The organism is Methanobacteriaceae archaeon, from assembly GCA_029219465.1.
Lineage (GTDB): Archaea > Methanobacteriota > Methanobacteria > Methanobacteriales > Methanobacteriaceae > Methanocatella.
This window is the reverse complement of sequence record JAQXTL010000007.1, coordinates 57,672-115,342: the sequence shown is the minus strand read 5'-3', so window position 1 is coordinate 115,342 and position 57,671 is coordinate 57,672. Positions and strand designations below refer to the sequence as shown.

The window sequence follows — 57,671 nt, the reverse complement described above, 5'->3', positions numbered from 1 at the left end:
TCCATTAATTGCTGATAACACTGTTGGTATTGGATCTGTAAGACCATTTGACCATGGTGCAGATATTATTTCCTCCTCTGCAACCAAATACATCGGTGGTCACGGTACTACTCTTGGTGGAATTATCATCGAAAAAGGTGACTTTGACTGGTTAAACGGTAACTTCCCAACCTTATCTGATCCTGATGAAACCTACAACGGTTTAGTATTTGGAGAACTCGAAGGAGCTGCATTTACTACTAGAATCAGAGCAGTTATCGGAAGAGACACTGGTGCTGTACCTTCTCCATTTGGATCATTCTTGTTATTACAAGGTTTAGAAACTTTAGGTCTTAGAATTGAAAAGCATGCTTCAAATGCATTAGCTGTTGCAAAACATTTAGAAGCACATCCAAAAGTTGCTTGGGTAACTTATTCCGGATTAGAATCCTCTCCAAACCACGAAGTAGCTAAAAAATATGCTGAAAAAGGTTATGGTGGAATCGTTTCATTCGGTCTTAAAGCTGGATACGATGGTGCTATTAAATTCATCGAAAACGTTGAATTACTCTCATTATTAGCAAACATCGGAGATGCTAAGTCATTAGTTATCCACCCTGCATCAACTACCCACTCCCAACTTACCCCAGAACAACAAAAAGCTACTGGTGTAACTCCAGACTTAATCAGGTTCTCTGTTGGTATTGAAGATATTGAAGATATCTTAGCTGATGTAGACCAAGCTTTGGATAAAATTTAAACTGAAAGTTTTTTAACTTTCAACCTCCTCTTTTTTTCTCTAATCATTTTAGATAACTGTTTAAACTTAAAATTCAATATATACTAGTTATGCAATCTAGTGAAAATATCGAATCTATTTTTGGAAACCCTGTAAAGGCAATTAACAAACTGGCTTTTCCAACAATTTTTTCAATTCTTTTAATGTTTTTGAATAATTTAATTGATAGTTTCTGGGTTGCTGGAATTAATGCTGATGCTCTTGCAGCTTTAGGTTTTATTTCTCCACTTTATCTTGTTATAATTGGTCTTGGAACTGGTCTTGGTGCAGGTACTAATTCACTGATTTCCAGATATCTTGGAGCAGATAGGCGTGAAGATGTAAATAATGCAATTATTCACTCAATTATTTTGACACTTATTGTTTCAGCTATTGTTTTAATTATAGGTATTTTCTTTTTAAAGGATTTGGTTATATTGCTTGGTGCAAGCAGTGTAAGTACATATTGCTTAGACTATGGTGAAATCATATTCTTTTTGAATATTGTATTTCTACTTCCTAATGTTCTTGCAAGTATTTTTAGAGCTGAAGGAAATGTAAAAAGAGCAACCTCTCCATTGGTGTTAACTTACGTATTGAATATGGTTTTAGACCCGATTTTTATTTATGTATTCAAATTGGGCATTTTTGGAGCAGGATTTGCAACAGTATTGGCTTCATTTATTGGACTTTTATGGATGTTATACTGGATTTTTGTAAAAAAAGATTCATATTTCAGTTTTAAACTTGCTTCTTATAAGTCTAAATGGGATATATATAAAAATATCCTTGTAGTATCACTTCCTGCAGGAACAGAAGAAATAATCTTTTCACTTGTTGCAATAATTCTAAATTATTTAATTATAATTACATCAGGAATCAGTGAAGTTGCAGCATTTACAATAGCTTGGAGATTTATATCAATGGCATTTTTACCGTGTATGGGAATTGGTATTGCAACAATAACAGTTTCAGGTGTGGCATATGGTGCTAGAAATAGTGAAAACTTTGATTTAACAATAAAATATTCAACATTCTTAAGTTTGATTATCACATTAATCTTTAGTGTTGTATTTTTCTTTTTTGCATATCCTTTGTGTGATATATTTACATTTACCGCAAATGATCCTTATTTAATCACACGTTCAGCTGAGATATTGCAGCTACTTGTATTTTATAATTTTATGATTCCATTTGGTGCTACTGCAGCATACGTTTATCAGGCAGTAGGGTCTGGATTTAAATCACTTGCACTAACCATACTTAGAGAACTGATTTTAAGTATGGGACTTGCTTATTTATTTGGAATCACATTAAATATGGGAATATTTGGAGTATATCTTGGAACAATAATTGGAATGAATATTGGTTCACTTATTGGCTTTGTATTTATCTGGATATTTAATTTAAAATTTAAAAAAAGGTGTATTAATTAAAATACTTATTATTCCCTACTTTGAGAATTTAAAGTATTGTAATAATATCCTTTTAAATCAAGAAGCTCTTCGTGTGTTCCCTGCTCGATTATCTCACCATTTTCAATAACAATAATCTTATCTGCATTTCTAATTGTTGATAATCTATGAGCAATAATAAAACTTGTTTTATTTTCCATTAATTTATCAATAGCTTTTTGAATTAACTTTTCAGTTCTTGTATCAACACTTGAAGTTGCTTCATCTAAAATTAAGATTTCTTTTGATGAGAGAATTGTTCTAGCTATTGTCAATAACTGCTTTTGTCCGTGGGATATATTGTCACTGTCTTCATTTAGTGTTGTTTCATATCCATCTGGAAGCTGTCTTATGAAATTGTCAATATAAACCTGTTTAGATGCATCAACGATTTCATCATCGCTGACTTCGAGGTTTCCATAGCGAATATTACTTTTAATGGTATCTGAAAACAGCCAGGAGTCTTGTAAAACCATTCCGACGTGTGATCTAAGTGAGTGCTTGTCATATTCATCAATGTCAACACCGTCGATTTTAATTGATCCTGAATCAATATCATAAAATCTCATAAGCAATTTAACAATAGTTGTTTTTCCAGCTCCAGTTTCTCCGATAATTGCTATTTTTTGTCCTTTTTTAACTTCAAATGTTAAATTTTTAATAATTTTTTCATTAGGACTGTATCCAAAACTTACATCTTCAAAAGTGATGTTATCATTTATTGTATCAAGTTTTCTTGTTGATGGATTTTCCTCATCATCCAAATCTAAAAACTCAAAGATACGCTCACTAGCAGCCATTGCAGTTTGAATTTGATTCATAACTCTTGTAATTTGCTGAATTGGTCTTGTAAAGCTTTGTGAGTACTGGAAGAATGCTAAAATATCTCCAACAGCTATTGCTTTTTGAAGAACAAATACAGCACCTAAAACTGCAATTACAACATAGGTGAAATTTGAAATGAAATTCATCAAAGGACCATTTAAACTGGAAAAGAACTGTGATTTCCATTCATTGTTAAACCAGCTATTGTTGTCTTTTTCAAATTTTTCCATTGAAATTTCTTCCTGGTTAAATGCACGTATAATGTCATGGCCTGTGAATGTTTCTTCAATTTGACCATTTAAACTACCTTTAAACTCTAATTGTTTTAAGAAATAACTTTGTGAGTGTTTTGTAATGAATTTAATTACTAAAAATGCAATAGGCACAAGAACAATGGTTGCAAGAGCCATTATGACATTAATAGATAACATCATAATAAATACACCAACAAGAGTAATTACTGCTGTTGTTAGCTGAATAAATGACTGGGATATTCCATGCTGAAGTGAATCAATATCATTTGTCATTCTGGATAAAATATCTCCTCTTTTGTTTTCTCCAATCTTTTCCATAGGTAAATAAAGAATTTTATCCATTATTCTTTGCCTTAAATCAAAACTGATTTTTGTTGATAACTCAATAATAAAATAGCTTTGTAAATATGAAAATAGCGCACTAACAACATATAAAACAACTACAATTATTAAAAGATTAATAAGTGAGTTTAAATCAATAGTTCCAGTATGATTTATGATTTTTGTTGTTCCTTCATAGATTATTGTAGTTGATTTACCAATTAAAAGTGGAGCTATTATAGTAAATGCAGTTGAGATAATCGCACACACTATTGTTATGATTAATTTAGCCTTATGGTCTTTTAAAAGTGTTAAAATGTTTTTAATAGCTTTTTTATTGTCCACTGGCTTTTCAGGTGGTTTTCTTTTAAGTGGTTTTGGACTCATAATCCCACATCCATTTTATCAATCTGAGTGTTTACGATTTCTCTGTATACCTCACAATCTTCAACCAACATATCATGTTTTCCTTTTGCAATAATTTCTCCATTGTCAATTACAAGTATCTCATCAGCATCCATAATAGTTGAAACTCTTTGTGAGATAATTAAAATTGAGGAATCTTTTAGATTTTTTAAATTATTTTTAATTACACGTTCTGTATTCATATCAAGAGCAGAAAAACAGTCATCAAACAAATAAAAGTCATGAGCACCTATAATTGCTCTTGCAATAGATAGATGTTGTTTTTGTCCTCCGGAGTAATTGGAACCGCCTTGTGTAACTTCTTCATTTAAATCTTCAACAAAATCTGCCTGAGCTATTTTTAGTGCATTTTCAATTTCCTCGTCACTAGCGTCCTGTTTTCCAACTTTAAGGTTTGATTTAATATCGCCCTGGAATAAAATAGCTTTTTGCGGAGTAAAACTGATAGCATCTCTTAGGGTGGTTAAATTAAAGTTTTTAATGTTTTCACCGTCAAGTAATATCTCACCGGAACTTGGATCTTGAAGTCTTGGAATCAAATTAAGAATAGTTGATTTTCCACTTCCAGTACCACCAATAATTGCTGTGGTTTTTCCAGATTCCAATTTAAAGTTAATATCCCTAAGAGTTTCCTTTTCACTTCCAGGATACTGATAATAGACATTTTTAAACTCAAGAGTTGGTTTTTCATTGATTTTTTTAATCTCGCCGTCAGTAATTGTGATTTTAGTTGTTAAAACTTCATTAATACGTCTTCCTGAAACAAGAATTCTTGGAAGAATAATCATAAATGCACCAATCATTAAAAATGAAGTTACAATCTGAGTAGAATACTGAATAAAAGCTATTATGTCTCCTGTAAGGATTCCACCGTTTATAGCTTCATGAGCACCAAAGTATAAGATTAAAACAACCATAATATTCATAATTAAAGTCATAAGTGGCATCATTATTAGCATTGTTCTAAATACAAAGATATTAACATCATAAAATTCCTGATTTGTTGCTCTAAACTTTTCTGTTTCATAGTCTTGTCTTACAAATGCCTTGATAACAGGAATTCCAATTAATACTTCTCTTGTAATTCTATTAATTTTATCAATGATTTCCTGAGTTATTTTAAAGTAAGGAAGAACTCTTAGAGTAACAATAATTAAAAGAAGTGTTACTGCGATAAATGTTACAAGAATAATCCATGATAAATTTGTTCCAAGTTCAAATGCTTTTATAATACTTCCAATTCCCAAAAGGGGTGCAAACAATAATGTTGTAAAAATCATACCTAATACATTTTGAAGCTGATTTACATCATTTGTTGTACGGGTAATTAAAGAAGATCTGGATATTGTATTTAATTCGTGATTGGAAAATTTAAGGATTTTTTCATAAACAATCTTTCTTAAATCCTTTGCATAGCCTGATGAGACTCTACTTGAAAAGTAAGATACTCCTACAGTAGCAAGTGCTGAAATTCCAACCATTAAAAGCATTATTGCTCCTGTATTTATAATAAACTGAAGATTTGCATTTTGAATACCAATATCAACGATATCTGAAGTGTATTGTGGTAATGTCAAATCACAGTATACCTGAATAATTAAAAATAAGAATATAGATAAAATTGATGGAATTTTATTTTTCATTGGTGCTAATAACTTTTTCATATAGTGTTATAGATTTTTAATATAAATAAAAGTTTTATAAAAAAATAGAAAAAAATAGAGATGGTGTTTTTTAATTTTTTATTAATTAAATTTATGTATAGGAAATATTTTTTTGAAGTTGATCACAGCGTAATGCCCTATCAAAAATTTGTTTAAAATCCCATGATATACCGCTTTATTTTCTATTGGAGGAAAATTTTTACCATCACGTTCATTATTCATTAAATTTTTGATTTTGATTTTCGCCATCTCTGAAAGTACTAATAATGTACTTTCAATTAAACATAGGTAAGTAATATTTAAAAGTTTTTGGTAACCATTTACTCACTTTGATAGATAACTTTATATGTTTCTAAAATAATCATTATATAATACTTTTATTGGAGGTTTTTATTGTGAACGCAAATGCTCAACTAATGAATTTCCCAATAGATAATGTAATTCAATTAATCAGGAAAAAATGGGTTGTTCAAATTATAAACGATTTATTTTTTGGTAAAACACGATTTAATGAATTTAAGGAAAATAAACCAAAATTATCCAATAGAGTTTTAAGCAGTTGTCTTAAAGATATGGAGGATAACGGTTTAATTAAGCGTATTGTTGACAAATACGACAAAAAGAATGTCCGGTATTACTTGACAGATAAAGGTCAGTCATTAAATAAAATTATTTATGAAATGGCAATCTTTAGTGTGGATAGTGAAAACTACACTGACAAAACCAAAACTGAGTTAAAATCAGTATTCAAAGAAAAATTATTATAATTTTTCTTAATTTTTTTATATCCTATTTTTTATTTTCAACTTATTTTTTAGAGATTTTTACCAATTTAAACATTACATTTAAGAAATAAAAAAATCATACAATATAATGATTAACAAATTAGGGGACGAAAATTGTTAGATATAAAATTATTCAGAGAAAATCCAGAAATAATTATAGACTCTGAAAAGAAAAGATTTAGAGACACTGAGAATGTCGAAAAAGTAATTGAATATGATAATTTATGGAGAGAAGGTGAGAAAAAACTCAACGCCTTAAGATCTGAGAAAAATAAATTATCCAAATCATTTAAAAAAGCAAAAGAAGAAGGAAACTTTGAAGAAGTCGTTGCTAAATCCAAACAGGTAGCAAATGACATCAAAGAATTAACTGCTAAAAATGATGAATACTTAAAACTCAGAGAACGCCACAGATATAAAGTTGGAAACCTTATTGATGAAGATGTTCCAATTTCTGATACTGAAGATGACAATGTGGTTGTTAGAACCTATGGTGAAATCCCAGAACCTGAGTTTGAATTATTAAATCACGTAGATTTAATTAAAAAAATTGATGGGGCAGACCTTGAAACTGCATCAGAAATTGCAGGAGCTCGTTTCTACTACTTGAAAAGAGATATTTTACACTTAAACTTAGCTTTAATTCAATTTGCTTTAGCAGAACTTGAAGAAGAAGGTTACATTCCAATGCAAACTCCATTCTTCGTAAAAGGAGCAGTTGCAGCAGAAACTTCTGAGCTTGGTGAATTTGAAGAAACTTTATACAAAGTAGAAAACGAAGACATGTACTTAATTGCAACTGCTGAACAAACCTTAGCAGCACTTCACAGAGATGAAATCATCCCTCCTGAAGAATTACCATTAAGATACTGTGCATTTTCAACCTGTTTTAGAAAAGAAGCAGGTTCTCACGGAAAAGATACCTTAGGAATTTTTAGAGTTCACCAATTTGAAAAAATTGAACAATTCATCTACTCCACTCCTGAAGACTCAAGAAATCAACATGATCACTTAATGGAAGTAACTGAAAGAATCTATCAAAAATTAGGAATTCCATATCAGGTTATCGCTATTGTATCATCTGCTTTAAATGATAATGCAGCTATTAAATACGATTTAGAAGCTTGGTTCCCTGGTTCCAAAGCATTTAGGGAATTAGTATCCTGTACTAACTGTAAAGATTACCAAGCACGTAAAACCAAAACACGTTATGGAAGAGCAGGTTCTGGAGATGCTCAAACTTTACACACATTAAACAGTACAGCTATTGCAACTGAAAGAACAATGTGTTGTATTTTAGAAAACTACCAACAAAAAGACGGTAGTATTAAAATTCCTGAAGTGTTAGTCCCTTACATGAATGGAAAAACTGTAATTGAAGCTAAATACTAGCTTCTTTTCTTATTTTTTTTTTAAAATTTATTTTAAATGTATTAATCTTAGGTGTTTTTTATGAAAACTATTGTTATTAATGCAAGTCCAAGAAAAAAATGGAATACTGCTGAGATAATGCAATCTGCTCAAAAAGGTGCAGAATCAGTTGGTGCTGAAGTAGAGTACTTTAATTTATACGATTTGGTTTTTACAGGATGTAGAAGTTGTCTTAAATGTAAATTAAAACAAAATACCAAAGGAAAATGCTACTGGAGAGATGACTTAACTGATGTTATTGAAAAAATATTAGATGCAGATGCACTACTTATCGGCTCACCTATCTACTTTGGACAGCCTACAAGTGAATTTAGAGCATTAGTTGAAAGATTAATCTTTTGTATAATGTCCTATGATGATGGATCAAGTTATTATACTGGCAAATTAAATGTAGGAATTTTCTACACAATGAATGCTCCTTTAGACTTTTACGAACAGTCAATGAAAGAAAGCTTATCAAGTACTGAATTTTTATTCTCATTTTTAAATGGTGAGGTTGTTACTTATCCTGTTTGTGACACTATACAGGTAAGTGATTATTCTAAATTCAATATGGCTGGATTTTCACAGGAAGCAAAAGAAAAACAGTGGATTTTACAATTCCCAAAAGATTTGGAAAAAGCTTTTGAGATTGGTGCTAAATTATCCTCAAAATAAATATTTCAGGCATTAATATTTGATTAATGCCCTTTTTTTATAACTTAGTTTAATAAGATGGTTAAGTCTTTAATAACTATTGTAAGCCATAAAAATGTAATTATCATATCATTTTTATCAAAATTACGTTTATAGGTTACATAAGCTGAAAAAACTAATCAAATCACTGATACTACAATTGCTATATACTTTAGGTTTTCCATTATCATGTTATCACCTTTGTATATGTACAATTTGTGTTTAAACTATTTAAAAGTAATGCATAAGAAGTATTATTTAATTTATTTTTAAATGTGTATGTGTGTTTTTTCACACTTCAAATATTTTTATTTATTTTTAAAATCAGATTATTAAATCGGGTTTAACCCAAAGGCTTGGTTAATAAGTGGATATGGTGATGGTTAGTGTTCAATAATGTTATTGGCCAAGTCTTAACTATGTAAAAGGAAAGATACACCTTCTATGATTAAAACAACACCAATAATGATTGCAATAAATATTGGTTCTTTAACTGCAAATGCTCCAAGAGCAATTAATACTACTCCCATTATTAAAACAATAATTGAAGAAAATGCAGAAATTTTACTGAATCTAGAGATTAATCCAGTAATTCCGAATGCAATCATAATAAATCCAATAATATAGAATTGGAATCCTACTAAGAATGAAAGAGCATCAAAGAAGAAGATAAATCCTATACCTAGAAGTACTGTTATAGCTCCAATTGCAAAAGCAACTATTGAAAATGGCATTTCATAACTGTGCATAGTCATTCCCATTAAAAATATTGAAATACCTAGGAATATTAAACTCACTCCAACAATAGCTGAAACTAATTCAGAAGAAAACATTGGGAATACAATAAACATTAAACCAAGTACAATACTTACAATACCAGCAATTTTTCCAGTTTCCATGTGTACACCTCATTTTATATTAAAATTAATTATTTATATGATTGAATTGTTATTTATAAGTATGGTGGAATTTGAAGAAATTATAAACACAAGAAGAAGTATTCGTGAATATCAAGACAAAGATGTTGACGATGAATTGATTTTAAAAATATTAAAAGCAGGTATGCAAGCTCCAGGATCTAGACTTGGTGCAGAACCATGGGAGTTTGTTGTAGTTAAAGATAAACAAACACTAAAACAGTTAGGTGAAATAAAACCTCGTGTAAGTGATGCTCCGGTTGCTATTGTTTTAGTTGCAAACATTAAAAGAGCATTCTATAAAACAGTCTGGCAACAGGATATGGGGGCAGCTGCTGAGAATATGTTGCTTGAAGCAGTTAACATTGGTTTAGGTGGACTTTGGAATGGAGTAGCGCCGGAAGAAGAAAGAATGTCCAAAATAGGAAAAATCATTGGAATTGATGATATTGAAGAATTAAAACCATACTGTATTATTACATTAGGATATCCTGCAGATGGTTTTGAAAATAAATTTATGGATAAATTTGATGAAGAGAGAATTCACTATGAAAAATACTAAATATGATTTTGAAAGTGTAATTGAGAGAAAAAACACACAATGTCTAAAATGGGATCTTTTTGATGATGATCTTCCAATGTGGGTAGCAGATATGGATTTTAAGGTTGCACCTGCAATTAACGATGCAATATCAAAAAGAGCAAATCATCCAGTATTTGGTTATACAATTGTTCCAGATGAGCTATTTGAATCATATATTGGCTGGTGGGATAGACGTTATAACTTTAAAATGTCTCGTGATGATATGCTTTACTCAATTGGGGTAATGCCATCAATATCTTCAATGATTAGATGCTTAACAGAAGTTGGAGATAAAATATTAATCCAGTCTCCAGTTTATCATGTATTTTTCCATGTAATTGAGGATAATAACCGTCAGGTTGTTGAAAATGAACTGGTTTATGAAAATGGACAGTATTCAATTGACTTTGATGATTTGGAAGATAAATTATCAGATGTTAAAATGATGCTTTTATGTAATCCTCACAATCCAATCGGTAAAATATGGTCTGAGGATGAGTTAAAAAGAATTGGTGAGTTATGTGATAAATATGATGTTATATTAATATCTGATGAAATTCACTGTGATTTAACTAATCCTGGTGTTAAATACAATCCATTTGAGGCATCTTATGATTATAAAAATGCAATAACTTGTTTATCCCCTTCAAAATCATTTAATATTGCAGGATTTAAAAGTTCTATTGTTCATACAAAAAATAATGATTTACATGAAAAAATACATAAACAGTTACATATTGATGATTCAAGTTCCTGTAATGTATTTGCGGCATGTGCTGTAATGGCTGCATATAATGAGTCTGAAGAATGGTTGGATGAGCTAAGAGAAGTAATATTTGAAAATAAACAGATTGTTAAAAAGTATCTTGAAGAGGAATTGCCAATAATTAAATTGGTTGAGTGTGATGCAACATATCTTTTATGGCTTGACTGTTCTAAGTTAAATGTTTCTTCTAAAGTATTATCAGGATTTTTAAGAACCAATCAGGGCTTGTTTTTATCAGCAGGTGTTGATTTTGGTAAATGTGGGGACAGATTTTTAAGAATGAATATTGCATGTCCTCAAAAATTATTAAAAGAAGGTTTGGGAAGGTTAAAAGCAGGAATTCATGCTTTAACCATTATTAACCAGGGGTTATGATTTTAAAAATTCTTCAATTAACCAGGATGCGATACTGATATCGGTTTCTGGTGGTTCCACATCTTCTTTTTTAATCCATTTTGCAGTTAAAATCTCATCACCATCAACTTTTATATCACCGGATTCATATTCTGCGCTAAATCCGAACATAAGTGAGTTTGGAAATGGCCATGTTTGACTTCTTTTGTATTGGAGATTTTTAATTTTAATTCCTACTTCTTCTAAAACTTCTCTGTGAACTGCTTCTTCAATGGTTTCTCCAGGTTCAACAAAACCAGCTATTAGAGCATATCTTATTTTCTTATGATAACTGTGTTTTGCCATAAGCAATTCATCACCTTTTCTAATAGCTACAATAATTGCAGGAGCGATGCGAGGATAATGCATTTGACCACACTTAGGGCATTTTAACATCATGTCTTTTTCATCTAATTGTGTTTTAGCACCACATCTTCCACAAAACTGGAATGTCATATACCAGTCACTAACTAAAACCGCTCTGGATGCAATATGATATAAATCAGCATCAATTTCATAAACATCTCTTAAATTGTAAAATGAATCTTTAGTGTTAACATTAATTGCAAATGCTTTTTTACCATTGTATTGTCCAATATATAAATGGAAATTAACATCAAAACCATCTAGGGATTTTGGTAATTGTTTATTTGAATCTAAGAATAATTCTCTTTCGTTATTAAAAATAAATAAGTAATCATCATCATTTGGAGTGATATTTTCACTAAAATCAATCTCATAATTTTCATAAAGGGACTTTTCAATCATATTTAATAATTTAACTTTTTAATTACTTAAAATTTATATTAAATTAAAAACAAAAGTTAAAAATGGTGATATTATGGTATCAGAAAATATGGAAAAAGCATTAAATGCTCAATTAAATGCTGAAATTTACTCAGGTTATTTGTACTTATCTATGGCAGCTTATTTTGAAGATGAAGATTTATCCGGATTTGCTAACTGGATGAGAGTTCAAGCAAATGAGGAATTAGAACATGGAATTAAATTCTATGATTACATTATCAGAAGAGGAGCTTCTGTAACCTTAACTGCTATTGAAGGACCACAAACTGAATGGGAAAGCCCTCTTGCTGCATTTGAACATGTTTTAGAACATGAAAAAATGGTAACTGGTCTTATTAATGATTTAGTAAATATCGCTATCGAAGAAAAAGATCACGCAACCAACAACTTCTTACAATGGTTTGTTGAAGAACAAGTTGAAGAAGAAGAAAACGCAATGGAATTAGTTGCAAAAGCTAAATTAGCTGATGGCGACAACAGATTAATTTACGAATTAAACAAAGAATTGGCTACTCGTGTACCAACTCAAGACTAGATCTTTCTAGTCTTTAACTTATTTTTTTAAGGTTTATCGGAAGTGAAAAAATGATTATTAGAGCACCTTCAAGAATACACATGTCTCTTATTGATTTAAACGGATCATATAGGAGAGTTGATGGTGGTATTGGTCTTGCATTAGCTGACCCTCAATTTGTATTGGAAATTGAACAAATTGAAAGCGGGATTGAACTTGAATTTGCAGATACTGTAGATGACGTTGAAGCTATTGAAGAATGTAGAGAAAAAATCCCTGATGCAGCTAAAAAGACTATTGAACACTTCGACATTGATTCTGGTTTCAAATTTACTGTTCACAACACTTACCCTCCACATTCCGGATTTGGTAGTGGAACTCAAATTTCTATCTCAACTGCTCATTTAATAACTGAAACAATGGGTATTGAAGTTGAAAGCAGAACTCTCAGTAGTATTGTTGGAAGGGGAGGTACTTCTGGAATTGGAACATACACACACGATTTAGGTGGATTTATTGTTGATGGTGGACACAGTAAAGAAGAAAAACCATTATTCTTACCTTCTGGTGCATCAAAGGCAAAACCTGCAACATTAATCGCTAGATATGATTTTCCTGAAGAATGGAATATTTTAATAGCTATTCCAAGAATTGAAAAGCATATGGAAGGTGACGATGAGGTAGATGTTTTCCAAACATATTGTCCTATTCCAAAAGAAGAAGTAGAACAGGTATCTCACTTGATTTTAATGAACCTCATTCCATTCATGCTTGAAAAAGATATTAAAAACTTTGGATGGGCTGTAAGTGAGCTTCAAAAAGTTGGTTTCAACAAATTAGAACATTCTCTTGATGACAGTTACTTACCATTAATGAAAGCTATTGAAAAAGCTGGAGCATATGGTGTAGGTATTTCCTCATTTGGACCAGTTTTATACACAGTATTTGACGAATCAAATGAAGAAATCGTAGAAAAAACCAAAGAAATCATCGGAGAAAATGGTACTGTTTTTGTAACCAAAGCACAAAATCACGGATTTACCATTGAAAAATAGTTGTTATTCTATTGAATTTCAGTACTTCATCACCATTTTACCAAAAAAAGAAAATTAATTATAAATCATTTTGATTTATAATCTTGTTTTAAATTTTAAAATTGACTTATTTAGCACCAATAACGTTGTTTACCTTAGGAACTCTGTTTAATATAGCCATAATTGCCCAGGAAATACCTAAACATAAAACGAAGCATAACATAAAACTTACTTTATATGAATTTGCAAATCCAACAACAATTGGGATAAGTACGTGAAGTATAACTAAGTGAATTAAGTAAATTCCGTAACTGTATTTTGCAATTGAAAATACTGAATTGTGATATACTACACTAATAAAACTGTCTTTGAATTTAGTTAAAAATTTGTAAATTCTTAACTGATTGTAAGTTTTAAACAATACGAATACTCCAATAACAGTAATGGAGTTTAAAATGGAATATCTGTTGAAAGTATAAATTTCATGTACGTCAGATAAATAATATCCTAAAATCATTGTTAAGATAATAGAAATTATAATTAATCCAATTCCAAAGTAAGCATTGTTTAGAAGTTTTCTTTCAGTATGTCTTAGATAATACCCTAAAACAACTAAACCTATTGGACTTGTAAAGTAGGATAATTTAATTGGACAAGCTGTCATTAATGTGTAGTCGAAAAAGCAGGTAACTAACCAGAATACCAAGAAATATTCGATTTCACTAAAATCAGCGTGCAATATCCATTTGTTGAATATTGGCATGATCAAATAAGTTCCTAAAATCATCCAGAAGAACCAGTTTTGATGCGCATATGGTTTAGCAGCCATAATGTAAGCATAAAACAAGTTTAAAAATCCGCTAATAGTAAATCCTTGTTCAGGTAATTTAAATACGCCTGGAATTGTTACAGAAACAATCATAACAGAAAGTACTATACAAACACTCCAAAATACGAATGGTGAAATAATTCTAGGTATTCTTTTACCTAAAAACGATTTAATATCCCAAACACGACCAAGAGACAATGCTCCAGACAATATCAGGAATAAATCTACACCAATCCTAGGTACATTTCCGAAAAATAGTGTCATAAGCCAGTTAAATGAAGGTGGAAAAGCATATTCAGTAAGGATAAATCCTCTCATTCTGGTATATACATGTATCATAATAACACATGCAATAGCCATTACACGTAAAGCATCTAAATAAAAAAATACGCTTTGTTCCGTCATACACTGATTTTTTTAAATTCATATTTTTCTTCCTATTAAAAAGTTAAAAAAAATTATTAACATCATATATTTTAATTAACATCAATTTTAAACCTTTTGAATTTGAGAAGTTTAAAATCAGTTTAAATTATTAAAAAATTAAAAAAAGAAGAAAAAGAAGTAATTATAAATTGTAAACTTCTTTTGACGGAACAATAGGAACATTGTTTTTTTGCAATGCAGATATTAAACCTTCAAGGTCATCTGAGTGCAATAATAAAATAGCTTTACCAACTTTATCGTGGGTAAATGCATAAAGATATTCTAAATCAACATCATTTTCTCTAATGACTTTTAAAACTGAAGTAAGACCACCTGGAGTGTCAGTCATTTCAACACCAATGATGTCTGTAATCTTAACAAGGAAATTGTTTTCTTCTAAGATTTCTTTTCCTTTTTGTGGACTATCTACAACAAGTCTTAAAATACCAAACTCAGATGTATCCGCCATACATAATGCTCTTATGTTTACATTATTTTGTGAAAGTAATTCTAATGGTTTGGAGAGATTTCCAACTCTGTTTTGTAAAAATATGGATAATTGTTGAATTTTCATTGTTTTTCACCTAGTGTAAGTTTCTCTTATCAATTACTCTTTTTGCTTTTCCTTCAAATCTTGGTAAAGTTTTTGGTTCAACAAGTGTTACTTTAACTCTAATTCCGGTTTCGTTTTCAATGGATTTTCCAATTTTAGTCTGGATGTCCATCATTTCTTTTACACCGTCAAAGAAAAGATCTTTTGATGCTTCTACTTTTACTTCGATTTCATCTAATGTTCCAGGTCTTGTAACTATAATCATGTAATGAGGCTCTACATCACCAACTTTAAGCAATGCTTTTTCAATTTGTGATGGGAAAATAGCTACTCCTTTAACTTTAATCATATCGTCAGATCTACCGGTTATTCTGCTCATTCTTGCATGAGTTCTTCCACAATCACATTTATCATAAGTAATTGTGGTTAAATCTTTGGTTCTAAACCTTATGATTGGCATTCCTTCTCTTTCAAGATTGGTTAAAACTAATTCTCCGGTTTTTCCTCCACCAATCACTTTTCCAGTATCTGGGTTTATGATTTCAGGATAGTAGATGTCTTCTGCAATGTGTAAACCTTGCTGTGCACTACATTCTACACCAACTCCCGGACCCATAAGTTCTGTTAATCCGTAGATGTTGTATGCTTTTGCACCAAAGAGTTCTTCGACTTTTTGTCTGATTTCTTCAGTCCACATTTCAGCTCCAAATCCAATAGCTTTGATTCCAAGGTCTTTTGGGTCAATTCCATCTTCAAGAGCAACTTCTCCAATGTGAATACCATAAGATGGTGTGAAAATAAGTCCGGTAGTTCCAAAATCGCTCATAATTTCGATTTGTCTTCTTGTTTGTCCTGTTGAAATTGGGATAATTGTTGCACCGATTTTGTGAGATCCGTAATGAACTCCAAATCCACCAGTAAACATTCCGTATCCGTGAGTATTTTGAATAATGTCGTCTTCACCAAGTCCCATCATGGTAAGTCCACGTGCTGTAGTTTCTGCCCAGGTATCCAAGTCTTTTCTGGTGTATCCTGAAACTACTGGTTTTCCGGTTGTTCCTGATGATGAATGTAATTCTTTAATATCTTTAAGATCTACTGCAAAAAGTCCGTAAGGGTAGCTTTCTCTTAAGTCGTCTTTTGTGATGAATGGAAGTTTTTCGATATCTTTTAATGTTTCAATATCTTCCGGATAAACTTCTGCTTCACTATATCTTTTGTTATAGTAAGGAATTTTATCAAAAGCTCTTTTTACAGTTGCTTGGAGTTTTTTTAACTGTAATTCTTCAAGGTCTTGCCTTGGCATTGTCTCAATTTCTTCGTTCCAAAACATATTTTGCCTCATTTTTTTATTAATATTATAAATATTATATTTTAAGCACCTTAAAACTTACTCATTTAAAATAAATTTTCCTATAAAATTTTATATATAATAAATTAGTAATATTAATTTGCAGTTTATTAAATTTAAATTGATAAAGAGGAAATTAATATGGATATTATGAGTGTTTTATGGCAGTTTGGAATTTTCGCATCTGTTGTTATTTTTGGAATAAAAATAGGACTTGCATCTGGTTTGGCTGATTTGTCAAAAAAATTGTTTGCAGGAATCTGTATATCATATGGTGCAGGAATAATTATTATTTCTTATATTGCTTCATTTTTCACAGATCAACTTGTTCAGGCAATTTATGGTTATAATACAATGTTTTATATTATTATGGCTTCAATCATGATTATTGCCGGTCTTTTTACAATAAGAGAATGGAAAATACACGACAAAAACACATCAACTGCAACTTCCTTAGCTATTATCGCTCCTTGTCCATGCTGTTTTGGTTCAATTGTTGCTAGCGTTTTAATCGTTGCACCAAGTATAAACATTGCTACATTTGATTTAAGCTGTTATGCAGCAGTAGCATTGGTTGGAGTAATGATTGTAACTTATTTTGCATCAAATACAATTATAAAATTCATTGATAAACCTTATCCTGTTGTTTTAGGTAATTTCATGTTGTTTTTAGGTGCGTATTTCTTACTTTCAGCTATTGTAATTCCAAATATTGCAGCAGCTCTTACCAAAACTTCTCTTTCCATTACAATTGCTTCTCCTCAAGACATCCTTATGATTATAATTGCATTTGCAATTTTATTATTTGGAGGTATGGTCTTGAATAAAAGAGGCAGAAACATTTTAAAATAATTTAGGTGAAAAAATATGGTTTTAAGCATTCCTGGGGGAGAATTTTTAACAGGTTCTCTTGATGTTATTTCTCAAAGCTTAACTATTCCTGTATTGGTTATTTTACTTGTAATTGTTATTATTACAATTATTACATTAGGTGGAGCTATTTCAGAATATACATCCAGAAAAAAGGTTCCTGTTGGAGTAATTAGAGATTTAATTTATGATATTAATGCTTCACAATCTGTTGATGAGTTAAAAAGTGTAATTTCAAATGCTGATATTCCAAAATCTCAAAAAAAGGTTTTAACTGAAATTGCATCTTCTGAATCATTAGGTGACTCTTCAAGAGAAGCTCTTGCTCGTAAATTATTCGAATTTGAAGAAGAAAAAACTATCGAATCATTAAGAAAAACAGATATTATTACTCGTCTTGGTCCAACTATCGGTTTAATGGGTACTTTAATCCCTATGGGTCCAGGTCTTGCAGCATTAGGTGCAGGAGACATCAATACTCTTGCAAGTTCCTTAACTGTTGCATTTAACACAACTATTGTTGGTATTGGTTCTAGTGCATTATGTTATTTCATTGGTAAACTTAGATCTTCATGGTATGACAGATATTTATCTGATTTAGATGCTTTAATTGATGCAGTTCTTGATTATATGAATAAATAGTGGTTTTATGGTAAGGAAAAATGGTAGGCGTAGGTCAAAAAGAGTAGAAGAAGACCCGATGACTGGTATTGCTAACCTTGTAGATGCAATGCTTGTTATTGCTGTTGGTTTTCTTGTTTTTGTAATCATAAGCTGGAATATGCAGGCTATGATTGATCCTGACCAAAGTATGCAGGAAGCTATGCAACAACAAACTACTGAAGTAGACCAAGGCCAGCAATTAAACGAAACTCCAGACACTTCAAACAGTTCTGGTCAAGGATATACCGAAATGGGTAAGGTATACAAAGACCCTGCTACCGGTAAGCTGATTATGGTGGAGGGTTAAACCTTCCACATTCAAACTTTTTTTTTAAAAAACAAATATTTATAAACTATTTTTATTAAATTAATACTTACAACTTTTTATGGGTGTTTAATTATATGGAATTCTGTCCTGAATGTGGTGCAATGCTAATGCCTAAAAATGGTACAATTAAATGTAGCTGTGGTTATGAAAAATCCTTAACAAATGATGATTTAGAACAACAATATCATATGAAAGGAGAAACCAAACCTGAAACCAAGGTAATTGTAACAGACAACAACAATGTAGCACTTCCAACCACAAGAATAACCTGCTATAAATGTGGTGGAACAAAAGGATACTGGTGGACTGTACAGACAAGATCTGCTGATGAGGCACCAACTAATTTCATCAGATGTGCAAAATGCGGAAACACCTGGAGAAGTTCTAATTAGTTAATTTTATAATATCTTAGAAATATAATTCTAGAATGTATGCATAGTCTATTAGAAACAATTATATTATTATCTGGTCTTGTTATTGACACATTTATCATAACAAGTGTAAATGGATGCACTCTTAAGGAAAATATTCGTTCTTATTTAGGAATTGAAACATTATTCAGTATTTTTGGAGTACTAATTGGAAGTATTGTGCTATTTTTTGTATCCAAAGATTTCTTTAAATGTTTTTGTGGAGTATTAATTATAATTATCCAGATTATTGGAATAAGTGGTGTTAAATTCCCTGAAAAAGTCAATGCATTATTGCTTGGTTCAGACAGTCTTGTAATATTTGCTACTCTAAGCTGGATTTATATTCCTATTTTGACTGTTTTTGAAGCTATTGCAATCACATTAGGTTCTACAGAAGGTAGTAACGTCATGAAATATGTTCCTGAGGCTGTTGCAGAATATTTACCTCATTTTGTAATGATAATGATTGGGTTAATGATGATTTGGCCTTGTATTTTTTAATATTGTTTTAGTTTAGATAAAATTACTTAAACTTAAAAACAATATTATTTTATATTATTTGATTTAAATCAATAATTAATGAAAAACCTTGAAAAAACATTAAAATCAATTGTTGAAAATCCAAAATATATCTTCCGTTTATCTGTTCAGGGAGTAATGGTAGGTATATTTGCAGGATTAATGGTGTGTTTGTATCGTTTTTTACTTTCTGAATCAGAACATATTTTAAGAAATTATTTAACTATAATTCAAACTAATGTAGTTTATATTGTGCTATTTTTTGTTTTTTTAGCTGTTTTAGGACTTTTAATCGATTGGATAACCAAGTGGGAAGTTGACTCTTCAGGTAGTGGAATACCTCAGGTTTATGCTGAAGTAAAAGGGCATATGGAAGCTAATTGGGCAAAAGTGCTGTTTTCTAAAATTGTTGCAGGGGTAATGACTGCTCTTGGTGGTTTATCATTAGGTCCTGAAGGTCCATCAGTTCAAATTGGTGGTATGGCTGGAAAAGGTGTTGCACGTCTTTTTAAAGGATCAAAAACCGATGAATTAAGATTAATACTTGTTGGTTCTGCTGTTGGTATTACTGCAGCATTTAATGCTCCACTAGCTGGAGTATTATTTGTTATGGAAGAAATCAATCATGGTTTTGATAAAACATTAATTTTTATAGCTTTAGTATCTGCTATTGTATCTGATTTTATCTCAAAATCTATTTTTGGCCAGTCTACTGTTTTAACATTTCCAATAAACAACATTCCTTTGGAAAACTACTGGATTTTAATTGTTTTAGGAATTGTCATTGGTGTTATAGGATATGTGTATAATATTGGAATGATAAAGTCAAGTGATTTTGTAAACAGTCTTAAAATACCTTCTCAGCTTAAATTTGTAGCTGTTTTTATTATTTCTGGTGTTGTAGCACTTACAATTCCACAAATCAGTGATGGTGGACACTTCATGATGGACATGTTAGGTGTAGCTATTCCATCTTTAGGTGTTTTAGTCCTTCTTTTAGTCTTAAAATACTTGTTTTCAATGTTTTCATTCTCATCAGGAGCACCTGGTGGAATATTTTTACCAATCTTAGTATTGGGAGCATATATTGGAGCAATATTTGGATCTGTTGTAGTTCCAGCCTTGGGTATGGAGCATGTTTTAATCTATAAATTCATTGTTATTTCAATGGCAGGATTTTTTGCAGCTACTGTAAGATCTCCAATAACTGGAATTGTCTTAATAGCTGAAATGTGCGGTTCTACAGAGTCTTTAGTTGCAATGATTATTGTATCTCTAATAGCTTACGTTGTTCCAACAATTTTAGGAAATGAACCGATATATGAGTCATTATATGATAGATTACTTTTAAACAAAAACAGAGAATTTGTTAAAAAGCCTTCAAGGCATGTGTTATCAGAATATGTTGTGCCACTTGACTGTGACTATATCAATTTTAAAATTAAGGACATTCCATTTCCAAAAAATGCAATTGTAGTATCAGTTATTCGTAATGGTAAATATATAATTCCAACTGAAGACTTTAACATTAAATACAGCGATCAGGTTCAGATTTTAACTGATGTAAATGATTATCCGTATGTACGTGAAGAAATTGAAGAATTATTTGGTGGTTAGATGAGTTTAATTTTTAAAAGAAAAAGTGTTCGTAAATTTAGAGATGAAAAAGTCAGTGATGAAAAAATCGAAAATCTACTAAAAGCAGCTATGCAGGCACCTTCTTCATGTAATTCACAGCCATGGGAGTTTATTGTTGTATCAGATGATGAAGATAAACTTGCAATTTCTAAAATGCATAAATTTGCAAAACCTGCTGCCGGTGCATCACATCTTATTGTTACACTTGGAAATCTAAATAATGCAAAAGTAATAAGAATGATTGAACAGGATTTGGGGGCATGTAATGAAAATATTCTTCTTCAGGCCACTCATGAAGGCTTGGGCAGTGTATGGCTTGGATTTCACCCGATTGAAGATAGAACCTTAAAATTAAAACAATATTTAAATATTCCAGACTTCTGCATTCCTTTTTCAGTAATCTGTATTGGTTATCCTGAAGAGGAAAGTGAAGTAAATTTAAGGTATGATAAATCCAAAGTTCACTTTGATAAATATTAATTTATTATTAATTTTAGAACTATTAGTATGTCAAAAAAACTATTTGCAATACTTGGTATTTTATTAGTTTTAGTGGTTTCAGTAGGAGTTATTTCTGCTGAAGAAAATGCTAATGATGATACTCAAGTTGAAAACTCAAAGGTTAAAGTATCCGTTTCCTGGAATGATGATGGTAATACTGATAATAGACCTTCAAGTATTTCTGTAACTATTAAATCCGGCGGTAAGGTTATTGGTACTTTAACTTTATCACAAGCTAATGGATGGCAGGATTCTTTATCAGCAACTGGTGGAGACTACAGTATATCTATTGATGATGTAGCATCATATTCAAAAGAAATAAGTCAAAACGGTGACTCATTTAATGTAGTTTACTCAAATGATGGTCAGGATGTTGATGACACACCTGAAAATGATACTGATGATGATTCTGATATTGTAGATGATGATAATTCTACAGACGATGATGATTCTGATATTGTAGATGATGATAATTCCACTGACGATGATGATGGGGACAGTGATTTAAACGGAACTAATGGAAATGATGATTCATTGAATGTTGATAAAAATGCTCCATTAAAAAACAAAATTGTAAAACAAAATAAAGTTTTAAAACAAAACAATAATGTGACTAAAAAACAATTAAGACAAACTGGTCTTCCAATTGCTGTTTTGGTTTTAGTATTGATTGTTGTAGCTTTAGTTCCTATTTCACGTAGGAAAAAATAAACAATAAATGATTTATTTCATTTATTTTTCTTTTTTTTTTAAAAAAATAAAAAAATTAGTACTAAAAAGTACTAATTACCATGTACGAGAGTTTAACTCTCTAAATTGTGCTGATGTAGATACATGGGAGTTAAGACCACCATCTACATTGATTATTTGTCCAGTTACGTATTCACTTTCGTCAGATGCGAAATATACACACATATGACCGATATCTTCTGGACCACCATAACGGTTTACCATGATGTTACTTAAGAAAATGTTTCTTAAGACTTCAGGTACATTTGCTTCATTTTCTGGAGTTACTATTAATCCAGGACGTACACAGTTACAACGGATATTATCTTTACCATATTGGAGTGCGGTGTATTGTGTAAGCATGTCAACACCGGATTTAGCACATGCATAAGCAGTAGAACCTAAATCTCCACCACATGATGCCATTGATCCAATGTTTATAATAGATCCACCATTTTCATTTTTTTGCAAGTATGGAATTACACATTTTGTAGCATAAAATGTACCACGTAAATCGCTCTCAAAGATAGCATCCCACATATCAATGGTTAACTCTCCAATGCTTCCGTCTTTTAGAGCTACATTAGCTGCGTTATTTACTAAAATGTCTATTTTTCCATATTTTTCTACAGTATCGTCAATTAATTTTTTAATACTGTCGGTGTCGGTAATATCAAAGAAGTGGTAAGAAGCTTCTCCTCCTTCTTTTGTGATACTATCAACAACTGCTTGTCCTTTTTCTTCTCTACGTCCACAAATAACTACTTTAGCACCTTCTGCAGCAAATAATCTAGCAATGCCGATTCCGATACCACTTGTAGAACCAGTAACAATAGCTACTTTGTCTTTTAATCTATCCATGAACATCTCCTCCTTAAAATAAAGTGTATCAAAACACTGCATAAGTATATGTAATTGGCTATTATATTAATTAATCGATTTGGATGTTGTTCGATTTTTTGGTTATTTGTCTGAATAATATTCTGTGGTTAATGGATAATTGTGCATTTGCTAAAATCATTTAGTCAAATATAAATAATAATAACAATAAAATTCTAAACGATAACTTAAAATGATTTAAGTTGATATTTTTTAAATAGAGGTTAAACTATGGTAAGTGTAAACATAGAAGCAAAAAAGACCGTAGATGTAATGATTGAAAAAGCAGATGCATTAAACATCGCTGTAGAAACCTTAGAAAATGGTGCTACCGTTTTAGATTGTGGTGTAAATGTAGATGGAAGTTTTAAAGCGGGTGAACTTTATACTAAAGTTTGTCTCGGTGGACTTGCAGATGTTGGAATTTCCATTCCTGGAGATTTATCTGAAAAATTCGCTCTTCCTTCAGTAAAAATTAAAACTGACTCACCTTCCATTTCAACCTTAGGTTCTCAAAAAGCAGGTTGGTCTGTATCTGTTGGAGATTTCTTTGCACTTGGTTCTGGTCCTGCAAGAGCAATTGCATTAAAACCAGCTGAAACTTATGAAGAAATCGGTTACGAAGACAAAGAAGCTGACTTAGCTATTTTAACTTTAGAAGCTGACGTATTACCTGGTGAAGATGTTGCTCAATACATTGCTGATGAATGTAACGTTGATGTTAAAAATGTATACTTACTTGTAGCTCCTACTTCTTCTCTTGTTGGATCTATTCAAATTTCTGGTAGAGTAGTTGAAAACGGAACCTACAAAATGTTAGAAGCTATTAAATTCGATGTAACTAAAGTAAAACACGCAGCAGGTATTGCACCTATTGCACCTATTGACCCAGATGGACTTAAAGCTATGGGTAAAACCAACGATGCAGTATTATTCGGTGGAAGAACCTACTACTACGTTGAATCTGATGAAAACGATGACATTGCTGATGTTGCAGCTAAATTACCATCTTCCGCAGCTGATGGATATGGTAAACCATTCTTCGATGTATTCAAAGAAGCTGAATTCGACTTCTACAAAATCGACAAAGGAATGTTCGCTCCTGCTGAAGTTGTAATTAACGACTTAACTACTGGTAAAATTTACAAAGAAGGATATGTAAACGTAGATTTACTCAAAAAATCCTTCGGTTTAGATGAATAAATTTATTCATCTTTTTTCTTTTCTTTTTTTATATTCTTAGTATTTATATTCTAATTTTCAATTAATTTTAAATAATATCATTTTTAAAATAATACTAACTACTCTTTGAGTGTTGATTAATTAAAAAAGGTGTTAATAATGGAAATTATGGATATTATTAAAGAGGCATTTATTTTTCCATCACAAAATATAGAAAAACTTGCAATTTACATAGCTTTAACATTTGTAATTGCAATTTTAATGGTTGGTGGGGTATTTTCTTGTGCATTTAGTAATGAAAATACTGCTCTTGTAATTCTTGGTATAATCTTATTCATTGCTTCATTCATTGTATCATTGGTAATGATGGGTTATCAACTAGGAATCATGAAGTCAGGTATTGATTTTGATGAAAACGCTCCTGCATTTGATTGGATAAATGATGGAATAAATGGTATTAAACTATTAATTGTTAATATTGTATACTTTATTATTCCTGCTATTATTACTGGAATTGTTGCAATTATTGCAAATGTTCCGGGTAGTTTTATGCAAATAATTGAAGAATACACTGCAAATATAAATGCAACTGCTGTTGCTAACTCAACTGCAACTGCTATGCCTGTTGTATCTGATGCTGCTTGGGCTTCCTTATTTAATTCTATTGCTATTACTGCAATTGTTGCACTTATTTTGTTTATAATCTTTGGATTTATTGAAACAATGGGTCAAGCAAGATTAGCAAACACAGGCAGTCTTGGCAATGCTCTTAATGTTATTGAAGCAGCAAAAGACATTCCAAGAATTGGAGTGGCTAAAGTACTTGCTCTTATTATTTTAGTTGTTGTAATTGGTGTAGTTATTCAAGGAATTGTAGGATATCTTACCAATCAAATCCCACAAATCTCAATTATTTCAGTTGTAATAACTCCATACTTGATTTTCTTTACCCAAAGAGCATATGGATTATTATATTCTGATATAGCTTAGGAAAATAACTTTTATTTTCCTATTTTTTACTTTTTTATCCAAAAGTTATATTCTAAGAACTTGATTCCAGTTCTATTTTTCAGATTAAATTTTAATAAACTTTAAATTATTTAAATAATAGATTATTTTATTGTGGAATTGATAATTATTGTAAACTTAATTTGAATTAAAAAATTATTTTTTTGATGGTGTGTGAATTTTTAATCCATTAGTGAAGAATTTTTTGAACTTTATCAAATTTCATATAATGTAATTATGTTGAAGAACAATTACGAATGAAAAAATTATTCTCGGTCTTCCAAAAGGAAGTTTGAACAATGTTAAAAGAGGAAATACTTATCAGTTATTTGTAGATGCAGGTTATGAAGTTAGAGGTTATGAATCGGGGTATGAATCTTACGAAATTGATATAGTTAATGATCCGGAAATAAATGCATATTTAACTCGTCCACAATCTGTTCCTGTGGAATTAAACAGAGGTATGGTGGATATTGCTATTGTCGGTGAAGATTGGATTAAAGAAGAATCCGTTTTAAGAGATACCAAAACTGTTAAAATAGGTGATTTGGATTATGGTAAAACTCGTTTAATTGTTGCAGTTCCAAATGATTCTCCGTATGAAAATTTAACTGAATTCTTCAGAGCTAATAAAGATAGAAAAACTCTAATCTTATGTTTCACTGAATATCTAAACTTAACTAGAAAACACATAATGGAAAATGAAGGATATAAAGAAATATTCGGTGATGCAGTACTATTTGTCCAAGTCAGAGGATTAACTGATGGGGACAACGAACAAGTACAAGTTATCAATTCTGATGGTGCAACTGAAGTATATATTGCTAAAGGTGCAGATTTAATTGTTGATAATACTCAGACTGGAAGCAGTTTAAGAAAAGCAGGTTTAAAAGAACTTGAAACAATATTGCACTCTTCAGCAGGATTATACGCTGGTGTATCCTGCACTGGTGAAAAAATGGTCAAAGCTCAATTGATCTATAAACAATTGTTCGGTGCAATAACTGCTAAAAATTATTTTGATGTTAAATTTAATTTAGCTAATGATAAAATTAGTGATGTTAGTGAATATTTGGTTGAAAATAAACTTTGTGCTGACGAACCGACTGTCACTGAATGTTCTAGCTTCTCACAAATTAATGTTTTAATTCCAAAAGCAAAATTCCCTGAAATGATTGAAGCAATCAAAGGATTCAATGCAACTTCAATCATCAGAAATGATTTAAAACAATTAATTAAATAATAAGTATGTTTTTTATATGTCTGTATAAAATATATTTGACATAACTTAATTTTATTATATTTTTTATTAATGGTATTTTGTAAAATGAGTTTATTTTAAAAAATATTCATTAATATTTATTTTTATTTAATTTTATTCAAATTATTTATTTTTCATTTAACATTATTGCTTTTTTTATTAATATATAGAAAAATTATTGTATTGTGGTTATGAAAAACTTTTTATTTAATGAGAATATATTTTATATTATTGGAGATGTATATTATGTCTGATTTAAAAGGTACTAAAACTGAAGAAAATTTAAAAGCAGCATTTGCTGGTGAATCTCAAGCACACACTAAATATCAATACTTCGCAGCTAAAGCTAAAGAAGAAGGCTATGTTCAAATCCATGATATTTTCATGGAAACTTCCAAAAACGAAAGAGAACACGCTAAAATTTGGTATAAACTCTTAAATGATGAAGTTATTCCTGACACTATTGCAAACCTCAACGGTGCAGCTGATGGTGAAAACGAAGAATGGACTTCAATGTACAAAGAATTCGCTGAAACCGCTAAAGAAGAAGGTTTCCCAATGATTGCATTCTTATTTGAAAAAGTAGGTGCAATTGAAAAAGAACACGAAGAAAGATACAGAACTTTACTCGCTAATGTTGAAAACGAAACTGTATTTAACAAAGCAGAAGATATTGAATGGAAATGTGAAAACTGTGGATTTATTTTCTCAGGTCCTAATGCACCTGAAAAATGTCCTGTTTGCGGACTTCCAAAAGCACACTTTGAAGAAAGAGCTACTAACTTTAAATAGTTTTTCTACTTTTTTATTTTTTTTAATTTTAAGTTAGTAACTTGATTACTAAAATTCATTTTCTATTTTTATATCTTATTTTAAGGAGGAAAAATTATGGTAGATTTAAAAGGAACCAAAACTGAAGAAAACTTAAAAGCAGCACTCGCTGGTGAATCTCAAGCACGTGTAAAATACGAATTTTACGCATCCCAAGCTAAAAAAGATGGTTATGTTGAAATTAAAGATATTTTCCAAGAATCATCTGACAACGAAAAAGAACATGCAAAAATCTGGTTTAAACTTTTAAACGGTGGTAAAGTACCTGATACTGAAACCAATCTCGCAGATGCAGCAGCTGGAGAACATGAAGAATGGACTTCAATGTACAAAGAATTCGCTGCAACCGCACGTGAAGAAGGTTTAGATGATATTGCAGAATTATTTGATGCAGCAGCTGCTACTGAAAAAGCTCATGAAGATAGATACAATGCTGTAGCTGACAAAATCAAAGCAGGTAAAGTATTTAAAAAAGATGAAGAAATCGCATGGAAATGTAACAACTGTGGTTACATCCATTATGGAACCGATGCTCCTGAAGTATGTCCATTATGTGATCACCCACAAGCACATTTCAGAAAACAAGATACTAGTTATATCTAAATTAAAAACCGGAGTTTTTACAACTCCAACCTTTTTATAATAACAATTTAGTAACTTGTTAGTTATTGACTTGATATTATGATTGAAAACAACATATGTTTATTAACAGACAGTTATAAAGTAACTCATCATTATTTTTACCCAAAAGGGACAGAAAAAATCTATTCATACCTTGAAAGCAGATTAGGTGCTGAATTTAATAAAACTATTTTTTACGGCCTGCAATATATCATAAAAAAATATTTGGAAGGTCAAGTCGTAAATCAGCAAAAAATTGAAGAAGCCGATAAACTTATTTCTAATCATATTGGTGAAGATATATTCAACAAAAAGGGTTGGTATTATATTTTAGATGAATATGATGGATATCTTCCAATAGAAATAAAATCAGTACCGGAAGGAACACCTGTAAATGTTAACAATGTCTTAATGACTGTTGAAAACACTGATAAAAAATCTTTCTGGTTGGTAAATTATCTTGAATCTCTACTTTTACAAGTTTGGTACCCTTCAACTGTTGCAACATTATCTGCTGAGGTAAGGAAATTATCAAAATTTTACCTTGAAGTCACTGGTTCTTCAAAGGATAATTTGGATTTCATGTTACATGACTTTGGATATCGTGGAGCTAGTTCAACTGAATCTTCAATGCTATCTGGATCAGCGCATTTGCTTAGCTTTTCTGGAACAGACACTATTCCTTCATTGACCATTCCTGAAAATTATTACAACGATTCAAATCTATATGGTTTTTCAGTTCAGGCAACTGAACACAGTGTGATGACATCATTAGGTCCTGAAGGTGAATTTGACCAAATTTTGAATGTTATTGATAATGCTAAAAATGGAATATTGTCTATGGTTATAGACTCATATAACTATAAAAACTTTTTAACCGAAGCTGGAAAATCAAATTCTAGATTAAATAACGCAATTACAGATTTTTTAGCTATTGAAGGAAATAAAGTTGTATTTAGACCTGATAGTGGTGAACCCGTAGCAACAACAATTGATTGTTTGAATATCCTTGAGAAAGGTTTTGGATCTTATCTGACAGATAAGGGATATAAGGTATTTGACTCAAATATTGGCCTTTTATGGGGTGACGGTTTAAACTATCATAAAATCAGAGATATCTTATTTGCAATGAAATCTAATGGATGGGCAGCTGAAAATATTATCTTTGGTATGGGTGGAGGCCTTCACACCTCTGTAAATCGTGATACACAGAGAAATGCATTTAAATGTTCTGCACAATTACGTAATGGTAAGTGGATTGATATCTATAAAAATCCATTGGATTCCAGTAAAAAATCCAAAACAGGTAGATTTAAATTAATTAATGAAAATAATTTTTTTAAAACAATACCAATCGATGCATGTGGTGAAGATTGTCTTCAAACTGTATTTAAAAATGGTGAATTGTTAATCGAAGACACTTTCGGTGATATCAAATCAAGAGCGTTAAAATATTCAAATTTTATATAAGGTGGTATTATGTGTACTGCAAGTAATTATATTACAGATAAGAATTATTTTGGTCGTAACTTTGATTATGAAATTTCATATAATGAAAGAGTAACAATTACTCCAAGAAACTATGAATTTAAATTTAGAAAAATTGATGATATTAAATCACATTATGCAATAATTGGAATTGCAGCAGGTATTGATGGATATCCATTATATTATGATGCATGCAATGAAAAAGGATTGTCAATAGCTGGACTAAACTTTCCAGGAAATGCAGTATATAAAGAAATAAATGATGACATGTTAAATGTTGCACCATTTGAATTGATTCCATATATACTTGGCTGTGCAAGCAACCTTGATGAAGCAATTGGACTATTTAAGAAAATTAATCTTGTGAATATTAATTTTGCAGAAGAATTGCCTTTAGCTACTCTTCATTGGATGTTGTCTGATCCAAGTGGGAAATGCATTGTAGTTGAACCATTGGAAGAAGGATTAAAAATTTATGACAATCCTGTCGGTGTTTTGACAAATAATCCTCCTTTTGATAAACAGTTATTTTCATTAAATAATTTTAGAAGTTTATCTATTAAAAATCCTGAAAACACATTTTCCAAAGATTTTGATTTAGATGAATATTCAAGAGGTATGGGTGCAATAGGACTTCCTGGGGACTTATCTTCTTCTTCAAGATTTGCAAAAGCAGCATTTACACGTGCTAATTCCTATTCTGATAGTGATGAAGCAAGCAGTGTTGGTCAATTTTTCCATATTTTGGGCTCTATTGAACAGCAAAACGGATGTACATTTATAGATGATCCTGATTTATATGAATATACAGTTTATTCATCATGTTACAATACGGATGAAGCGAGATTGTATTACAGAACATATAAAAATGCTCAAATAACTGCTGTAAGTCTAAATAATGAAGATTTAGACTCAGATAATTTGATAAATTATCCTTTAATTAATGAAGAACAAATCAATTTCATTAATTAATTTTTTCTTTTTTTTTAATTTTTATCTTATTTTTTTTAAAATTAAATAGATTATTTATACTATAATTTCCTTAAATATTATTATACTAGATAATTTTCATTAGTTTTGTGATTATCTTGTTTAAAAAGGAGGAATTTTTGTTGTATAATATTAAAAAGGTTATCATCATATGTCTGATTGCATTGCTCGTTGTTATTCCAACAGCATATGCAAGCAATAATCAAACAGATTTTGAATTAAATGATAATATTTTATCTGATTCTTATTATTTCGATGCTAATGTTGATGTTTCAGGTAATGGATCATTAAATTCTCCTTATAAAACTTTAAGAAATAATGTTCATGATGATTCTGTAATTTATTTAAATGAAGGTATTTATTCAGGATATTCTATTGAGGTTAATAATATAACTATAATTGGTAAAAGCAGTGAAAACACTATAATTAAAAATATGAATATTGATGTTGATGGTTCACTTGTTATTTGTAATGTTACTTTCATGAATTCAAGAATAACAAATGGTGGTAGCATCACTTTAATAAATTCAATCTTTAAGGACTCATATGCTTCAATTGGTGGATTTTTATCTTCTTCAAATTCTTCTGTAAATATAACTAACTGTACATTTACAAATATTCATGCAACAAATTATGCAGGTGTTATTTATGCAACAAATTCTAATTTGAATATTGCAGATTCTGTTTTCAGTGGAAATTATGCTAATTATTATGCTGGTGTTATTTATTGTGATAAAAATTCAAAAGTAACTATTTCAAACACTAATTTCACCAATAATCAAGCAAAAAACGATGCTGGTGGAGTAATATATGGTAGAGATTCTGAAATTATTGCCAATTATGTAAGTTTCTCAAATTCTTCAGCTACTTTCGGCGGTGCAATAACTGCACTTAATACAAATTTGAATTTAACTAATATTGATGCTCGTGACAATAAAGCAAAATATCGTGGTGGATCAATATACTCTGTTTACGGAGATTATACGATTGTAAATTCCACATTTGAAAATAATGTTGCTTCAGATGGTGGAGCAATATTTGTTGATTCTCCTGATTTACTTACAGTATCCTCAAATAAATTCATCAATAATAGTGCTTTAAATGTTGGTGGAGGAGTTTATATAATATCAAATGAAACTTATGTAATTTTAAATATTTCATTTTTAAATAATTCTGCTAGCATTAATAATGATATTTATGAAACTATATTACCTAATTTAACAATTGGTAATGGAGATTATATTTTAATTTATTATAATCAATCATATGATGGTGATCTTCCAAGTAGTTATGATTTAAGAACTCTAAACCAAGTAACTTCAGTAAAAAATCAGGGAAACGGTGGAAACTGCTGGTCATTTGCAGCATTGGCTAGTTTGGAATCCTGTATATTAAAGGCAACAGGCAATGCATATGATCTTTCTGAAGAAAACATGAAAAATTTAATGTCATTATACTCAGAGTATGGATGGGACATTACTCCGAATGATGGAGGATACATTGCAATGGGTATAGGATATCTTACTTCTTGGTTAGGTCCGGTAAATGAAAGTGATGACAGTTACTATGGTTCATCAGCATTATCTCCAGTACTTAATAGTTTTATACATGTTCAAAATATATTATTCTTGAAAAGAACTAGTTACACGGATAATAATGAAATAAAAAGAGCTATTATTGAACAGGGGGCTGTTTCAACCAGTATTTATTGGGATAAAAATAGTTATGCAAATGGAAAAAATTATTATAATTATGACCATACTTCTAGTGCTAACCATGCAGTAGTTATTGTTGGATGGGATAATAATTATTCTAAAACTAATTTTAAGAAAATCGCTCCGGGTGATGGTGCTTGGATAATCAAAAATAGTTGGGGGACTTCTGGTGGTGAAAATGGATATTATTATGTTTCATATTATGATGTACGTTTAGCACCCCTTAACAATCCATCTTCTACTTATACATTCGTCTTAGCAGATTCAATTAAATATGATAAAAATTATCAATATGATATTCCGGGTCAAACTGATTACTTATTGAATTCATCTAGTTCTGTCTGGTATAAAAATAAATTCACGGCAACCGATGATGAATATTTAACTGCAGTTTCAACATATTTCCAAAAAGATACAACTTGGGATTTATATATTTATGTAAATGATGAACTTAAATTAATTCAGTCTGGTAATGCAGTTGCAAGTTACTCAACAATTGAATTAAATCAATTTATACCTCTTAAAATTGGAGATGATTTTGAAGTTGTATTTAAAATAACTGTTGAAGGCAATGCAGGTGTTCCGATATCTGAAATAATTTCACTTAATAATCTGTTTTATGGGGAAAATATTTCATATATTAGCTATGATGGTGAAAACTGGAATGATTTATTTAATTTAACTTGGACATATCATAATCATTCTTATAAATCACAGGTTGCATGTATTAAAGCGTTTACAGTTTTAAATAAAATTAATTCTACTGTCACTTTAACCATTAATGATGAGTGTAATCCAGTTGAAATAATTGCGACAGTTTTAAATCAGTATGGAAATCCAGTTAATTCAGGCCAAGTCATTTTTAACATTGAAGGAAATGAATACACTGTTGATATTATAAATGGAATTTCAAAATTGAATTATATCTTTAAAAATAGTGGTGTCAAATTAATTAAAGTTTCATTTAACAGTGATAAATATACTGGTTCTTCTTCAAACATAACTATTCATTCAAAACAGGTTTCAATAGTTGCAAATGATATGGTTTCATGTCATAATGGGACTTTTTATTATTCAATTCGTTTGATTGATGATGATTCAAACCCTGTGGCAAATAAGGAAATCAAATTTAAGATTAATGATAAAGTTTATGTCGTTAGCACAGATAGTAATGGAATTGCAAAAGTATCTCTTAAATTAGCATTTGGTAGTTATAATATTGAGATTGGATTTAATGATGTTATAAATAATGAAGGATACAATTTAACTAAAAAAATTACACTCAAATCTTCTATTACAACACTTGCAAATGAAGTATATGCTTATAATTCCAATTATAAGGTAATTCTTTTGGATAATTATGGTAAACGGTTATCAAATTGCAATGTAGAAATCATTGTTAATGGTATAACTGAATATTTGGGCACTGATGATGAAGGTGTTCTTAACTATAATATTGAGTTGAGCCCAGGATCTTATTCAATAACAGTTATTAATCCTGAAACTGGAGGTAAATCAATCCAAAACATTAAGGTTGTCTCAAGAATGACTGGAAATAAAGACATAACCAAATATTTCAGTGTAGTAAGCTATTATAAGGTTAAAGTAGTAGATGATAATGGAAAAATTAAGAAAAACCTTAAAGTTACTATTAAATTGAATGGTAAGACCTATTATAAATACACTGATTCACATGGATATGTTTCATTAAAAATTTCATCCTTAAAAGCTGGAAAATATACAATAACTGCCACTTATAATGGATTCAAAGTATCTAATAAAATAACTGTAAAACATAATGTTATAACTAAAGATATGGCCATTAAAAAAGGAAAAACAGGTAAATTCACAGCAAAAATAGTGGATAGTAAAGGTAATATTTTAAAATATAAAATAGTCACATTTAAATTTAGAGGTAAAACCTACAAGGTTAAAACCAACAAATATGGTGTTGCTACTTTAAAGATAGCTAAAAAGACTAAAATTACTAAATATTCCATAACTACTACTTATGGTAGAGAAACAGTTAAAAATACAATAAGTATTGTAAAATAAGGTTAAATAACCTTATTTATTTGTTTTTATTAATTTACGTGCTGCTTTTAAGTCAGTATTGTAAATGTGGCCAGAAGTTGAGTGGTAGTGAACTCCACCAAAGTTTAATTTTTCACCAACAATTTCTTTGTTGACTTCTTCTTTCATTTTAAGACCTAAATATGCTATGAAAAACATATTTGAGTAAAATGCACCAAAAATATCATTACTTCTGAATAAACAGTGGATTGTTAATTCATTATCACGAACAATGCATTGTAAAAACTGAAGACAAGGAATATCTTCTCTTTTGGCATCAAGCTGTGGATCAATAGTAACTGCAACTGCACGATTGGAACCGGTAGCAGTTAAAATTCTCTGTTTCATAGTATTGAACTGGTCAATATCAAAATGTGCGAAAATACGATTAGGATAAGTATAAACAAAACCCTGATCATCAGGATTTTCAGCAGACTTTACATACTCATAAAGAGCATCACTTTTAATAGGACATCCTTCAATATCAAATTTTCCTGACTTAATGTCTGCTAAAAGCATATCAGTAGTGTAATTTTGATATTTAGCCCTGAATTTTAAATTAAAAGGATCATCTATGATGTAAAAGTTTCCTAAACTTTCAACTAAGTGATGATTGGAATCCTTGTAAGTTTCACTACCTTTACTTAAAACCTTATCCACAAAATCCAAATAACATTGATTAATAGTAAGCATAATATCAAGTCCTTAATTCTAATATATTTTTGTTTTTTAAATTATATAAAATTAGTTTTCAGTTTCAATGTATCTTAGCATTCCAAAGCCCATTGAATTTTTTTCTCCAACTCCAACATCATATGCAAATTTAATCAAGTCAGTATCACCCTCTAGAATTAAATCCATCATATATGCTCTGTGATATGTAGTGTTAGGACCTTTGGGGATTGTTATTCTTTTTCTTTTAACATGAGCCATCTCTGAATAAGCACTAATTTTTTTATCAGTATTTTCAATATTATTAAAAATACAATACTTTTTAATTAAGTTATTCTCAATACCTTTAAAAAATTTATCAGACGGTGCAAGATCAATCCTTTTAACTTTCCCGTCAATTTCTTTTGAATCCCTGATGTTAATTGGGGATAAAGTTTTAAATTCTGAAATTTCTCTAAAATCAGGTGTTTTTAATGCTTCAATTTTTTCTACAATCAATTTGTCATTCTTAAAGTTAATTTCTAAATCATCAACAAAACCGCTAACAAGATTTTTAACTAATAAATCATCTGGAGAAGATAAATAAAAACTAATTCTTCCATCACGTGCAATGATTCCATCTTTTACTAGCTTTCTTTTTTTAATATTGATTTGTGAAAAATTAAAGAATTTAAAGGAATTAGAATCATGTATTTTATTTGCAAGGTCTAAATCAGCTATTTTATTATAAATAATTGAAGATAGGATATGATTATAATTAAAAGGTACTTTAAAATTGTTTTCAGATTTGAGGTTGATTTTGAGTCTCATATTATCACTAATTTTATTAATAAGTTATTAACATAATAGTAATTATAAATCTAATGGATTTAGTATAAACACTTTTTTAATTTAATTAAGTGGTGGTTAAAATGAGTGATGATTTAAATATTGTTATTACGGGTAATCCATTTATAGATTCAGGTATCTATGCTCTCGCTACTAAATTAGATAAAAATATTTCAGATATTACTCTTGAAGATATTAAAATTGAATCTGAAAAACTTTCTAGATTATATACTGAATCATCTTGGAAAAAAGATATGTATACTATATTTCCAAATAATGTTTTAACTAATCCTGCTTCAACTAATAAGTCTGATTTAAATGAGATATATTTAGAAAAATTAAATGATCTTATTAATTCAATTGGTGATGTACAAGAAAGTGGCTCTTGTATGGGTTGTGGTAGACGTAATGTAGAAGAGGTTTTTCGTAAGGATGTAATTCCACTAACGGGTTCTAATTCTTTAGTTAACTTTTTTTCTTTCGGGAATTCTGGTGCGGATTATTGTTCACTATGTGCATTGTTAGTTCAATTTTCACCATTGATTATGTATCATTGTGGTGGAAAAATGATTGTATTGCATTCAAATTCTCAAAAAGTCATGAAATTTTGGGCTAAAAAAGCAATACGTAATATTGAGGTTCAAAAATCATCTGGAGAGTTTGAGGGTTGTTATAATAAGGGGATTACAAGACCAACTAATGCTATATTTAACATAATCTCTCAAGTTATTGATTCTGGAAGAAAATGGAGGAATGAAACTCCTTCTTTTAATTTTTATTATTTTACTAATTATAATCAAAATCCTGAATTGGATATTTTCACATTACCCACATCAGTTTTTAAGTTTCTAACTGAAATACCTATTGATGATAGGATTAATTGGAATTTTATTATTAAGAAATCTTATAAATTTGTAAAATGGGATAAAGTTGAATCTGATGATGACTATAAAAATAATCCAAATACTGTTTATAATAATTTAATGGAAGGAAAATCAATTTTAAGGCTATTTTATAATATTAAATTTAAAAAAACGTACTGTTCTTGGAAATTAGTTGAATCATATATGAAAGAGGTTTGGAATATGGATAAAAAAAGAATTGAAGTTATTAAAGATGTTGGAGATAGATTATCAGATTATATTAAAAATAATGATGATCCTAAGTCCTTAAATAATTTGGAACGTGCATCTAATTATAATAATTTTAGAAATATATTAAGAAAAATATTAAAAAATAAAATTAGTAAGGGTGATAATGAATTATTATTTACATATGATGATTATGTAAATTATTTATTCCCTGAGGGTAATATGACTTGGAGAGAAACACAGGATTTATTATTGTTTAGAATTTATGAAAATTTACATGATTGGTTAATTGAAAAAGAATATGTTGTTGAAGTTACTGAAGATGAAATATTGGAGGAAGATTAAATGTCAAATAATGTTGTTGGTTTAATGTTAATTGATGCTCCTCATTCTGCACTTAACAATGCAGGCTCTGATGCAGGAGATAGAACAGATAATATTGTAAGAGTAAAAACAATTAGAAAAGGAAGAGTAAGATATCCATATGTTTCTGGTCAAGCATTTAGATATTGGTTAAGGGAAACTTTAGAAGATAAATTTAATTGGAATATGTCACCGATTAGTCGTGAATCTAAAATTGCATTTACTGAAGCAAACCCAATAGAATATCCTGATGATGATGTTTTTGGGTATATGAGAGCACTAAAGAAAAAAGATGGTGGTACTGTTACAAGAATTTCTCCTTTTAAAAATTCTCCATTAGTTTCTGTTGTTGGTCAAAATCCTACTAATGATTTTGGAGTCATGGCTCGTCAAGAAAATGGTGATCCAGTACCTTATGAGCATGAATTTTATTCAACAATTTTTAAAGGTATTTTTTCCATTGATTTAGGTTCTTTAGGAGTTTTTAGTGAGATTGAAAAAACTGGATATAGGAATATGTATCCAAATTTAGTTAAATTAGCTGAAGAAAAAGGTTTGGTTCATAAAGATGATTGCTGGTTACTTGATGATGAAACAAGAATTAAACGTGCCACTGATATAATTAGTGCATTACCATATTTGTCCGGTGGTGCAAAAAATACTTCTCATTTAACTGATGTTACTCCAAAAATTTTAGTTCTTGCAGCTATTGATGGTGGAAATCACATTTTTATGAATATAATTCGTGAAGAAAATGATGAAACAGTATTTGATATTGATGCTTTAAATGAAGTTATTTCAGAATATAAAGATATTTTAAGAACTGATATTTATATTGGTCTTAGAAAGGGTTTCTTAAATGAAACACAGGATTGTATTATTGAATATGCTAAAAATAACGATAATGTTCATGTTGGAACTATTAAGGAAATGATAGATAAATTCTCTGAGGAAATTCCAAAGTTGATTTAAATGAAATGTTTAAGGATTATAATTGAAGGTTGGACTGCTTCATTTAGATATCCTACTTTTATAAGTGGGTTTCAACCTACTTTACCAGTTCCACCTTTAAGTACAATTTATGGATTGTTGTCTGCAGTTAAAGGTGAATTTGTCACTCCTAAAGATGTTAATGTTGGGTTTGTTTTTGATTCTGAAGCAAAAAATGTAGATTTAGAGTTTATATATGAAATAAAAGGTTTGAAAGGAAATAAATCTAATGTTGTTAAAAGGGAATTTTTATTTAATCCTAAATTATATTTATATTTGGATAATTTAGAGTTTAAAAAATTTTTTGAAAGACCACATTATCCATTATTACTTGGTAGGTCTTCTGATTTGGCTTATGTTAGTGAAATTAAGGAAATTGACATGGGTAAAAAATCTGATATTAATTTAGGTAAAACAATTCTTCCTTTTGGAACTGAAGGGGCTTTTGGAGTAATACAAGCATTACCTACTCATTTTTCTGAAGATATTCCTAGAAAAGCAATTGGGACAAAACCTTATATTTTAATGAATCAATTTTATAAATATTCTGGTGAATGTTTTTTTGATGAAGAGTTAAATTGGGGAATTTGGATGCATAATGAGGGATAAATCATGGTTTTATTAGCTAAACCTGATGAATATTTAATGCAACATACTGAAAATACTTTGAAAGTGTTTAGTAGTATTAAAAATGCTTATTTTGAGGTACCTGAAATTTGTAGTGTTCCTAACTTTTGGGAACATCTTTTTTATTCTTTATTTTTTCATGATTTTGGAAAAGGAGCTTCTGGTTTTCAAAATGCATTAAAAGATGGGAATTATTGGAATTATCGCCATGAAATTTTATCTGCTTCATTTATTTCTTCTTTAGACGACATTTTTTCTGAAGAAGATATTAAATCTATTGGAATGTGTATAATTACACATCATAAAGATTTAAATGATTTATCTAGGTATGATACATATAAAAATGTAAATTTAGAATCATATATAGAAAAATTAGATGAATTAAAGCCTAATTTTGATGAATTAATTGAATATATGGAGTTAATTCCTTCATTAAGTAAAAAATATCTTGGTTATGAATTAAAAATTCCAAAAAAAATTACATTTAATGAGTTGATTAACCCATTCGATAATGTAATTTATGATTATGAAGATGATATTGATGATGGTAATTATAGTAGATTACAGGGTATTTATGGAATTTTTTTAAAAGGTTTTATGAATGCATGTGATCACTTAGCTTCAGGTGGTCAATATGAAGTTTTAAATGGTGTTTCTATAGCAAACTTATTAAATTTCACTAATTTAAGAACAACACAAGAAATATCTTCAAAAACCAAAGGAAGTGCATTTTTAATTGCTCCAACAGGAAGTGGTAAAACAGAAGCATCATTATTGTGGGCTGAAAATAATCAAAATGATATTTATTCAAAAAGACTATTTTATATGTTGCCGTATACAGCAAGTATTAATGCGATGTATGAAAGATTATCTCAACTTTTAGAAAATGAAAATTTAGTAGGGTTAATTCATGGGAAATCTTCTTATTTTATTTATAAATTATTAACAAATGATATTGGGGATGTTAAAAAAATAAAAAATTTAACAAAGAAAATTTATAGGCCATATAAAATTTTAACTCCATTTCAAATTATCAAATATTTATTTGGTGTTAAAGGTTTTGAAATGGGACTCTCAGAGTTAACTAATTCATTAATAATTATTGACGAAGTTCATGCATATGATTCTAGAACTACATGCTTGCTTTTAGAGTCATGTAAATTTTTAAAAGAAAATTTAAATGCTGACATTTTTATAATGTCTGCTACATTACCTACTTTTCTAAAAAATTTATTTGAAGAGGAATTATCAATTAATAATATGATACAGTTATCTAATAATGAATTAGATACCTTCACACGGCATAAAGTTAATGTTATTGAGAATCATATTGAAAATTATTGTGATGTTATATTAAATGACATTAATGATGGTAAAAAAGTTTTAATTGTATGCAATACTGTTGATAAATCTCAAAAGATTTTTAAATGGTTTAGAGAAAAAAATATTGAAAATTCTGCTCTATTACATGGTAAATTCATATTAAAAGATAGGGAAGAAATTGAAAGAAAACTCAATGATTTAGATTTACTTATTGGTACTCAAGCTATTGAGGTTTCATTGGATATTGATTATGATGTAGTATATACTGAACCTGCTCCTTTTGATGCATTAATTCAAAGATTTGGTAGAGTTAATCGTAGAGGATGGTCAGAAAATATTGTCAAACCAGTTAATATTTTTACATATGGGTCAGATAATGATAAATTTATTTACAATCAAGAAATTGTTAAAAAGACATTAGATAAATTAAAAGATGTTGATTTATTAAAAGAGAGCATTATCCAAGGAATATTGGACGATATTTATGGTGATGGTTTTTCTGATAAAGATCAAGAAACTTTTGATGAGGTTAAAGATTCTTTTGAAAGTGTAACAACTAATTTAATTCCTTTTAAAAATTCTTCTAATCTTAGTTTTTATAAATTATTTAACTCAATTGAAGTTGTTCCATTTAAATATTGTGAGGAATATTTTGAAAAAGTTGATAATAAAGAGTTCTTTGAAGCAATGGGTTATTGCTTAAATATTACTGTGGGACAATTCCATAAACAAAATTCTTTAAATAATATTGAAAAGATACGGGATACATTTTTTATCAGTGTTCCTTATGATTCTAGTTTAGGTTTATTATTGTCTGATGAAGAATCTACACTCTTATGATGCGTATGTTGTATAAAATTAATGGTACTCAAATAAATTATTATTTTATATGTAAGACAAAACTTTGGTTATTTTCTCATAATATTCAATTGGAACATGAATCTGAAAATGTTAAATTAGGTAAACTATTGCATGAAGATTCATTTAAGCGAGAAAAAGATTATTTAATTGATAATTTAATTAATGTGGATTTCATTAAAATTAGTGATTCAATTGAAATCCATGAAGTAAAAAAGACAGAAAAAATGGATAACTCTCATGAGTTTCAATTATTGTATTATATGTTTTATCTTAAAAATGAAAAAGACATTGATAATATTAGGGGTTTTTTGGATTATCCGAAGAATAGAAAAAAGAAAGAAGTTTTTCTTACTAAAGAAAAAGAGGATGAATTGGTAAAAATTATTGAAGATATTGATAATATTATTAAAAATAACATGCCTAAACCTAAAAAATCTAAAATTTGCAGGAAATGTGCATATTTTGAATTTTGTTTTTCATAATGGTGTTAAAATGAATAAAAAGAATTATTATATATTGTCTGAGGGAATTTTAAAAAGAAAAGAGAATACACTTTATTTTCATAATAAAAAAGGTAAAAAACCAATTCCAATTAATAAGGTTTATTCAATCCATACTTATGGTCAAATTACTTTTTCTTCACAGGTAATGAGTTTACTTTCTAAAAATGGAATTCCTATTCATTTTTTTAATTATTATGGATTTTATAATGGTTCATATTATCCAAGAGAAACCTTACTGTCTGGTGACTTAGTAGTAAAACAATCAAGTTTTTATTTAGAAAATTCAAAAAGAATAGAATTGGCTAAACTTTTTGTTGAAGGAGCTGCTAAAAATATTTTAAAAGTTTTAAAATATTATAAAATTGATAGTAATATTGAAAATACACTTCAAGAATTAGATAAAACATCTAAAATTACTGAAATATTAAATATTGAAGGAAGAATTCGAGCAGAATATTATACGAAATTTGATGAGATATTGCCGGACAATTTTAAAATGGAAGGAAGATCAAGACAGCCTCCAAAAAACATGATAAATTCTTTAATTAGTTTTGGTAATTCAATGATGTACTCCACTGTTTTAACTGAATTATATAATACTCAACTAAATCCAACCATATCATATCTTCATGAACCTTCTGAGAGAAGATTCTCACTTTCTCTAGATTTAAGTGAAATATTTAAACCTATTTTTGTTGATCGTTTGATATTTTATTTAGTTAACAAAAAAATGATTACTGAAAAAGATTTTAATCAGGAATTAAACTGTTGTTTATTAAATGATAATGGGAGAAATAAGTTCATTAAAGAATATAATAAACGTTTAGAAAAAACAATTAAACATAAAGATTTGAAGAAAAATGTCTCATATCAGCGTTTAATTAGACTTGAAGCATATAAACTTAAAAAACATATCTTAGGTGTCAAGAAATATGATCCATTTGTAATTTGGTGGTAATAATGTATGTTATAATTGTTTATGATATTAATGTAGATAGAGTTAATAAAGTAAAATCATTTTTAAGACAATATCTTTTTTGGATTCAAAATTCAGTTTTCGAAGGAGAAGTAACTGAAAGTGAATTCAAGATAATTTATAATGGGTTAATGAATATAATTGATCAAGACGTAGATTCTATTATCATTTATAAATTAAGAATGTCTGAATTATTGGATAGGGAAGTTTTAGGTATTGAAAAATCTCCTATCGAGGAAATACTTTAATAAATTATATTTTACTTAATTTTTCATTTAATTATGGGATTTTAATTGTTATTTGCAGGATTTTTATCAAATAATTTTTAAAATAATTTTTTTCATTGGTTTGAATTAATTCTATTTTTTTTTATTAAAAAACATATTAAAATATATTATTTTTTTAAATACCTTTTAATAATTATTATTTGAGTAAATAAATTGCACATATGTTATTTTTTTAAGTTTAAATATATTTTATTTATTTTGTTGTTATTATAAAACAATTGCAATATGTGTGATAGACAATTTTAAGTAGTTTGATTAATAGATTTTAATATGTATTTGGTCAAAATAAGATATTTTTGGCCCTGTTAAAATCAGACCTATAATGGGATTGAAATTTTTTAGAAGTAGTAATACTTTTTTATATTATTAGGTTAAAATCAGACCTATAATGGGATTGAAATCCAGTAAATTAACTGAAGCATTAGCGAAAATTAAAGGTTAAAATCAGACCTATAATGGGATTGAAATTCTGTAACACTCCTTGTTCTTTTGTATCTATATTCTTGTTAAAATCAGACCTATAATGGGATTGAAATGAATATACTTTTGAAGAGGGATCTGATGGTAAAGCATGTTAAAATCAGACCTATAATGGGATTGAAATATTCATTTAACCTTTTTGTTGCATCTCTCATATCATGTTAAAATCAGACCTATAATGGGATTGAAATATTGACTATCCTTATCACCACAAAGCACACAAGCACGTTAAAATCAGACCTATAATGGGATTGAAATATGTCTTTTGTGCTTCTGTCGGCTTCTGTCGGCTTCGTTAAAATCAGACCTATAATGGGATTGAAATTATACACGAGGAAACTATATATATCATTTAAAATAGTTAAAATCAGACCTATAATGGGATTGAAATTTAATTCCATATTCAACAACTCTTATAAAAAATAAAGTTAAAATCAGACCTATAATGGGATTGAAATATGAGTCTTTTGGGTTACTTTCGCAATTTGATTGCGAGTTAAAATCAGACCTATAATGGGATTGAAATATGCGATTGACTGTAGTTATCCGAGAATCTGTCACAGGTTAAAATCAGACCTATAATGGGATTGAAATTTATCTGATAAAACACACGCAGGGTCACGATAAATCGTTAAAATCAGACCTATAATGGGATTGAAATACAGTCCAAGATAAATATTGATTATGAATCCTTCAAGTTAAAATCAGACCTATAATGGGATTGAAATTCTTTTGTTGGGAAATCAACAGTTACTGGTACTTTTGTTAAAATCAGACCTATAATGGGATTGAAATTAATATCACTCATCTTAATCAAATAATCTTCATCAAGTTAAAATCAGACCTATAATGGGATTGAAATTTCTTTGATTTATAAACATATTTTGGCAATTCCACAGGTTAAAATCAGACCTATAATGGGATTGAAATTAAAAAACACGTAAAAGATGAAACACAAATAAGAGAGTTAAAATCAGACCTATAATGGGATTGAAATATCTCTTGCTTAAAACTTAATGTTTTTATTGTGCCAGTTAAAATCAGACCTATAATGGGATTGAAATTATGTAAGATTTCATCTCTATAGTCTTTTTCTGCAAGTTAAAATCAGACCTATAATGGGATTGAAATGTATTAATGATGAAATAGTGAAGGGTAGTGTGAAGGTTAAAATCAGACCTATAATGGGATTGAAATTAATTATATTATTCAAGATTTGCAGAATGAAGATGAGTTAAAATCAGACCTATAATGGGATTGAAATAAAATTCTTTTGAAGAAGTATGTTGAGCATTATCCTTGTTAAAATCAGACCTATAATGGGATTGAAATTACTTATTATAGTTTATATTATACGCCAGATACGTGTTAAAATCAGACCTATAATGGGATTGAAATGTCAGGCAATGCCATAGTTGCCGAAGAACTTCCAGGTTAAAATCAGACCTATAATGGGATTGAAATAACAGAAGCAATTTTAAGGTGATTACAATGTACTGTGTTAAAATCAGACCTATAATGGGATTGAAATACATTACTCGTGCATAGTCTTTATGCAAAAACTCATGTTAAAATCAGACCTATAATGGGATTGAAATTCACGCATCTTAACTTGCTTCTTAATCTCTTTCAATGTTAAAATCAGACCTATAATGGGATTGAAATAGTAAAAATGAACCTGCTGTTGAATTAAAACCAGGTTAAAATCAGACCTATAATGGGATTGAAATAAAGTTAGTTATGGGTTTATGGAAACAACTGAACATGGTTAAAATCAGACCTATAATGGGATTGAAATAATATGGTATCAATTAATGAATGGGATATGCGCTGGTTAAAATCAGACCTATAATGGGATTGAAATTACGTACTCAATAGCACCCCACCCACTATAATAAGTTAAAATCAGACCTATAATGGGATTGAAATAACCATCTTCTTTCATTCTCCTAGCAATATACTTAGTTAAAATCAGACCTATAATGGGATTGAAATTCTCCTCAGTAAAAAATAATGGATTTGTAAAGATTAGTTAAAATCAGATCTATGATGGGATTGGAATATTTTTCAAAGTATGCTCATTTCACCAATTACAATCAACAAAATCATCAAATTCCTTATTTTTCATAGAATTTCTTCCATAAATTTTTTATTTTTCTTAAAAATTTTCTTAATTGCCTCTAAATCCCTCTTTTGAGTTAAACTTATATATTATTTTAAATATAGTTATAAATACTTAAATCTTTTTAAGTAAATCCAAATTTAGATGTGAAAAAATATGACAAACGAAAATTTTGCAAAGAAAATTAAAGATATAAGAAATAGACAAGACATGACTATCGAAGATCTCGCTGAGAGAAGTGGAGTAAAACTTGAAGTTTTAGAAGCTATGGAAGCTGGTGAAGTTATTCCTTCCCTTACTCCATTAACTAAAATGGCTAGAGCTCTTGGTGTACGTTTAGGTACTTTCTTAGATGACACTCCAGAACTTGGACCGGTTGTAACCAGAAACGGTGTAACCCAAAACTCTCTTTACTTCTCAGGTAGAGAAGACGTTACCAACGCTACTAACTTAGAGTTCCACTCCTTAGGTGCAGGTAAAATTGATAGAAACATTGACCCTTTCATAATTGATATTGAATTTGAAGAAGGAGAAAAAGAATTATCTTCTCACGAAGGTGAAGAATTCATCTACGTATTAGAAGGTGAAATCGAAGTTGTTTATGGTAAAGACTCTTTCATTGTAGGTAAAGGAGATTCCATATTCTACGATTCAGTAGTTCCTCACCACCTCCACGCTAGTGGCGAAAACAGCGCTAAAATACTCGCTGTATTATACACTCCATACTAAACAGAGAAATTAGGAGACTTGATAAAATGTTTGAGATAGTATTAAGACAACAATATGAGATAATCAGATTTTTCACTCGTAATTTGGGTTTGCGCTATTTGTTGTTGGGTTTGCAAGAATATTTTACAAGTAAAAAAATGGAGGCTTTATAATGAGTGAATTATTTACAGAACTCCCGCTAGGGAAATTTTTCGAAACAATGGTTGAAAAACAACCAGACCATGAATTTATCGTTTATCCGGACAGGAATTTAAGATTTACATACAAAGAATTTGATGAAAGAGTTGACAATTTAGCTAAAGGACTTTTAGCTATCGGAATTGAAAAAGGTGACCACGTAGGTATTTGGGCTAAAAACGTCCCAGAATGGTTAACATACATGTTTGCAACTGCAAAAATCGGTGCAACCATCGTTACTGTTAACACAGCTTACCAATCCCACGAATTAGAATACGTACTTGGACAGTCTGATATGAAAGCATTAGCTATGACTGATGCATTTAGAGACACCAGTTACTTTGATATCATCAATGAACTTGTACCTGAACTTAAAACCTGTGCAAGAGGTCATTTAGTATCTGAAAAATTCCCAAAATTAAAATTCATCTTCCACGTAGGACAGGAAAAACACCGTGGAATGTACAATACCAATGAATTATTATTACTTGGTATGAGTTATGATGATGAAAAATATCAACAAATCAAAGACTCAGTTAGCCAAAACGATGTAATCAACATGCAATACACATCAGGAACTGAGGGTTTTCCTAAAGGTGTAATGCTTACCAGCCGTAACATTGTAAACGACGGTTACTACATCGGAGAAAACATGAACTACACAAAAGATGACCGTTTACTCTTACAAGTTCCTCTTTTCCATTGTTTTGGAACTGTTTTAGGTGTAATGGCAGTAATTACTCATGGATGTACTATGGTTGTTCTTGAAGAATACGATCCGTTACTTGCTATTTCATCAATCCAAAAAGAAAAATGTACTTCTATTTACGGAGTACCAACAATGTTTATCGGTATGATGAACCACCCAATGTTTGACATGTTTGACATGTCCTCATTACGTACTGGTATTATGGCAGGTTCTACCTGTCCTGTTGAAACCATGAAAGATGCAATCGAAAAAATGAACATGAAGGAAATTACCAGTGTATATGGTCTTACTGAAGCAGCACCTGGTTTTACACAAACTAATGCTGCAGATTCATTTGAGAAAAAAATCAATACTGTTGGACGTAAATTCCCAAACATTGAAGTAAAAATTGTAGATCCTGAAACTGGTGAAGAAGTGGGTGTTGGAGAAACTGGAGAAATCATGTGTAGAGGATTCAACGTAATGAAAGGATACTACAACATGCCTGAGAAAACTGCTGAAGCTATTGAACCGGATGGATGGTTACACTCAGGAGACCTTGCAAAAATCGATGAAGACGGATACTACTCCATTGTAGGACGTATTAAAGATATGATTATCCGTGGTGGGGAAAACATCTACCCACGTGAAATCGAAGAATTCTTATTTACCCACGATTGTGTACGTGACGTTCAGGTAGCAGGAATTCCAGATGAAAAATACGGGGAAATCGTTGGAGCATTTATCATAAGAGAAGACGGCTTTGATGATATAACAGAAGCAGATATCCGTGATTTCTGTATAGGATCTATTGCAAGATACAAAGTACCTAAATACGTATTCTTTGTAGATGAATTCCCACTTACAACCAGTGGAAAAATCCAAAAATACAAATTAGGTGACATCGGTCTTAAATTATTAGATGAAAGACGCGAAAGAGGAGAATTATAAAACTCCTCACAATTTACTTTTTTTTAAAAATAAAGTCCATACCTTGTCCAAAAATATAAATAACATTTTTTCTATACTATAATATCCAACTGATATTTTTGGAGGTATACTAATGGATAATCTAGTAAAAAACAAAACTAAGTTATTAGCTCTAGTATTAATGGCTATTGGAATTATATTGCTTTGTATTAAAGGATTTACTGGAGATTATGTTGATGCAGCAGGTATTCTTCATGAATATTTCTTTTTAATACAGGTATCATTTGCATGTTTAGCAGCTGGTGTGATATCTCTTGTAATATCTTTTATTAAACAATAATTTTTTTATTTCTTTTTTATTTTAGACTCATATGTAAATATTTTTATCTAATTGTTAACAAAGTATTATCAATAAAATATGGGGCTAAATAATGAGTATAATACTTAACGAAGAACAAAGTAAAATTGTTCAATATGAATGGGATAAATTTTTAAGTGTTTAGGCAGGACCAGGTTCTGGAAAAAACACGTGTAGTAGTTGAAAAAGTAAAATACATGGTTAATACATTAGGTGTTAAACCTGAGAGCTTTTTAATAATTACTTTTTCTACAAAAGCAGCTGATGAGCTTAAAGAAAGATTAATTGACGGCAATATTCCTGCAAGTGATGTTCAAAAAATGCACATTTCAACTATTCACTCTTTTTGTTTGGATATTCTTGAAAAAACAGGAACAGTAGGTCTTGACGTAGTTGCTGATGATGGTAAATTAGGCTTATTTATTAAAAAACACATATCTGACTTAGGATTTGATAATGAATTTTATCTTAGGGGTAATTACTGGATTGGTAAGGTAATTGAAAAATATGATGATTTTTCAAAATTTAATGTTGACACTGAAGGTTTAGTTGAATATCTTGAAAAGACATTTCCTGTTGATAAAGAATATGTGGAATTTGTCCATAAATACATGGAAGAAAACGATGGTGAATTTCCTATTGATGATGCAAATGATAAAGTGTTTAAAGAATCCTATAAAAATGCAAAATATATACAAATGGCAAAATCATATCCAATTTATCTTGAATTGCTTGAAAAAGAAAATTCCATTGATTATAATCAAATGCAGATAAAATCACTTGAAAAGATGAATGAAGGATACGCCCCCATATACCAATATCTTAATTGATGAGTTTCAGGATACTGACCCTATTCAAATGGAAATATTTAAAAAATTCATTGAATATCCAAAAACTGAATCATTTACAGTTGTTGGAGATATTAACCAAAGTATTATGCTTTTAGAGGCTCAAGCAAAAATTATTTCAAAGAATTAACTGATAAATATTCAGATAAATTCGAAGAAGTCTATCTTTCAACCAATTACCGTTCAACTGAAGAAATTATTGATATTTCACAGGATTTCATTGCAGCTCATTATGACTCAGCAGATGATTTAATGCCTGCAAAATGCGGAAGCAAAAAGAACAATGATGTTTATTTCATGGTAAGTGAGGATAATGAGCGCGAAGCTGAAAATATACTTGAAATTATTAAATATGTCCAAGCAGATGACAAAATGAATTTATCTGATATTGGAATATTATTCCGTTCATTAAAAGCCTCTACTTCATGTTTTAATACATTAATTGAATTACTTGAAAAAAATAACATTAATTATAATATAAGAGGGGCCGATGATTTAAAAGACAACGATGAACTTAAATATGTTTTAACATTGATGTATCATTTAATACAGGAAGACGATCCGTATTACACTGTTGTTCCTGGAGATGTTGCTACATGGCTAAATCTAAAAACACTAACTGGTGCAAATGATAACAAAGTACTGTTTGAATTATCTGATGATACAAAGAAAATCCTAAATGACTTACAGGATAAATTTGAAAAAGAAGTAATTGAAATGGATAAAATTGTATGTCGTGAAAATGGATGGGGAAATGGAATTAAGGGATTCCCAGGAATGTTCAAGGGTAAAAAAACAAACGTAAAGATGAAGTATTCAGCCGTGTTGAAAAACCAATACTTTCTGATGAAAACGTAATTAAATATGGTATTACTGATGAAAAAGACATAGAATTTTTCAAATCACTTAACGAATTAAAAAGAAGGGTCAATTCAGAAGAATATTATGACAGACCTTTAATTGGTGAGGTTTATCTTGAAATATTGTGTAATATAACAGGATATTTAACTCAGGACTTAATTATGTCTGATGAAGAAGCTATACGTAATCTTGCAGCTATTGTTCCTTCAATATCAATTTATAGTGAAATGATGTATGACAGAGGCCTAAGAGGTGCATTATGGTTTATTAAAGACTCAATATCTGGTCTTGATGCATACAAATCAGATGAAGATGCAGTACAGATAATGACTGTTCACAAATCAAAAGGTCTTGAGTTTCCGGTAGTAATTCTTGCATCTCTTCGTGATAAAGGATTCCCGACTAAATTTAAAGAAAATGATATGGATTCTGTTGTATATATTCCTGATGAGTTTTTAGGCTATGATAGATATGATGGCGATGCAAAACTTCACATATCCAAGAAGAAGAAAGAATATTGTACGTAGCTAAAACAAGAGCTGAAGATGAGTTGATTTTATCAAGTATTGTTAAAGGTAGTTCTGAGAGTGTTAATGTGGCTTTAGAGGATAATACTTTAGAAAACATTAAAGCTATTAATAAAGCTCCTGAGCGTATTAATGATGTAATTGATGAAAACTTGCATTATTCTAAATTAATCAATCCTAAAAACATTGAAATTAATCTTCTTGATCCAAAACATGATGATAATGATGAGGAAGTAGTTAATTTAAGTTTTACAGCACTTGAAAACTATAACGAATGTCCTTTCAAATACAAATTATCAAATGAATTAGGATTTACAATAAAATCCAAAAAGGAGATTGATGATGGTATTTTCATACATTCTGCTTTGGAAATCATAAATAAAAAGATAATAGCTAACAATAATGAGTATATTGGTGATGAAGAAGTAATAAAAACAGTTGAATTGTTATTTGAGAAAGCTAATTTAAAATTCAAAGAAGAAAAACCTGAAAAATATGAAGTCAAATTAGAAACAATTACAAAAGACGTTCTTAGATATTATAATGAAGTTGGATGTGATTTAGAAATCTTTGACAGTGAATATCCATTCTATATTAAAGATAAAGACTATGCATTTTCAGGTATTGTTGATTTAATCTATGAAAAAGACGGTAAATTAGGTATTCTTGATTATAAAAACACATCTCTTGTTGGACAGAAATATTTGGATAAATATAAAAAACAGCTTCACTTTTATGTAATGGCACTCAGAGATGAAAACAATGAGTTTAAAGGACGTGAAATTGAAGAAATTCAAATATATGCTATCAAATATAAAAAAGGAGATAGATTATTCTCATTTGAAATAGATGATGATTATATTGAAGAATTAAAAGAAGAACTTAAAACTACTGCTAAGAAAATTAAAAACAAGGAATTTAAACCAAATCACGAGGACTGTACTGACTGTCCTTATCAAATGATTTGTAAATAGATAGGGGATTTTTCCCCTAAACTTTCTTTTTTTTAATGATAAATTTTAATTATATCAAATTAACAATTATTTATTATGAGTGTTTTTGTTCCAGGCCATGTTACTGGCTTTTTTAATATTGAAAACCATGAGTCCAAACTTAAAAACGGGTCTTGTGGTGCCGGATTTTTACTAGATAAAGGTGTTAAAACCACTATTTGTGATTCAGACAGTTTTGATTTTGAAGTTACAAGTGGTGATGATACTGTAATTCGTGCTGTTTTAGATATTTTGAATTTAAAAGAAACTAATTTTAAAGTTATTCAGGATATTGAACTGCCGATTGGTGCCGGATTTGGAACATCTGCTGCGTCAGCTTTAAGTTTAACACTTGCTTTAAACGAATTTTTAGATTTAAATTATCCAGAAGAGCTATGTGGACAAATTGCACATATGGCTGAGGTTAATCTTGGTGCAGGTCTTGGTGATGTAATAGCTCAAACAGGAAAAGGACTGGTTTTAAGAACAAAACCTGGAGCACCTGGAATTGGTGAGATAGAATCATATGAATGCGGGGCTTATATTGGATATAAAACATTTGGATCAATTGAAACTTCGAATATAATATGTGATCCTCATCACAAAAAAGTCATTTCTGAGGCTGGTTTGAAGTATTTGGATTTATTTAAGCAGGAACCTACTTTGGATAAGTTTTTGGAATTTTCTAAAAAATTTTCCAGTGAAACAAAATTGATTTGTGAGGACGTCCAAAGAGAAATTGATTATTTTAATTCTATCGATGATATTTTAGGTAGTTCAATGGCAATGCTTGGAAATACTGTGTTTGCTTTGTCATATAATAAAAGCACTTTTAAAAACCTTGGAATTGACAACTTACATGTAGATAAACTTAACAACGATGGTATTGTTTATGATTAAACTTAGTTATGATATTTCACACTACAGAAAACAAATCCTTGATTTGACAAAAAACGGAGACGTTATAATAGAACTTGGTTGTCATGTGGGAAATACAACAAAAATTTTACTTGACAATTTCAATGATTCAAAAATAATAGCTATTGACAACTCTCCTGAAGCTGTATGTGAAATGAATAAGTTAACTTGTTCTAATCTTGAATTTATCAAAGCAGATGTAAGACTTCATGAAACTTTACTTGAAGTATTTAAGAAAGTGCAAAAATGTGATATATTATCTATTGATTTAGGTGGAGGATATCATCCTGATACTGTTTTTAAGGTATTTTACATCTGGTCATCTACTTTTAAGCCTAAACACACTATTATTAGAAACAGAGGAATTTTAGAGTTTTTTAATTCTTCTTTTGCAAGTGATGAGGATTATGTGTCATCTGAAGGTTATCTTGATTCTTATCATGATTCTGGAATTCCACCGCAAATTAAAGAGTTTGAGTTGTGGACACCATCACTTAAAAAATAGCTTTACTTATTTTTTTTATTAAAATTAATTTTTAGGTATACCTAAATATTTATATAGAATTAATTACAAAATATAATTTAATTATAAATAGGTGTATTAATGAGAGATAAATTAAAAATTATTCTGCTCATAGCAGCAGTAGGTCTTTTTTTAGTCGGTGTAAATAGTGTAAGTGCAGTTGATTTAAAAAACAGCACTGTTAGTCATGATGGAACTTTTGATGAGTTAAATAATGAAATATCCAAGCTTAACCATGGAGATTACTATAAATTAAACCATGATTATGTTTTTAATAAAACAGATAATCCATCAAGTGGAAATGTAATTGAAATTACAAAAGATAATGTAACAATTGATGGAAATTGTCATTCTATAATTGTTAAAGATTCTAAAAAGGAATTTGGGATTTTTAAAGTAACAGGAAACAATGTAACTATTATTAACTTTGATTTTTACCATAATAAACAAAATTACACTACTAATAGAAGTGATATGAAAAGCCCAATTACATGGATTGGTGAGAACGGACACCTTCGTGATTGCAGATTTGATTCAACCAAGGCATTTCACGGTGGTGCAATTACATGGAGTGGTTCAAATGAAACACTCCAATACAATAAATTCATAAATACTCATGCATTGGGAGTTTGAGGATCAATTTACTTAAGTGGTGAAAATACAACACTAAGAAACTGTTATTTTCTAAAGTGAATCAAGATTAAGTAACGAAGAAATATACATTGACAGAAAGCATAAAAACATCACACTTGTTGACTGTGGGTTTATATCATCAGGAAATGTTCATGTTATTGATGGAAATTATACTAAAATAGATACAAAAAATTTATTTAAAGTTGCAAATTCCCCAATAGCTAATCAAACAGTTGATTTGGTGCCTATGATTTATAGAAGTTTAACATTAGGTGGTGTAAATAAAGAAAATAACATTTCATATTATGCTACAATTAAAGGCAATGAATACGTATTATCCACAACCAGATACTTAAAAAATGGAATTACTTACCTAAAAGACTACCATTTTAAGAATTTAACAAGCTGTGATGACATTTATAAAGAATTATTCAATAATCACTTCTCAAATGAATATCAGTTTATCATTAACAAAACTGTAAACAGCACTAAAGACTATGAAAATGTTTTTACTCACAACTATAAAAATGACTTAAAATCAGTTGAGGGCGTTTTAACTAATGATACTGGTTCTTTAAATAAAATTAAATATTTATTGGCTCTAAATGTTGAGTTTTTAAGACAATTAGATTTTAAATCTACAAAAACAATATCTCCAAATGATTTAAGTGTGGATATAATCAATATCAATGGTCATAACTCAACAATCAAAGGTTCATTTAAAAATAGAAATGAAGAGCACTGGGCAAAAATTGATAAGAAAATATTAATGGCGTCCAATTTAGTCATTTGTGGATTTAACAGTGCTGTTGAAAACAATGCAGGAAAATGTATTTTTAACAATGTAACTTTTAAAGACAATAAAATGGATTACTGGTTTAAAAGAGACTGGGGAGGAGCAATCCTAAACACTGGTGAAGTTATCTGTAACAACTGTTCATTTATTGGAAACTACGCAAAAAACGGTGGTGCAATATTCAGCCAGGGTATATTACTAACCAATAACTGTACATTTTCAAATAATAATGGATATAGTAATGGAAATGATATATGTGTTGGTGATGGTGGAATTTTAATAATAGATGGTAAAAATATTACAAAATCAAATCATCCTGGTGGTGTTTGCTTTGCTAAGAGTTTAAGTGGAACAGAATACACTGTTGTTTGTGTATCATCTGTTGGTGGAAGTTTTCTTATAGGCTTTGTCACTGGTTTTTTAACAGCAAATCCATTAATTGGGGCTATTGCCGGTGGAGCGAGTGGTGCTGTAATTGGAAGTCTTGCTTCATCATTTATTATTTCAAAAACATATGACGCTAATTACAATAGACTAAAACTCTGTTCAGTTTTAATCGCAGGATCAGTTGCAATGGGTGTAGCTGGTGGAATTAGTGGTGGTTATTTAGGACAATATGTGGATGGTATTAATGCTGTAAGTAAAACTCCATCTGTGAGAACTGGAAATTTTGCAGATACTGGAAGTGTTAGGTCATATTCAGCAATTGACAAATTAAGTGTTCATTCATCTGTTTCAGTAATAACTTTTGCACCAAAGACTCCATAATTGAACAAATAAATAAAAAAATTTTTAAAAAAAGCAGTTATTTTGCATAAAATTAACTTTATATACTTTAAATAAGATATATACTTTCATAAATATTCGAGGTGAAAATGATGATTGGTAAAAAGATTCGTTTAGAGAGAATCATTAACAGAAATACTGGAAGAACTGTAATTGCACCTATGGATCATGGTGTATCAAGCGGACCAATTCCGGGAATTATCGATATGGATAAAACAGTTGAAGAAATCTCCCAAGGAGGAGCAGATGCTATATTGATGCATAAAGGTATTGTACAACAAGGTCACCGTGGTTATGGTAAAGATATCGGTTTAATCGTTCACTTATCCGCAAGTACTTCCCTTGCACCAGACCCAAACGATAAAGTAACTGTAACCAGTGTTGAAAAAGCAATTCAACTCGGTGCAGACGCTGTATCTATTCATGTAAACCTTGGAAGTGACACTGAAAGTTTAATGTTACAAGAATTAGGTCAAATTGCTGAGACCTGTGACTACTGGGGAATGCCTCTTCTTGCAATGATGTACCCTAGAGGTCAACAAGTAACTGACGAACACGACGTGGAATTCGTAAAACACGCAGCACGTGTAGGTTCTGAACTTGGAGTAGACATTGTAAAAACCAACTACACCGGAGATCCTGATTCATTTAAAGAAGTTGTTGAAGGAGCTATTGTACCTGTAGTTATTGCAGGTGGTCCTAAAGTAGAAACCGACGAAGAATTATTACAAATGGTAAAAGATTCCCTTGAAGTTGGTGGAGCTGGAGTAGCATTCGGACGTAACTTATTCCAAGCTGAAAACCCTGGTAAAATTACAAGAGCAATTTCTGAAGTTGTACATAATGATTTAGAAGTTAAAGAAGCATTAAAATTCTTAAAATAGGTGATTAAATGCAAAATAAATTCGCTTGGATAAGCACTCCTGATGAATTATGGGAAGACAAAAAAGAAATGATTACCACAGCATTGGAATCCGGAATCGACCATGTTTTGGATTTTGATGACATTGAAGAAATCAGAAAACTCGGTAATGTGAAAATCATTGCAAACAATGATGATGCTGATATCTATTTGGTAGGTATTAATGGTGAAGGAGATGGCTTTGTTGAATTAAAAGAAGACTTTAAAGATTCAACTGATATTGCTAATGCAAAAAAAGCAAAAAGCGAAGGAAAAACTGTATGTGCCTATATTAAAATCACAGATAAAGCTCATGAACAATTAGCTGTAAAATTAGGATCAATTGTAGATTATATTATTCTCGTTGGTACTGACTGGACAATTATTCCACTTGAAAACATTATTGCTGACTTACAAAAGCTTGATGTTGAAATTATTGCTGCTGTTCGTGATGTTGACGGAGCACGTGTTGCACTTGAAACATTAGAACACGGAACTGACGGAATTATCTTTGAAGCTAATGACTTCAATAACATTAAAAAAATCGCACAAAATGTCCTTGAATCCTCAAATGCTAATTATGAATTAAAATTAGCAACAGTAACCAATGTTAAATCATTAGGAACTGGAGATAGAGTTTGTGTTGATACTACTGATATGATGAGTCCTGGAGAAGGAATGCTAGTTGGTTCATACTCCAAATCATTATTTTTGATTCACTCAGAATCCCTTGAAAGCGAATATGTTGCTTCAAGACCATTTAGAGTAAACGCAGGTCCGGTTCAAGCTTATGTGATGGTTCCTGGAAACAAAACCAGATACCTCTCCGAACTTGTTGCAGGAGACGAAGTATTGATTGTCAATACCAAAGGTGAAACAAGAACTGCATATGTCGGAAGAAGCAAAATCGAAAGAAGACCTTTATTGTTGATTGAAGCAGAATACGAAGGAAAAACAATCAGAACAATCTTACAAAATGCAGAAACTATCAGAATAGTAGATGCAAATGATGAACCGCTATCAGTAGCTGATGTAAAACCAGGTGACAAAGTTAAAGTTTACATTGAAACAAACGCACGTCATTTCGGAATAGCTATTGATGAGACAATCATCGAACAGTGAGGTTAAAACATGTCACAGGTACGAGCATTTCTTGCAATAGATTTAGATGATGATTTAAAACCAAAAATTCATAAGATTATTAAGCAATTTAAGCAAACTGATGCTAATATAAAATATGTTGAATTAAACAATCTTCATTTAACATTAAAATTCTTTGGAGACATTGACACTGAGGGTTTAAGTGTTTTAGAAGAAAAAATTGCAAATGCCGTATCTGAATTTGATCAATTTAAGATAAAAATTAAAGGCTGTGGAGCATTTCCAAACAACAGTCACATTAAAGTG

General features: G+C 29.8%; 56 protein-coding genes, 1 pseudogene and 1 CRISPR repeat array (2 of these 58 cut by a window edge). Of the genes and pseudogenes, 47 read left to right on the top strand and 10 right to left on the bottom strand.

The features are described from left to right. Together PUD86_05910 and PUD86_05905 are read left to right on the top strand one after the other, a co-directional pair. Window positions 1–739, top strand: partial view of an O-acetylhomoserine aminocarboxypropyltransferase/cysteine synthase gene (locus PUD86_05910; protein MDD6776809.1) — the 3' portion only. It extends 545 nt beyond the left edge of the window; 739 of the gene's 1,284 nt are visible here — the last part of the coding sequence; its start codon lies beyond the left edge, outside the window; the stop codon is at window positions 737–739. An 89-nt stretch (window positions 740–828) separates the two neighbouring features. Next, entirely contained in the window at window positions 829–2,193 is a 1,365-nt protein-coding gene (locus tag PUD86_05905; GenBank protein MDD6776808.1) for an MATE family efflux transporter, read from the top strand. An 8-nt stretch (window positions 2,194–2,201) separates the two neighbouring features. On the opposite strand, the gene PUD86_05900 is transcribed toward PUD86_05905, so the two are convergent. Both PUD86_05900 and PUD86_05895 read right to left on the bottom strand, forming a co-directional pair. Continuing rightward, window positions 2,202–3,998 (bottom strand): ABC transporter ATP-binding protein, encoded by a 1,797-nt coding sequence (locus tag PUD86_05900; GenBank protein MDD6776807.1) that lies wholly within the window; start codon window positions 3,996–3,998, stop codon window positions 2,202–2,204. Beyond that, window positions 3,995–5,701: an ABC transporter ATP-binding protein gene (locus PUD86_05895; protein MDD6776806.1), complete on the bottom strand. Its 1,707-nt coding sequence runs from the start codon at window positions 5,699–5,701 to the stop codon at window positions 3,995–3,997. Before PUD86_05895 ends, PUD86_05900 begins: the two co-directional genes overlap by 4 nt. A 395-nt stretch (window positions 5,702–6,096) precedes the next feature. On the opposite strand from PUD86_05895, the gene PUD86_05890 reads away from it, so the two are divergent. From PUD86_05890 to PUD86_05880, 3 genes are all read left to right on the top strand, one after another. Further along, entirely contained in the window at window positions 6,097–6,468 is a 372-nt protein-coding gene (locus PUD86_05890; GenBank protein ID MDD6776805.1) for a helix-turn-helix domain-containing protein, read from the top strand. Between the two features lie 132 nt (window positions 6,469–6,600). Beyond that, entirely contained in the window at window positions 6,601–7,878 is a 1,278-nt protein-coding gene (gene serS, locus PUD86_05885; GenBank protein ID MDD6776804.1) for a serine--tRNA ligase, read from the top strand. Between the two features lie 60 nt (window positions 7,879–7,938). Beyond that, entirely contained in the window at window positions 7,939–8,574 is a 636-nt protein-coding gene (locus PUD86_05880) for a flavodoxin family protein (protein ID MDD6776803.1), read from the top strand. A gap of 431 nt (window positions 8,575–9,005) precedes the next feature. On the opposite strand, the gene PUD86_05875 is transcribed toward PUD86_05880, so the two are convergent. Then, on the bottom strand, window positions 9,006–9,491 hold the full coding sequence (locus PUD86_05875; protein ID MDD6776802.1) for a DUF308 domain-containing protein: 486 nt from the start codon (window positions 9,489–9,491) through the stop codon (window positions 9,006–9,008). Between the two features lie 37 nt (window positions 9,492–9,528). Here PUD86_05875 and PUD86_05870 point away from each other — a divergent pair, with 37 nt between their 5' ends. Together PUD86_05870 and PUD86_05865 are read left to right on the top strand one after the other, a co-directional pair. Continuing rightward, window positions 9,529–10,071 carry a nitroreductase family protein gene (locus PUD86_05870; GenBank protein MDD6776801.1) on the top strand — a complete coding sequence of 181 codons (543 nt, stop codon included), beginning with the start codon at window positions 9,529–9,531 and terminating at the stop codon, window positions 10,069–10,071. Beyond that, complete coding sequence (locus PUD86_05865; GenBank protein ID MDD6776800.1) at window positions 10,058–11,233, top strand: pyridoxal phosphate-dependent aminotransferase; 1,176 nt, start codon at window positions 10,058–10,060, stop codon at window positions 11,231–11,233. The genes PUD86_05870 and PUD86_05865 overlap by 14 nt, the downstream gene beginning before the upstream one ends. Here PUD86_05865 and nudC read toward each other — a convergent pair. Beyond that, window positions 11,228–12,019, bottom strand: a complete 792-nt coding sequence (nudC, locus tag PUD86_05860; GenBank protein MDD6776799.1) for an NAD(+) diphosphatase — start codon at window positions 12,017–12,019, stop codon at window positions 11,228–11,230. The two genes, PUD86_05865 and nudC, sit on opposite strands and share 6 nt — an antisense overlap. 73 nt (window positions 12,020–12,092) lie before the next feature. Between nudC and PUD86_05855 the strand changes: the two genes are divergently transcribed. Next, window positions 12,093–12,593, top strand: coding sequence for a ferritin (locus PUD86_05855; protein MDD6776798.1), 501 nt, complete (start codon window positions 12,093–12,095; stop codon window positions 12,591–12,593). 50 nt (window positions 12,594–12,643) lie between these two features. Then, window positions 12,644–13,627 (top strand): beta-ribofuranosylaminobenzene 5'-phosphate synthase, encoded by a 984-nt coding sequence (locus PUD86_05850; GenBank protein MDD6776797.1) that lies wholly within the window; start codon window positions 12,644–12,646, stop codon window positions 13,625–13,627. A gap of 106 nt (window positions 13,628–13,733) precedes the next feature. Here PUD86_05850 and PUD86_05845 read toward each other — a convergent pair whose 3' ends face one another. The 3 genes from PUD86_05845 to PUD86_05835 form a co-directional block, all read right to left on the bottom strand. Then, a complete protein-coding gene (locus PUD86_05845) occupies window positions 13,734–14,840 on the bottom strand; it encodes an acyltransferase family protein (GenBank protein ID MDD6776796.1) in 1,107 nt (368 codons plus the stop codon). A 163-nt stretch (window positions 14,841–15,003) separates the two neighbouring features. Further along, entirely contained in the window at window positions 15,004–15,435 is a 432-nt protein-coding gene (locus PUD86_05840) for an acetolactate synthase (protein MDD6776795.1), read from the bottom strand. 10 nt (window positions 15,436–15,445) lie between these two features. Continuing rightward, window positions 15,446–16,747, bottom strand: a complete 1,302-nt coding sequence (locus PUD86_05835; GenBank protein ID MDD6776794.1) for a phenylacetate--CoA ligase — start codon at window positions 16,745–16,747, stop codon at window positions 15,446–15,448. Between the two features lie 159 nt (window positions 16,748–16,906). Between PUD86_05835 and PUD86_05830 the strand changes: the two genes are divergently transcribed. The 8 genes from PUD86_05830 to PUD86_05795 all read left to right on the top strand — a co-directional run bounded on the left by PUD86_05830 (window position 16,907) and on the right by PUD86_05795 (window position 22,408). Beyond that, entirely contained in the window at window positions 16,907–17,617 is a 711-nt protein-coding gene (locus PUD86_05830) for a DUF2162 domain-containing protein (protein ID MDD6776793.1), read from the top strand. 15 nt (window positions 17,618–17,632) lie between these two features. Then, entirely contained in the window at window positions 17,633–18,277 is a 645-nt protein-coding gene (locus PUD86_05825; protein ID MDD6776792.1) for a MotA/TolQ/ExbB proton channel family protein, read from the top strand. 7 nt (window positions 18,278–18,284) lie between these two features. Further along, window positions 18,285–18,605 carry a DUF2149 domain-containing protein gene (locus tag PUD86_05820; GenBank protein ID MDD6776791.1) on the top strand — a complete coding sequence of 107 codons (321 nt, stop codon included), beginning with the start codon at window positions 18,285–18,287 and terminating at the stop codon, window positions 18,603–18,605. A 95-nt stretch (window positions 18,606–18,700) separates the two neighbouring features. Then, the gene (locus tag PUD86_05815; protein ID MDD6776790.1) at window positions 18,701–19,018 is read left to right on the top strand and encodes a transcription factor S; all 318 of its coding nucleotides are present in this window, start codon (window positions 18,701–18,703) and stop codon (window positions 19,016–19,018) included. 39 nt (window positions 19,019–19,057) lie between these two features. Further along, on the top strand, window positions 19,058–19,540 hold the full coding sequence (locus PUD86_05810) for a hypothetical protein (GenBank protein ID MDD6776789.1): 483 nt from the start codon (window positions 19,058–19,060) through the stop codon (window positions 19,538–19,540). Window positions 19,541–19,618: 78 nt separating this feature from the next. Continuing rightward, the gene (locus tag PUD86_05805; protein ID MDD6776788.1) at window positions 19,619–21,175 is read left to right on the top strand and encodes a chloride channel protein; all 1,557 of its coding nucleotides are present in this window, start codon (window positions 19,619–19,621) and stop codon (window positions 21,173–21,175) included. Continuing rightward, window positions 21,176–21,676, top strand: coding sequence for a nitroreductase family protein (locus PUD86_05800; protein ID MDD6776787.1), 501 nt, complete (start codon window positions 21,176–21,178; stop codon window positions 21,674–21,676). 27 nt (window positions 21,677–21,703) lie between these two features. After that, window positions 21,704–22,408 carry a hypothetical protein gene (locus PUD86_05795; GenBank protein MDD6776786.1) on the top strand — a complete coding sequence of 235 codons (705 nt, stop codon included), beginning with the start codon at window positions 21,704–21,706 and terminating at the stop codon, window positions 22,406–22,408. A 75-nt stretch (window positions 22,409–22,483) separates the two neighbouring features. Here PUD86_05795 and PUD86_05790 read toward each other — a convergent pair whose 3' ends face one another. Further along, window positions 22,484–23,287, bottom strand: coding sequence for an SDR family NAD(P)-dependent oxidoreductase (locus PUD86_05790; GenBank protein MDD6776785.1), 804 nt, complete (start codon window positions 23,285–23,287; stop codon window positions 22,484–22,486). A gap of 249 nt (window positions 23,288–23,536) precedes the next feature. Here PUD86_05790 and mch point away from each other — a divergent pair, with 249 nt between their 5' ends. The 8 genes from mch to PUD86_05750 all read left to right on the top strand — a co-directional run bounded on the left by mch (window position 23,537) and on the right by PUD86_05750 (window position 34,456). Further along, window positions 23,537–24,508, top strand: coding sequence for a methenyltetrahydromethanopterin cyclohydrolase (gene mch, locus PUD86_05785; GenBank protein MDD6776784.1), 972 nt, complete (start codon window positions 23,537–23,539; stop codon window positions 24,506–24,508). Window positions 24,509–24,646: 138 nt separating this feature from the next. Next, window positions 24,647–25,477: a DUF4013 domain-containing protein gene (locus PUD86_05780; protein MDD6776783.1), complete on the top strand. Its 831-nt coding sequence runs from the start codon at window positions 24,647–24,649 to the stop codon at window positions 25,475–25,477. 310 nt (window positions 25,478–25,787) lie between these two features. After that, window positions 25,788–26,738 (top strand): ATP phosphoribosyltransferase, encoded by a 951-nt coding sequence (locus PUD86_05775; protein ID MDD6776782.1) that lies wholly within the window; start codon window positions 25,788–25,790, stop codon window positions 26,736–26,738. Window positions 26,739–27,002: 264 nt separating this feature from the next. Continuing rightward, window positions 27,003–27,548 (top strand): rubrerythrin family protein, encoded by a 546-nt coding sequence (locus PUD86_05770; GenBank protein MDD6776781.1) that lies wholly within the window; start codon window positions 27,003–27,005, stop codon window positions 27,546–27,548. Window positions 27,549–27,644: 96 nt separating this feature from the next. Further along, on the top strand, window positions 27,645–28,190 hold the full coding sequence (locus PUD86_05765) for a rubrerythrin family protein (protein MDD6776780.1): 546 nt from the start codon (window positions 27,645–27,647) through the stop codon (window positions 28,188–28,190). Between the two features lie 78 nt (window positions 28,191–28,268). Continuing rightward, window positions 28,269–29,678, top strand: a complete 1,410-nt coding sequence (locus tag PUD86_05760) for a nicotinate phosphoribosyltransferase (protein MDD6776779.1) — start codon at window positions 28,269–28,271, stop codon at window positions 29,676–29,678. 9 nt (window positions 29,679–29,687) lie between these two features. Beyond that, window positions 29,688–30,668, top strand: coding sequence for a choloylglycine hydrolase (bsh, locus tag PUD86_05755; GenBank protein MDD6776778.1), 981 nt, complete (start codon window positions 29,688–29,690; stop codon window positions 30,666–30,668). Window positions 30,669–30,805: 137 nt separating this feature from the next. Further along, window positions 30,806–34,456, top strand: coding sequence for a C1 family peptidase (locus PUD86_05750; GenBank protein MDD6776777.1), 3,651 nt, complete (start codon window positions 30,806–30,808; stop codon window positions 34,454–34,456). 12 nt (window positions 34,457–34,468) lie between these two features. Here PUD86_05750 and PUD86_05745 read toward each other — a convergent pair whose 3' ends face one another. Then, window positions 34,469–35,167 (bottom strand): thymidylate synthase, encoded by a 699-nt coding sequence (locus tag PUD86_05745; protein MDD6776776.1) that lies wholly within the window; start codon window positions 35,165–35,167, stop codon window positions 34,469–34,471. A 51-nt stretch (window positions 35,168–35,218) separates the two neighbouring features. Continuing rightward, window positions 35,219–35,956 carry a CRISPR-associated endoribonuclease Cas6 gene (gene cas6 / locus PUD86_05740; GenBank protein MDD6776775.1) on the bottom strand — a complete coding sequence of 246 codons (738 nt, stop codon included), beginning with the start codon at window positions 35,954–35,956 and terminating at the stop codon, window positions 35,219–35,221. Between the two features lie 101 nt (window positions 35,957–36,057). Here cas6 and cas8a1 point away from each other — a divergent pair, with 101 nt between their 5' ends. The 22 genes and pseudogenes from cas8a1 to thpR all read left to right on the top strand — a co-directional run. Then, window positions 36,058–37,410 carry a type I-B CRISPR-associated protein Cas8b1/Cst1 gene (gene cas8a1 / locus PUD86_05735; protein MDD6776774.1) on the top strand — a complete coding sequence of 451 codons (1,353 nt, stop codon included), beginning with the start codon at window positions 36,058–36,060 and terminating at the stop codon, window positions 37,408–37,410. Further along, the gene (cas7i, locus tag PUD86_05730) at window positions 37,411–38,400 is read left to right on the top strand and encodes a type I-B CRISPR-associated protein Cas7/Cst2/DevR (GenBank protein ID MDD6776773.1); all 990 of its coding nucleotides are present in this window, start codon (window positions 37,411–37,413) and stop codon (window positions 38,398–38,400) included. Further along, window positions 38,401–39,027, top strand: a complete 627-nt coding sequence (cas5b, locus tag PUD86_05725) for a type I-B CRISPR-associated protein Cas5b (GenBank protein ID MDD6776772.1) — start codon at window positions 38,401–38,403, stop codon at window positions 39,025–39,027. It begins immediately after the preceding gene. 3 nt (window positions 39,028–39,030) lie between these two features. Further along, window positions 39,031–41,208 (top strand): CRISPR-associated helicase Cas3', encoded by a 2,178-nt coding sequence (cas3, locus tag PUD86_05720; GenBank protein MDD6776771.1) that lies wholly within the window; start codon window positions 39,031–39,033, stop codon window positions 41,206–41,208. Next, window positions 41,205–41,711 (top strand): CRISPR-associated protein Cas4, encoded by a 507-nt coding sequence (gene cas4, locus PUD86_05715; GenBank protein ID MDD6776770.1) that lies wholly within the window; start codon window positions 41,205–41,207, stop codon window positions 41,709–41,711. Before cas3 ends, cas4 begins: the two co-directional genes overlap by 4 nt. Before the next feature lie 10 nt (window positions 41,712–41,721). Next, window positions 41,722–42,690, top strand: a complete 969-nt coding sequence (gene cas1b, locus PUD86_05710) for a type I-B CRISPR-associated endonuclease Cas1b (GenBank protein MDD6776769.1) — start codon at window positions 41,722–41,724, stop codon at window positions 42,688–42,690. Between the two features lie 2 nt (window positions 42,691–42,692). Further along, complete coding sequence (gene cas2, locus PUD86_05705; protein ID MDD6776768.1) at window positions 42,693–42,956, top strand: CRISPR-associated endonuclease Cas2; 264 nt, start codon at window positions 42,693–42,695, stop codon at window positions 42,954–42,956. Between the two features lie 343 nt (window positions 42,957–43,299). After that, window positions 43,300–45,537: direct repeats of the CRISPR family, unit length 31 nt; unit sequence GTTAAAATCAGACCTATAATGGGATTGAAAT. A 216-nt stretch (window positions 45,538–45,753) separates the two neighbouring features. Continuing rightward, window positions 45,754–46,326, top strand: a complete 573-nt coding sequence (locus PUD86_05700; GenBank protein MDD6776767.1) for an XRE family transcriptional regulator — start codon at window positions 45,754–45,756, stop codon at window positions 46,324–46,326. Between the two features lie 151 nt (window positions 46,327–46,477). Then, window positions 46,478–48,142: an AMP-binding protein gene (locus PUD86_05695; protein ID MDD6776766.1), complete on the top strand. Its 1,665-nt coding sequence runs from the start codon at window positions 46,478–46,480 to the stop codon at window positions 48,140–48,142. 112 nt (window positions 48,143–48,254) lie between these two features. Beyond that, entirely contained in the window at window positions 48,255–48,461 is a 207-nt protein-coding gene (locus tag PUD86_05690) for a DUF3955 domain-containing protein (GenBank protein ID MDD6776765.1), read from the top strand. 155 nt (window positions 48,462–48,616) lie between these two features. Then, window positions 48,617–49,309, top strand: a complete 693-nt coding sequence (locus tag PUD86_05685; GenBank protein MDD6776764.1) for a UvrD-helicase domain-containing protein — start codon at window positions 48,617–48,619, stop codon at window positions 49,307–49,309. Next, window positions 49,272–49,457, top strand: a complete 186-nt coding sequence (locus PUD86_05680; GenBank protein ID MDD6776763.1) for a UvrD-helicase domain-containing protein — start codon at window positions 49,272–49,274, stop codon at window positions 49,455–49,457. The genes PUD86_05685 and PUD86_05680 overlap by 38 nt, the downstream gene beginning before the upstream one ends. 41 nt (window positions 49,458–49,498) lie before the next feature. Further along, window positions 49,499–50,185 (top strand): annotated as a pseudogene (locus tag PUD86_05675) (3'-5' exonuclease). Window positions 50,186–50,214: 29 nt separating this feature from the next. Next, a complete protein-coding gene (locus tag PUD86_05670; protein ID MDD6776762.1) occupies window positions 50,215–50,715 on the top strand; it encodes a 3'-5' exonuclease in 501 nt (166 codons plus the stop codon). Next, window positions 50,706–51,689 carry a PD-(D/E)XK nuclease family protein gene (locus PUD86_05665; protein ID MDD6776761.1) on the top strand — a complete coding sequence of 328 codons (984 nt, stop codon included), beginning with the start codon at window positions 50,706–50,708 and terminating at the stop codon, window positions 51,687–51,689. Before PUD86_05670 ends, PUD86_05665 begins: the two co-directional genes overlap by 10 nt. A gap of 75 nt (window positions 51,690–51,764) precedes the next feature. Beyond that, window positions 51,765–52,607, top strand: coding sequence for a pantoate kinase (locus PUD86_05660; protein ID MDD6776760.1), 843 nt, complete (start codon window positions 51,765–51,767; stop codon window positions 52,605–52,607). Then, window positions 52,600–53,130, top strand: a complete 531-nt coding sequence (locus tag PUD86_05655) for a class I SAM-dependent methyltransferase (protein MDD6776759.1) — start codon at window positions 52,600–52,602, stop codon at window positions 53,128–53,130. Before PUD86_05660 ends, PUD86_05655 begins: the two co-directional genes overlap by 8 nt. Window positions 53,131–53,229: 99 nt before the next feature. Next, complete coding sequence (locus PUD86_05650; GenBank protein MDD6776758.1) at window positions 53,230–53,781, top strand: hypothetical protein; 552 nt, start codon at window positions 53,230–53,232, stop codon at window positions 53,779–53,781. A gap of 247 nt (window positions 53,782–54,028) precedes the next feature. After that, window positions 54,029–55,345, top strand: coding sequence for a hypothetical protein (locus PUD86_05645; protein MDD6776757.1), 1,317 nt, complete (start codon window positions 54,029–54,031; stop codon window positions 55,343–55,345). Between the two features lie 107 nt (window positions 55,346–55,452). Continuing rightward, window positions 55,453–56,247: a 2-amino-3,7-dideoxy-D-threo-hept-6-ulosonate synthase gene (locus PUD86_05640; GenBank protein MDD6776756.1), complete on the top strand. Its 795-nt coding sequence runs from the start codon at window positions 55,453–55,455 to the stop codon at window positions 56,245–56,247. A gap of 8 nt (window positions 56,248–56,255) precedes the next feature. After that, window positions 56,256–57,386 carry a 3-dehydroquinate synthase II gene (locus PUD86_05635; GenBank protein ID MDD6776755.1) on the top strand — a complete coding sequence of 377 codons (1,131 nt, stop codon included), beginning with the start codon at window positions 56,256–56,258 and terminating at the stop codon, window positions 57,384–57,386. Between the two features lie 9 nt (window positions 57,387–57,395). Next, window positions 57,396–57,671, top strand: the beginning of a protein-coding gene (gene thpR / locus PUD86_05630) for an RNA 2',3'-cyclic phosphodiesterase (protein ID MDD6776754.1). 282 nt of this gene lie beyond the right edge of the window; the window shows 276 of its 558 coding nt (coding positions 1–276); the start codon lies at window positions 57,396–57,398; the stop codon falls past the right edge of the window.

Coding starts and splice junctions, on each gene's coding strand:
- PUD86_05655 (MDD6776759.1), top strand. CDS start 52,600: ATGATTAAACTTAGTTATGATATTTCACACTACAGAAAACAAATCCTT.
- PUD86_05830 (MDD6776793.1), top strand. CDS start 16,907: ATGGATATTATGAGTGTTTTATGGCAGTTTGGAATTTTCGCATCTGTT.
- PUD86_05875 (MDD6776802.1), bottom strand. CDS start 9,491: ATGGAAACTGGAAAAATTGCTGGTATTGTAAGTATTGTACTTGGTTTA.
- PUD86_05765 (MDD6776780.1), top strand. CDS start 27,645: ATGGTAGATTTAAAAGGAACCAAAACTGAAGAAAACTTAAAAGCAGCA.
- cas7i (MDD6776773.1), top strand. CDS start 37,411: ATGTCAAATAATGTTGTTGGTTTAATGTTAATTGATGCTCCTCATTCT.
- cas2 (MDD6776768.1), top strand. CDS start 42,693: ATGTATGTTATAATTGTTTATGATATTAATGTAGATAGAGTTAATAAA.
- PUD86_05650 (MDD6776758.1), top strand. CDS start 53,230: ATGAGAGATAAATTAAAAATTATTCTGCTCATAGCAGCAGTAGGTCTT.
- PUD86_05795 (MDD6776786.1), top strand. CDS start 21,704: ATGTCAAAAAAACTATTTGCAATACTTGGTATTTTATTAGTTTTAGTG.
- PUD86_05900 (MDD6776807.1), bottom strand. CDS start 3,998: ATGAGTCCAAAACCACTTAAAAGAAAACCACCTGAAAAGCCAGTGGAC.
- nudC (MDD6776799.1), bottom strand. CDS start 12,019: ATGATTGAAAAGTCCCTTTATGAAAATTATGAGATTGATTTTAGTGAA.
- PUD86_05855 (MDD6776798.1), top strand. CDS start 12,093: ATGGTATCAGAAAATATGGAAAAAGCATTAAATGCTCAATTAAATGCT.
- PUD86_05815 (MDD6776790.1), top strand. CDS start 18,701: ATGGAATTCTGTCCTGAATGTGGTGCAATGCTAATGCCTAAAAATGGT.
- PUD86_05770 (MDD6776781.1), top strand. CDS start 27,003: ATGTCTGATTTAAAAGGTACTAAAACTGAAGAAAATTTAAAAGCAGCA.
- PUD86_05870 (MDD6776801.1), top strand. CDS start 9,529: ATGATTGAATTGTTATTTATAAGTATGGTGGAATTTGAAGAAATTATA.
- PUD86_05805 (MDD6776788.1), top strand. CDS start 19,619: ATGAAAAACCTTGAAAAAACATTAAAATCAATTGTTGAAAATCCAAAA.
- PUD86_05905 (MDD6776808.1), top strand. CDS start 829: ATGCAATCTAGTGAAAATATCGAATCTATTTTTGGAAACCCTGTAAAG.
- PUD86_05680 (MDD6776763.1), top strand. CDS start 49,272: ATGAAGGATACGCCCCCATATACCAATATCTTAATTGATGAGTTTCAG.
- cas3 (MDD6776771.1), top strand. CDS start 39,031: ATGGTTTTATTAGCTAAACCTGATGAATATTTAATGCAACATACTGAA.
- cas6 (MDD6776775.1), bottom strand. CDS start 35,956: ATGAGACTCAAAATCAACCTCAAATCTGAAAACAATTTTAAAGTACCT.
- PUD86_05865 (MDD6776800.1), top strand. CDS start 10,058: ATGAAAAATACTAAATATGATTTTGAAAGTGTAATTGAGAGAAAAAAC.
- PUD86_05635 (MDD6776755.1), top strand. CDS start 56,256: ATGCAAAATAAATTCGCTTGGATAAGCACTCCTGATGAATTATGGGAA.
- PUD86_05690 (MDD6776765.1), top strand. CDS start 48,255: ATGGATAATCTAGTAAAAAACAAAACTAAGTTATTAGCTCTAGTATTA.
- PUD86_05800 (MDD6776787.1), top strand. CDS start 21,176: ATGAGTTTAATTTTTAAAAGAAAAAGTGTTCGTAAATTTAGAGATGAA.
- mch (MDD6776784.1), top strand. CDS start 23,537: ATGGTAAGTGTAAACATAGAAGCAAAAAAGACCGTAGATGTAATGATT.
- cas4 (MDD6776770.1), top strand. CDS start 41,205: ATGATGCGTATGTTGTATAAAATTAATGGTACTCAAATAAATTATTAT.
- PUD86_05660 (MDD6776760.1), top strand. CDS start 51,765: ATGAGTGTTTTTGTTCCAGGCCATGTTACTGGCTTTTTTAATATTGAA.
- cas8a1 (MDD6776774.1), top strand. CDS start 36,058: ATGAGTGATGATTTAAATATTGTTATTACGGGTAATCCATTTATAGAT.
- PUD86_05810 (MDD6776789.1), top strand. CDS start 19,058: ATGCATAGTCTATTAGAAACAATTATATTATTATCTGGTCTTGTTATT.
- PUD86_05825 (MDD6776792.1), top strand. CDS start 17,633: ATGGTTTTAAGCATTCCTGGGGGAGAATTTTTAACAGGTTCTCTTGAT.
- PUD86_05780 (MDD6776783.1), top strand. CDS start 24,647: ATGGAAATTATGGATATTATTAAAGAGGCATTTATTTTTCCATCACAA.
- PUD86_05835 (MDD6776794.1), bottom strand. CDS start 16,747: ATGTTTTGGAACGAAGAAATTGAGACAATGCCAAGGCAAGACCTTGAA.
- PUD86_05745 (MDD6776776.1), bottom strand. CDS start 35,167: ATGCTTACTATTAATCAATGTTATTTGGATTTTGTGGATAAGGTTTTA.
- PUD86_05645 (MDD6776757.1), top strand. CDS start 54,029: ATGATTTATAGAAGTTTAACATTAGGTGGTGTAAATAAAGAAAATAAC.
- bsh (MDD6776778.1), top strand. CDS start 29,688: ATGTGTACTGCAAGTAATTATATTACAGATAAGAATTATTTTGGTCGT.
- PUD86_05760 (MDD6776779.1), top strand. CDS start 28,269: ATGATTGAAAACAACATATGTTTATTAACAGACAGTTATAAAGTAACT.
- PUD86_05845 (MDD6776796.1), bottom strand. CDS start 14,840: ATGACGGAACAAAGCGTATTTTTTTATTTAGATGCTTTACGTGTAATG.
- cas5b (MDD6776772.1), top strand. CDS start 38,401: ATGAAATGTTTAAGGATTATAATTGAAGGTTGGACTGCTTCATTTAGA.
- PUD86_05880 (MDD6776803.1), top strand. CDS start 7,939: ATGAAAACTATTGTTATTAATGCAAGTCCAAGAAAAAAATGGAATACT.
- PUD86_05840 (MDD6776795.1), bottom strand. CDS start 15,435: ATGAAAATTCAACAATTATCCATATTTTTACAAAACAGAGTTGGAAAT.
- PUD86_05895 (MDD6776806.1), bottom strand. CDS start 5,701: ATGAAAAAGTTATTAGCACCAATGAAAAATAAAATTCCATCAATTTTA.
- PUD86_05695 (MDD6776766.1), top strand. CDS start 46,478: ATGAGTGAATTATTTACAGAACTCCCGCTAGGGAAATTTTTCGAAACA.
- PUD86_05640 (MDD6776756.1), top strand. CDS start 55,453: ATGATGATTGGTAAAAAGATTCGTTTAGAGAGAATCATTAACAGAAAT.
- PUD86_05790 (MDD6776785.1), bottom strand. CDS start 23,287: ATGGATAGATTAAAAGACAAAGTAGCTATTGTTACTGGTTCTACAAGT.
- PUD86_05850 (MDD6776797.1), top strand. CDS start 12,644: ATGATTATTAGAGCACCTTCAAGAATACACATGTCTCTTATTGATTTA.
- PUD86_05700 (MDD6776767.1), top strand. CDS start 45,754: ATGACAAACGAAAATTTTGCAAAGAAAATTAAAGATATAAGAAATAGA.
- cas1b (MDD6776769.1), top strand. CDS start 41,722: ATGAATAAAAAGAATTATTATATATTGTCTGAGGGAATTTTAAAAAGA.
- PUD86_05820 (MDD6776791.1), top strand. CDS start 18,285: ATGGTAAGGAAAAATGGTAGGCGTAGGTCAAAAAGAGTAGAAGAAGAC.